At 41.5% G+C, this 46,968-nt stretch carries 48 protein-coding genes; 12 read left to right on the forward strand and 36 right to left on the reverse strand.

The window, feature by feature from the left end; all coding sequences use genetic code 11:
- The 9 genes from GX654_11115 to serS form a co-directional block, all read right to left on the reverse strand.
- A partial coding sequence (locus tag GX654_11115; protein ID NLD37407.1) for an FHA domain-containing protein occupies nucleotides 1–1,837 on the reverse strand: 1,837 nt, incomplete at its 3' end.
- A gap of 9 nt (nucleotides 1,838–1,846) precedes the next feature.
- Nucleotides 1,847–2,215 carry a response regulator gene (locus tag GX654_11120; GenBank protein NLD37408.1) on the reverse strand — a complete coding sequence of 123 codons (369 nt, stop codon included), beginning with the start codon at nucleotides 2,213–2,215 and terminating at the stop codon, nucleotides 1,847–1,849.
- Nucleotides 2,216–2,242: 27 nt separating this feature from the next.
- Complete coding sequence (locus GX654_11125) at nucleotides 2,243–3,403, reverse strand: hypothetical protein (GenBank protein NLD37409.1); 1,161 nt, start codon at nucleotides 3,401–3,403, stop codon at nucleotides 2,243–2,245.
- Between the two features lie 95 nt (nucleotides 3,404–3,498).
- A complete protein-coding gene (locus GX654_11130; protein NLD37410.1) occupies nucleotides 3,499–5,820 on the reverse strand; it encodes a tetratricopeptide repeat protein in 2,322 nt (773 codons plus the stop codon).
- 121 nt (nucleotides 5,821–5,941) lie between these two features.
- Entirely contained in the window at nucleotides 5,942–7,045 is a 1,104-nt protein-coding gene (locus GX654_11135) for a beta-lactamase family protein (protein NLD37411.1), read from the reverse strand.
- Nucleotides 7,042–8,277: a M20 family metallo-hydrolase gene (locus tag GX654_11140; GenBank protein NLD37412.1), complete on the reverse strand. Its 1,236-nt coding sequence runs from the start codon at nucleotides 8,275–8,277 to the stop codon at nucleotides 7,042–7,044. The genes GX654_11135 and GX654_11140 overlap by 4 nt, the downstream gene beginning before the upstream one ends.
- Nucleotides 8,240–8,914 (reverse strand): 1-acyl-sn-glycerol-3-phosphate acyltransferase, encoded by a 675-nt coding sequence (locus tag GX654_11145; GenBank protein ID NLD37413.1) that lies wholly within the window; start codon nucleotides 8,912–8,914, stop codon nucleotides 8,240–8,242. The genes GX654_11140 and GX654_11145 overlap by 38 nt, the downstream gene beginning before the upstream one ends.
- 18 nt (nucleotides 8,915–8,932) lie before the next feature.
- A complete protein-coding gene (gene glmS, locus GX654_11150) occupies nucleotides 8,933–10,759 on the reverse strand; it encodes a glutamine--fructose-6-phosphate transaminase (isomerizing) (protein ID NLD37414.1) in 1,827 nt (608 codons plus the stop codon).
- A gap of 13 nt (nucleotides 10,760–10,772) precedes the next feature.
- Entirely contained in the window at nucleotides 10,773–12,044 is a 1,272-nt protein-coding gene (serS, locus tag GX654_11155) for a serine--tRNA ligase (GenBank protein NLD37415.1), read from the reverse strand.
- A 148-nt stretch (nucleotides 12,045–12,192) separates the two neighbouring features.
- On the opposite strand from serS, the gene GX654_11160 reads away from it, so the two are divergent.
- The 3 genes from GX654_11160 to GX654_11170 are packed head-to-tail and all read left to right on the forward strand — an operon-like array spanning nucleotide 12,193 to nucleotide 15,071.
- Nucleotides 12,193–13,599 (forward strand): cytochrome c biogenesis protein ResB, encoded by a 1,407-nt coding sequence (locus GX654_11160; protein NLD37416.1) that lies wholly within the window; start codon nucleotides 12,193–12,195, stop codon nucleotides 13,597–13,599.
- A complete protein-coding gene (ccsB, locus tag GX654_11165; GenBank protein NLD37417.1) occupies nucleotides 13,599–14,435 on the forward strand; it encodes a c-type cytochrome biogenesis protein CcsB in 837 nt (278 codons plus the stop codon). Before GX654_11160 ends, ccsB begins: the two co-directional genes overlap by 1 nt.
- Before the next feature lie 3 nt (nucleotides 14,436–14,438).
- Nucleotides 14,439–15,071: a LysE family transporter gene (locus GX654_11170; GenBank protein ID NLD37418.1), complete on the forward strand. Its 633-nt coding sequence runs from the start codon at nucleotides 14,439–14,441 to the stop codon at nucleotides 15,069–15,071.
- A 38-nt stretch (nucleotides 15,072–15,109) separates the two neighbouring features.
- Here GX654_11170 and GX654_11175 read toward each other — a convergent pair whose 3' ends face one another.
- Both GX654_11175 and GX654_11180 read right to left on the reverse strand, forming a co-directional pair.
- Nucleotides 15,110–15,457: a type II toxin-antitoxin system PemK/MazF family toxin gene (locus GX654_11175; GenBank protein ID NLD37419.1), complete on the reverse strand. Its 348-nt coding sequence runs from the start codon at nucleotides 15,455–15,457 to the stop codon at nucleotides 15,110–15,112.
- Entirely contained in the window at nucleotides 15,436–15,705 is a 270-nt protein-coding gene (locus GX654_11180; GenBank protein NLD37420.1) for a hypothetical protein, read from the reverse strand. The genes GX654_11175 and GX654_11180 overlap by 22 nt, the downstream gene beginning before the upstream one ends.
- 202 nt (nucleotides 15,706–15,907) lie before the next feature.
- Here GX654_11180 and GX654_11185 point away from each other — a divergent pair, with 202 nt between their 5' ends.
- Both GX654_11185 and GX654_11190 read left to right on the forward strand, forming a co-directional pair.
- Nucleotides 15,908–16,159 (forward strand): type II toxin-antitoxin system prevent-host-death family antitoxin, encoded by a 252-nt coding sequence (locus GX654_11185; GenBank protein NLD37421.1) that lies wholly within the window; start codon nucleotides 15,908–15,910, stop codon nucleotides 16,157–16,159.
- Complete coding sequence (locus GX654_11190; protein ID NLD37422.1) at nucleotides 16,149–16,436, forward strand: type II toxin-antitoxin system RelE/ParE family toxin; 288 nt, start codon at nucleotides 16,149–16,151, stop codon at nucleotides 16,434–16,436. The genes GX654_11185 and GX654_11190 overlap by 11 nt, the downstream gene beginning before the upstream one ends.
- 276 nt (nucleotides 16,437–16,712) lie before the next feature.
- On the opposite strand, the gene aroA is transcribed toward GX654_11190, so the two are convergent.
- From aroA to GX654_11230, 8 genes are all read right to left on the reverse strand, one after another.
- A complete protein-coding gene (gene aroA / locus GX654_11195; GenBank protein ID NLD37423.1) occupies nucleotides 16,713–17,978 on the reverse strand; it encodes a 3-phosphoshikimate 1-carboxyvinyltransferase in 1,266 nt (421 codons plus the stop codon).
- 82 nt (nucleotides 17,979–18,060) lie between these two features.
- A complete protein-coding gene (locus tag GX654_11200) occupies nucleotides 18,061–18,873 on the reverse strand; it encodes a shikimate dehydrogenase (GenBank protein ID NLD37424.1) in 813 nt (270 codons plus the stop codon).
- Nucleotides 18,874–18,982: 109 nt separating this feature from the next.
- A complete protein-coding gene (gene aroD / locus GX654_11205; GenBank protein ID NLD37425.1) occupies nucleotides 18,983–19,669 on the reverse strand; it encodes a type I 3-dehydroquinate dehydratase in 687 nt (228 codons plus the stop codon).
- Nucleotides 19,670–19,672: 3 nt separating this feature from the next.
- The gene (locus GX654_11210) at nucleotides 19,673–20,728 is read right to left on the reverse strand and encodes a bifunctional chorismate mutase/prephenate dehydratase (protein NLD37426.1); all 1,056 of its coding nucleotides are present in this window, start codon (nucleotides 20,726–20,728) and stop codon (nucleotides 19,673–19,675) included.
- A gap of 11 nt (nucleotides 20,729–20,739) precedes the next feature.
- A complete protein-coding gene (gene aroF / locus GX654_11215; protein NLD37427.1) occupies nucleotides 20,740–21,567 on the reverse strand; it encodes a 3-deoxy-7-phosphoheptulonate synthase in 828 nt (275 codons plus the stop codon).
- Nucleotides 21,568–21,578: 11 nt separating this feature from the next.
- Entirely contained in the window at nucleotides 21,579–22,412 is an 834-nt protein-coding gene (gene pheA / locus GX654_11220; GenBank protein NLD37428.1) for a prephenate dehydratase, read from the reverse strand.
- Nucleotide 22,413: 1 nt separating this feature from the next.
- A complete protein-coding gene (gene aroC, locus GX654_11225; protein NLD37429.1) occupies nucleotides 22,414–23,496 on the reverse strand; it encodes a chorismate synthase in 1,083 nt (360 codons plus the stop codon).
- Between the two features lie 12 nt (nucleotides 23,497–23,508).
- Entirely contained in the window at nucleotides 23,509–24,114 is a 606-nt protein-coding gene (locus GX654_11230) for a shikimate kinase (GenBank protein NLD37430.1), read from the reverse strand.
- A gap of 474 nt (nucleotides 24,115–24,588) precedes the next feature.
- Here GX654_11230 and trpE point away from each other — a divergent pair, with 474 nt between their 5' ends.
- From trpE to GX654_11265, 7 genes are all read left to right on the forward strand, one after another.
- The gene (gene trpE, locus GX654_11235) at nucleotides 24,589–26,022 is read left to right on the forward strand and encodes an anthranilate synthase component I (protein ID NLD37431.1); all 1,434 of its coding nucleotides are present in this window, start codon (nucleotides 24,589–24,591) and stop codon (nucleotides 26,020–26,022) included.
- On the forward strand, nucleotides 26,019–26,591 hold the full coding sequence (locus GX654_11240) for an aminodeoxychorismate/anthranilate synthase component II (GenBank protein ID NLD37432.1): 573 nt from the start codon (nucleotides 26,019–26,021) through the stop codon (nucleotides 26,589–26,591). Before trpE ends, GX654_11240 begins: the two co-directional genes overlap by 4 nt.
- Before the next feature lie 2 nt (nucleotides 26,592–26,593).
- Nucleotides 26,594–27,625, forward strand: coding sequence for an anthranilate phosphoribosyltransferase (gene trpD / locus GX654_11245; GenBank protein ID NLD37433.1), 1,032 nt, complete (start codon nucleotides 26,594–26,596; stop codon nucleotides 27,623–27,625).
- Nucleotides 27,626–27,737: 112 nt separating this feature from the next.
- A complete protein-coding gene (gene trpC / locus GX654_11250) occupies nucleotides 27,738–28,544 on the forward strand; it encodes an indole-3-glycerol phosphate synthase TrpC (GenBank protein ID NLD37434.1) in 807 nt (268 codons plus the stop codon).
- Nucleotides 28,545–28,572: 28 nt separating this feature from the next.
- Nucleotides 28,573–29,199 (forward strand): phosphoribosylanthranilate isomerase, encoded by a 627-nt coding sequence (locus GX654_11255; protein ID NLD37435.1) that lies wholly within the window; start codon nucleotides 28,573–28,575, stop codon nucleotides 29,197–29,199.
- Nucleotides 29,196–30,422, forward strand: coding sequence for a tryptophan synthase subunit beta (gene trpB / locus GX654_11260; GenBank protein ID NLD37436.1), 1,227 nt, complete (start codon nucleotides 29,196–29,198; stop codon nucleotides 30,420–30,422). Before GX654_11255 ends, trpB begins: the two co-directional genes overlap by 4 nt.
- Entirely contained in the window at nucleotides 30,412–31,176 is a 765-nt protein-coding gene (locus GX654_11265) for a tryptophan synthase subunit alpha (GenBank protein NLD37437.1), read from the forward strand. The genes trpB and GX654_11265 overlap by 11 nt, the downstream gene beginning before the upstream one ends.
- A gap of 162 nt (nucleotides 31,177–31,338) precedes the next feature.
- Here the strand turns inward: GX654_11265 and GX654_11270 are convergent, their stop codons facing one another.
- From GX654_11270 to GX654_11350, 17 genes are all read right to left on the reverse strand, one after another.
- Nucleotides 31,339–34,248 (reverse strand): peptidase M16, encoded by a 2,910-nt coding sequence (locus GX654_11270; protein ID NLD37438.1) that lies wholly within the window; start codon nucleotides 34,246–34,248, stop codon nucleotides 31,339–31,341.
- Nucleotides 34,249–34,325: 77 nt separating this feature from the next.
- Nucleotides 34,326–34,724: a type II toxin-antitoxin system VapC family toxin gene (locus GX654_11275; GenBank protein ID NLD37439.1), complete on the reverse strand. Its 399-nt coding sequence runs from the start codon at nucleotides 34,722–34,724 to the stop codon at nucleotides 34,326–34,328.
- Nucleotides 34,721–34,960, reverse strand: a complete 240-nt coding sequence (locus tag GX654_11280; GenBank protein NLD37440.1) for a type II toxin-antitoxin system Phd/YefM family antitoxin — start codon at nucleotides 34,958–34,960, stop codon at nucleotides 34,721–34,723. The genes GX654_11275 and GX654_11280 overlap by 4 nt, the downstream gene beginning before the upstream one ends.
- Nucleotides 34,961–35,115: 155 nt before the next feature.
- The gene (locus GX654_11285; GenBank protein ID NLD37441.1) at nucleotides 35,116–35,553 is read right to left on the reverse strand and encodes a hypothetical protein; all 438 of its coding nucleotides are present in this window, start codon (nucleotides 35,551–35,553) and stop codon (nucleotides 35,116–35,118) included.
- Nucleotides 35,550–37,448, reverse strand: a complete 1,899-nt coding sequence (locus GX654_11290) for a polysaccharide biosynthesis protein (protein ID NLD37442.1) — start codon at nucleotides 37,446–37,448, stop codon at nucleotides 35,550–35,552. Before GX654_11290 ends, GX654_11285 begins: the two co-directional genes overlap by 4 nt.
- The gene (locus GX654_11295) at nucleotides 37,448–37,903 is read right to left on the reverse strand and encodes a hypothetical protein (protein ID NLD37443.1); all 456 of its coding nucleotides are present in this window, start codon (nucleotides 37,901–37,903) and stop codon (nucleotides 37,448–37,450) included. The genes GX654_11290 and GX654_11295 overlap by 1 nt, the downstream gene beginning before the upstream one ends.
- Nucleotides 37,900–38,184, reverse strand: a complete 285-nt coding sequence (locus tag GX654_11300; GenBank protein NLD37444.1) for a nucleotidyltransferase domain-containing protein — start codon at nucleotides 38,182–38,184, stop codon at nucleotides 37,900–37,902. The genes GX654_11295 and GX654_11300 overlap by 4 nt, the downstream gene beginning before the upstream one ends.
- 48 nt (nucleotides 38,185–38,232) lie before the next feature.
- Nucleotides 38,233–40,293, reverse strand: a complete 2,061-nt coding sequence (locus GX654_11305; GenBank protein ID NLD37445.1) for a YjbH domain-containing protein — start codon at nucleotides 40,291–40,293, stop codon at nucleotides 38,233–38,235.
- Between the two features lie 304 nt (nucleotides 40,294–40,597).
- Entirely contained in the window at nucleotides 40,598–41,050 is a 453-nt protein-coding gene (locus GX654_11310; GenBank protein ID NLD37446.1) for a PIN domain-containing protein, read from the reverse strand.
- Nucleotides 41,051–41,052: 2 nt separating this feature from the next.
- Complete coding sequence (locus GX654_11315) at nucleotides 41,053–41,289, reverse strand: type II toxin-antitoxin system prevent-host-death family antitoxin (GenBank protein NLD37447.1); 237 nt, start codon at nucleotides 41,287–41,289, stop codon at nucleotides 41,053–41,055.
- A 313-nt stretch (nucleotides 41,290–41,602) separates the two neighbouring features.
- Nucleotides 41,603–42,094, reverse strand: a complete 492-nt coding sequence (locus tag GX654_11320; protein NLD37448.1) for a DUF3368 domain-containing protein — start codon at nucleotides 42,092–42,094, stop codon at nucleotides 41,603–41,605.
- A 3-nt stretch (nucleotides 42,095–42,097) separates the two neighbouring features.
- Nucleotides 42,098–42,346: a UPF0175 family protein gene (locus GX654_11325; protein NLD37449.1), complete on the reverse strand. Its 249-nt coding sequence runs from the start codon at nucleotides 42,344–42,346 to the stop codon at nucleotides 42,098–42,100.
- A gap of 401 nt (nucleotides 42,347–42,747) precedes the next feature.
- Nucleotides 42,748–43,695 (reverse strand): UDP-N-acetylmuramyl pentapeptide phosphotransferase, encoded by a 948-nt coding sequence (locus tag GX654_11330; protein ID NLD37450.1) that lies wholly within the window; start codon nucleotides 43,693–43,695, stop codon nucleotides 42,748–42,750.
- Between the two features lie 44 nt (nucleotides 43,696–43,739).
- Entirely contained in the window at nucleotides 43,740–44,696 is a 957-nt protein-coding gene (locus GX654_11335; protein NLD37451.1) for an NAD-dependent epimerase/dehydratase family protein, read from the reverse strand.
- On the reverse strand, nucleotides 44,693–45,826 hold the full coding sequence (locus tag GX654_11340; GenBank protein ID NLD37452.1) for a glycosyltransferase family 4 protein: 1,134 nt from the start codon (nucleotides 45,824–45,826) through the stop codon (nucleotides 44,693–44,695). The genes GX654_11335 and GX654_11340 overlap by 4 nt, the downstream gene beginning before the upstream one ends.
- 20 nt (nucleotides 45,827–45,846) lie before the next feature.
- On the reverse strand, nucleotides 45,847–46,476 hold the full coding sequence (locus GX654_11345) for a class I SAM-dependent methyltransferase (GenBank protein ID NLD37453.1): 630 nt from the start codon (nucleotides 46,474–46,476) through the stop codon (nucleotides 45,847–45,849).
- Between the two features lie 48 nt (nucleotides 46,477–46,524).
- The coding region (locus tag GX654_11350) for a glycosyltransferase (protein ID NLD37454.1) at nucleotides 46,525–46,968 on the reverse strand (444 nt) is incomplete at its 5' end.

Consider the following 46,968-nt stretch of genomic DNA (forward strand, 5'->3'; position numbering starts at 1 on the left):
TACCATGCCCTGTATCAATTACATATGTCACAACCTTGTTATTTATCTTTTTTGCCTTTACTGTAAGGTCACCGCCATTAGGCATTGCATCCCTTGCATTTGTAAAGAGGTTCATAAATGCCTGGCTCAAGAGTGAGAGGTTACCCTTTACCTGCAGATCGTCTTCAAGTATCATCTTTATCCTGATATTCTTGTTAAAAACCTTTTCGATGATATCATGTGTCTTCATGATAACCTCTGCAAGATCAATCTCCTCCATCTCAAGGGCCCAACCCTGCTTCGCAAAATGCAAAAGGTTGTTGATAAGGCCAACCCCCCTGTCAATTGAGCTATATATATTTTTTGTCAGCTCCTTTACCTCGGGCTTTTCACCATAAATAACCTCAAGGTATTCCACATTACCAGATATGGCCTGGAGTATATTCCTGAAATTATGTGCAGTGCCCCCGGCAAAGGCCCCTATGGACTTCATTTTCTGGGCTACAAAAAGCTGCTCCTGAAGTGCCTTCTGTTCGAATTCCGCATTCTTCTTTTCAGTTATATCATCAAAAATGGCAACAAGTTCATTATCAGGAAGAGGGCATATATAGTACTCCCTCCAGCTTTTCCTGTTATCACCCTTTTCTATGGTTATGGGGCATCTTTCAGCCTTTCCTGTATTCCAGACCTTTTCAAGCCTCTGGATCAGCCCCGCCTCTTTCAGTTCGGGAAGAACATCCAGAACACTTTTACCTATGGCATCCCTCTTGTTAATATTATCTATTTTTGAGTCTGCCTTATTGATGTCAAGGATAAGATAATCCTTACCATCATCAATTACCTTGAAGATGATAACTCCGCTGTTCAGGTTGTTAAACATTGCCCTGAAGCGTTTTTCACTCTCGCTCAGCATCTTTTCAGCATCATTCAGATCGCTTGTCTGCTGCTCTATAATGGTTTCAAGGTTACGATACAGCATCGCATTTTCTATGGCGATAGCAGCAGTGCTGCACAGGGCTGTAACAAGGGCAAGGTCATCCTCCCTGAAACCGTATGGGATCTTTACAGAGTCTACATAAAGTACCCCCAGTACCTTTTCTCTGCTGATTAACGGAGAACACATAACAGATTTCACATGCATAAGTTCCATGCTCTCAGAGACATCCGCATCATCCTGCCCGAATGTATCAAGGATTGTAAGAGGTTTTCCGCTCTTTATAACACCGTCAACTATTGTCTTACTGTAGCTGTATGATACAGAACCGTCATCAACTGACTTTGCAATGCGGGATATCACATTTGTAAACTCGCCTGTTTCACTGTCCACCAGTATTATAAAACCCCTGTCTATCCGCTTTAGCAGCTCAAAAAGGTAATCCAGCACCTTCTGCATGATTTCATTTATGTTAAGTGACTGGTTAATTATATTTGATACCTTGAACAGGAAATCCATGTTTTTGGGAGGGGTCATGGGCCTGTCTTTATAGGCAGTAAACATGGCAGTGCTTGAGAAATGGGCTGAGAGATCCGCCATCTCACTGGGGCTGAAAACCGGCTCCGCAGATATTACGCCGATAGACATGGCAACATTTCCGGCAGCAAAGGGGACGCCCTCATTGAGTTCATAATCAATATCCGGGATAAGCTGCTTCCCCTTGAGGAATGTCCCGTTTTTACTGCCAAGATCCCTTATAATGAATTTGTCACCATTCCTGGTGATTCGGAGGTGTTTTCTTGATACGGTTTTATCCATTATCTGGATATCACTGTCAGGGAGTCTGCCAATATATATAATATCTCCCTTTACATCTAGGCTTTTACCTTTTTTGTCCCCATTTAGAAAAAATAATTTGAGCATGATTCATGCCTACTTTGCCAGGAGCCTGTCAACATGTTCTTTTAAAACAGCCATTTTTACCGGTTTTGAGAGTACTATATCTGCTTTTTTTTCTATGGCGGCAGATTCCGGCTCCTTCCCAAAACCTGTAATGGCTATGACCGGGATCTCCGGCCTCTTTTCCTTGAGGGTGGTGACCACCCCGACACCGCTTACAAAGGGCATAACAATATCCGTGATAACAATATCATACCCGCCTGCATCAACCTTTTTCAACCCGTCCAGGCCGTCGGTCGCAATAATCACTTCATACCCGAGGTATTTAAAGTTTTTTACAAAGGCAGACAAGACATCCAGGTCATCTTCAATTATTAAAATCGTTTTTCCTTCTGTGCCCATATCATTATTCCTTTTTTTTGCGTTTCTCTAATTATATTCCCTTTCCAGATAACCAAGATCCTGCGTTTGGGTGGCTTTTGTACCTATTGCTATAATATTGCTTTTTGCCTTTGTCTCCTTCTGGTAGTATATCCTCCCTGAATAGGCAAAATCAACCTCAAGCACATTTATTTTGCCCCCTTTGCTGAATACCTTTCGCCTGATATTAATGGCTGAGTCATCCTCATTGATTCGGTGGATAACCTCTTCCGCCTTGAGCTGTAACTCATCCGAAAGATCAACAAAACCATCTATTGCCTTTTCTGTAAAGGTAAGATTTTTATATAACACCCTGAATCTTTTATCTATTATTTCCTGCCTTCTGCCCTTTTTTTTCGATTTTTCACTCTTAAGCTTTATCTCTTCTATCTCTTTCTTAAGGCCATCGATCTCCCTTTCTCTTGTTTCACGCAGCTCCTTTTGGGTCTTAAGACCGGATTCGAGCCTTTCCATCTCCTCAAGCAGCCCATCAATATCTGAGGAAAGATTTGCCTTTTCCCTGTTTAATTCCCCGATACTATCCGAATATCCCTTCTCCTTTTCCTTAATATTTGAAATCTCATTTTCATATGAAAAGAGTCTTTCCGAGAGCTTTGCTATTGTATTTGCCTGCTCCTTTTCTCTTTCCTCATTGTACCTAAGACTTCTCAGGATGAAAGATCTCAGAATAAGCAGCGCCAAAAAAATATAAAACACAAGTATGCTGTTTGATAACCAGCTGTTCTGTCTGATCCTTACCTCGGGCAAAATTATAAGGCCGTCATTCAGTATACTATAATTTTCAGCCGCCACATCCATATAGTTAACTACCTCGTTTGCGGCATGATGCTGGTATTCATTTCTATCTCCGTTCAATTGAGACGGGTACAATACATTGTTGCTATTTGTTTTTATTATAACATCTGTATTGATCCCAAGCCTGTAATGGAAGGCATTTTCAATCAGGTACCCGCTGATATTTCTGTTTATTTCGTCCCTTACAGAATGTCTCCCCGCATATAATTCTTTCTCATTCTTAATGACTATGGCAGAGATCCTTTCTTCTGTCTTATTATGAAGATATATTTCAAGCCCGTTGAGGGTAAATATATAGAGTACAGGAGGAAAGAAGATACATAAAAAAAGAATTTTAAAGGGGAAATTTTTCATTATCTTTAAAGCCTTTTATAACAGGGAGTAGACAGTAGAATGGAAACAGTAGACAGAAAAAGGCAAATTTCATTCTGCCTACTGTATTTTGAAGGCTACTGATTTACTCCAGCCTCAATCTCTTTTAAAGCCTTTTTTGCCTCTTCAGCCCCCTTGAAACCGGGATCAAGCATTAGTGCCTTTTTCAGATATGATCCAGCCTCTGCCGGTTTATTGTTTTTAAGCAATGCCATACCAAGATGATAGTTTATTAGAGGATTATCAGGCACCCTCTCAACACTGTCCTGCAGTTCTGAAATGGCATTAAGATAACTCCCCTTCAGATAATATATCCAACCCAGTGTATCCATTACTGAGGGGTTATCAGGCATCTGCTCCTTTGCTATCCTTGCATACTCAAGCGCCTCATCAATATTTTCTCCTTTTTCAGCAAGTTTCCATGCAAGGTTATTTGCAGCTGCGCCAAAATCTTTCTTTATTGCCAGCGCCTTGCGATAAAACTCTTCTGCCCTCTTATTATCACCCTGCTGGTCATATATAGTGCCGATTGCCAGATACCCTGCCAGATAATCCGGCCTTTTAGCAATTATCTCTTCATATCTGGTTATAGCATCCTTGAAATTTTTATCCTTTAGGGCGAGCTTCGCCAGAATTTCATAGGGAGGCAGAAGGTTCGGGTCTGTATCAATTGCCTTTTCAAAATATCCCCTGGCATCATCTGTTTTTTCCTGCTCAAGGAATAAATTGCCACGTAAATACTCTATTATGGCAAGCAATTGTGTTTTATCTCCGGCCTTTGCACTGTATGTGTTGCAAAGTTCAATAGCCTCATTATATTTTTTCTCATTTGCCAGGATACTAACAAGTATACCGAGTGCATCTACCCTGTTAGGATCAATTTCAAGTGTCTTTTGAAGCATGCCTTTTGCATCTTCAGCCCTTTTTGTCCTATTATAGAGTACACCAAGCCTCATATAGGTACCTGCATCATCAGGTCTAAGCTCTTTTACCTTAATGTAGGCCGCCTCTGCACCATTTGCATCCCCATCAAGTATCCTGAGATTACCAAGAAGGGTAAGCGCCTGAATATTATCAGGCAGGATTTCAAGAACGCTATCGATCTGTTTTCTTGCAAGCTCCTTATCCCTTGATCTTAAATAAAAATCTGCAAGTATCAGGCGCGCCTCCACAAGGCGCGGGTTAAGCTCAACGGATTTCAGAAGACTCCCCTTTGCAAGCTCAAGTTCATCTTTGCTGATCAGGCAAAGGCCCTTTAAGTAGTGGGCAGAGCTGTTTTCCGGCTGATCGCGGAGTACAAGTTCAAGGCGCTCAAGTGCATTATTATAATCCTTTTTAGTAAGATAAAGCCTTGCTTTTAAAAAATTAGCGCCAATATGCCCTTTATCCTTTGCAAGTATGCTGTCGACAACCGCTTCAGCGGCATCAGGCTTTGAATAATCAAAATGTAGTGCAGCAATATTCATCAGCACATTTATATCATCCTTCTTAATTGCGCTTGCCTTTTGCATTGCATCAAGCGCCTTTTCATATGATTTCTGGTGTGCATAAAAGGCACCCAGGTTCATTAATGGAGCTATATCCTGAGCAGGCGCCAGTTCAACCGCCTTTAAATACTGCTTTTCAGCATCATCGGGTCTGTTTCTGCTTTCATAAAAACTGGCGAGCACATTAATACCCTGGTATTTTGACTCTATACCCTCAAGCATTGAAAGCAGCTCTTTTTCCGCCTTTTCCCATTCCCCTCTGGACCCATAGATCCGGGACAGCTCAATGTAAGATGTCTGATCCTTTGGATCAAGTTTTATAACCCTCTGGAACATCTTTTCAGCACTATCAAGGTCATTTTTCATCAAATATACCCTGCCCAGGGATACCTGCGTATTCAGGTGATCGGGTTTGAGTTCTGAGGCCTTAACAAGGGTTGACAAAGCGGAATCCAGGTCTTTTTCCTGTATGTATATCCCGGCCATCAGGCTTAATGCCTCTATATTATCAGCCATTTCCTCAAGAACAAGCTCTGCCTTTTCCTTTGCCTCTTTTGTCTGCCTTCCTAGGAGCAGCAGTTGACCCATCTTCAACTGTGCGGGGATATTTGCAGGATTAATCGATACCGCCCTGGAGAATGACTGGAATGCCTCCCGTACCTCATTAGACTTAAGATATACTTCGCCCAGTTCATAATGGGCTGTGTCGTTTTTGGGTTCAAGCTGGATTACATTTTTATACTCTATAACAGCCTTTTTGTATTCACCACCGGCAGCATACTCCTTTGCCCTTGCAAGATGCTTTTCCAACTTATCCTCACTGCTCCCGCATGCGGTAATCATCAGGGCAAGAATCAGGATTGAGACCACTCTTAAGCATTGAATTGGGATTATTGATTCTTTCATCTTCATTTTTAACGTCTCCTTGGATAATACTAAATATGATCCAGCTGACCTGTTATCTTATTTCAGATTGTTATAACCAGTTTTCAATATAACAAGCAAAACATCACAATGTCAAACTGATTGAATTTTAGCCTCGTTTATTAAAAACACCCTCCATGACAAGATCATGTATCATTGGTCTGAAAGGCCTTATCATTTTATTTTCCCTGGTCGGATGAACTCTGTTTGAGAGGAGTATAACCATTATATCCTGCTCAAGATCCATCCAGACCGATGTACCTGTAAATCCAAGATGCCCGATACTGTTACATGTAAAATATCTGCCTGAGCTTGACCCTTCTTTTGATGGAGTATCCCACCCCAGCGCCCAAGTGCTTTCTTTAACTATATCCTGTCTGCTGAAAAAATCCTGCACAGTCTCAGGCCTGAAAAAATCACACCTCTCAGCGTAACAGTGCTGCCTTAACATATTGAGCAATATGAAAAGATCCTCTGCGCACCCGAACAGGCCTGCATGGCCTGAATAACCGCCAATGGCATATGCGTTTTCATCATGCACCTCTCCTTGAATTACCCTTTTCCGCCACGGGCACAATTCAGTAGCTGCTATTTCATCAGGGCTGAAAGGCGCCTTTTTATTAATAAGATATGTGCGATCAAGCCTTAGTGGGTGATAAAAAAATTCCTTCAGGTATTCATCCATCTTAACACCAGATGCAAGCTCAATTATCCATTCAAGGAGCATGAACCCGAGATCGCTGTATTGTATGCCTTTACAACAGGGATAGGCCAGCGGCTCCATTATAACCCGTTCCCTCAATAGACTTTTTCTCTTGTAAGGCTCATATTTCATAAGGTCAATATAATAAGGTTTCCAATCCGGTAAGCCAGACGAATGGCACAGTAACAGACGAACTGTAATCCCCTTTTTTTCATCAGGGAGCAGACAAGGCAATAATTCCACAAGGGATTGATCCAGGGATATGACCCCTTTATCAACAAGTCTCATAACCGCAAGGGTGGTTGCAAAGGGTTTTGTTAATGAAGCCAGATCAAATATGCTGTTCACCCTGACAGGTGCATTTGAAGCGGCCGTTGATAAAATACCCGCTGCCTTTGTGAATATGATCTCACCGCCAAGAGCTATTAATAGGACAGCGCCTGGAAAGACACCGCTCCTAACTCCATCATCAAGCAGTGCAGTAATCCTGCATTCATCTTTTTTATTCAAATAGTGTCATCCAGGAATATTGATGCAAAGACCTTAATATCATCAATGATATCAGGTATCCTGCAATACTCATCAGGTTGATGCGCCACATCAAGGCAGGTGCTCCATACCGCAGCATTCAGCCCCGCCTTGCGGAAAAAAGAGGCAACCGTGCCCCCGCCTATACCCTTGGTTGATGCATCAACACCCTTTACCTTTTTTATAGCCCTCTTCAAGGCGGCTACAACAGGCGCATTTACTGGGGTTGATCCTGATGCATCCTCCCTGTTTACTGTTTCAATTGTTATTTCAAGATTTAATTCTCCTTCGACCCTATCGGCTGTCTTTCTTGCATACTTGAGTATTTCATCAATCTTATAAACAGGGAGCACCCTGCAATCCAGATAGAAGACATCCTTCCCGGGTATGGTGTTAACATTGGGTACATTTGCTTCAATCTTTGTGGGTTCAAATGTAGAAAAGGGAGGCGAAAAGAGCTCATCCCTGAAATCATAGGCACCTTTCAACTTCTCAAGTTCAATAATTAGCCTTGCCACACCGAACAATGTGTTGTTTCCCCTCTCCGGGGTGCTTGCATGGCACTGCTTTCCCTTAACAGTGAATTTCAGCCAGAGCATGGATTTCTCAGCGACCTCTATCATGGAACCATCCTCTGCGCCCCAGTCAGGCACAATAATAAGATCATCAGGTTTAAAAATATCCTTATTGTTTTTGACAATATACTCCAGGCCATACCTGCTGCCTGTCTCTTCATCTGCCACCATTATAAGGCCCATTTTGTTATGCTTAAGGCCTGATTCAAGCACAGCCTTTACAGCAAGGGTTGATGCAACTATGCCATGCTGGTTATCCTCAACACCCCTGCCAATAATCCTGTCGCCATCCACCCGAATCTTATAGGGGTCACTCTCCCATAAGGAAAGGTCACCGGGCGGCACTATATCCATGTGGCTCAATACCCATACAACAGGCAGTGATTCATCCTTCCCCCACCTTGCTACGATATTTGGTCTGTAACCATCCTTGGCCCTTCTGTCGGGCGCTCTTACTTCATATAGGATGTCAGGGTTTATCTCTTCAAATCGCTTTTTCAAATATGCTGACTTTTCATGTTCTCCTGTACCGCCATTATCAGGGCCAAGGGCCACCCTTTTTGTCAGTTCTGACTGGAACAGGACTATCTCATCCCTGTATTTATCTATTGTTGTAAAAATATTTTTTTCCTTCTTCATGGTTATCCCTCAGCTCTTTAAATAATATATTGTCTCTGAGCCCTGATAGCTGTGCGATCTGGCTCATTATAGTGGCAAATAATAGCTGTGAATCTTTAAAATCAGCCCCCCTCAGGGGATTGCCAATATTTATCCTGACATCTGCCCTGTATTTCTGTTTTATATATTCTATACCAGCAGGGACAAACAGGGTATCTACATTCTCATAGACATATCTGATCATTCCCGGATGACCTTTACCAATTTGATCTTTATAATATGTGCCTTCAGGAAACAGCACAACCCCCTCACCGTCAGAGAGTTTCTGAAGCAGTGAGGAGCAGGTATTTCTGTTCCTTGCAGGGCGCTTCCTGTCAAGGGGAATTCCTCCCACCATAGAAATAAACCTTTTTATTATAAAACTATCAAACAGCTCCTGTTTTGCTATATAGTATAAAGGCCTTTTTACTGATATGGCAATCAGGGGGATATCTTCCCACCGCTGGTGCCTTGGAAGAAGCACAAAGGCCCCATTTTCAGGGAGATTATCTGCGCCACTGACATTCATCCTGAAAAAGGGAAAAAGGAATGCCTTTGCTGCAAGCCTTACTATGCCAGCAACAAAAAGATTCCTTTTCAATATAACCGATGCGGTCATCAGATTTGAATAAATCCTTTATTCTACTGTCACACTCTTTGCAAGATTTCTGGGTCTATCAATATCCCTCTTAAGCATCAATGCGCAATAATATGCCAAAAGCTGACAGGGGACAACTGTAAGTATGGGGTACAGGAAATCAAGGGTCTGGGGAATCTCTATAAAATCATCCACCATTTCCTTTAATACTGTGTCTCCCTCTGTGCCTATGCCTATTATCGGGCCCCTTCGGCTCTTTATCTCCTGTATATTGCTGATCATCTTGTCATACATGGAGTCCTTTGGCGCTATCGCGACCGTGGGCATCTGGGGATTTATAAGGGCGATAGGCCCGTGCTTCATCTCTCCTGCGGCATATCCTTCAGCGTGAATATAGGATATCTCCTTCAGTTTCAGGGCACCCTCCATGGCAATGGGGAACTGGTACTTTCTACCTAAGAATAGCCAGTTACTCTTGTCATGATATTTTGCGGCAATGGTCTCTATCTGGTTTGCCTTTGAGAGAATGCTTTGCACCTGATCCGGCAGGGCCTCCATAGCCCTTATGGCCTCCACCCCTTCGGTAAGAGAGAGGCTCTGGTGCCTTCCAAGCAGGATGGCAAGAAGGGTAAGTATGGTTAGCTGAGATATAAATATCTTTGTGGATGCAACACCTATCTCAGGGCCTGCATGGTTATAAATGCCCGCATCTGTCTCGCGTGCAATTGAACTGTCTACCACATTTACAATGCCAAGCAGATGAGCTCCTTTTCTTCTGGCCTCCCTCATTGCCGCGAGGGTATCAGCTGTTTCACCTGACTGGCTCATGGATATTATAAATGTATTTGGCGGGAAGTTAAGCTTGCGGTAGCGGAACTCTGATGCCAGCTCCACCTGGACATCTATCTCTGTAAGTTTCTCAAAAACATATCTGCCTACACAACCTGAATAGTAGGATGTGCCGCACGCAATAATTACTATATGTTTACAATCCTTGAGTTTATCCCAGACAGGCATGATACCGCCAAGTTTCGGTACCCCCTCTCCCTTTTCAAGTCGGCCCCTCATGGCATTTTTTATGGTCTCAGGCTGCTCAAATATCTCCTTGAGCATATAATGAGGAAACCCGTCCAGCTCTACATCATCTGCTGCCCACTCCACTGTTTCTGCCTCTCTTTGAATGGCGGTAGCCTGTGCAGTAGATATGGAGACATCATCCTTTGTTATGGTGGCAAGCTCATTGTCATTCAGGTGAATAACATTTTTTGTATACCTGACCATAGCAGAGACATCAGATGCGGCAAAATTACCATCATCGCCAAGGCCAATAATGAGAGGGCTCCCTCTGCGAGCAACAACAATCTGGCCCGGAATATCTTTATGCAGAACCGCCAGCCCAAAGGTACCCTCAACCTGTGATATGGACTTTCGCACCGCTTCATTGAGGCTACCGCTGAAATTTTCAGATATCAGGTGTGCAAGGACCTCTGTGTCAGTGTCACTCCTGAAGATTACACCCTTCTTCTCAAGTCTTTTCTTGATAGACTGGTAGTTTTCAATGATCCCGTTATGAATTACAAATATCTTTTCTTCCATATCGCTGTGAGGATGGGCGTTTTTTTCAGTAGGCTCTCCATGAGTAGCCCACCTGGTATGGGCAATCCCGGTTGTGCCATTGATCTCAAGCCCGTTGATCTTCTTTTCAAGCTCTGCGATCTTTCCGACAGCTCGGTAATAATCCATCTTGTTTGCATCCTGTATTGCTACGCCTGAAGAATCATATCCTCTGTATTCAAGCCTTTTCAATCCTTCTACAAGAAGTGGTTTTGCCTTGCTGTTCCCTACATAGCAGACTATACCGCACATATTTCCATCTCCTTTACCTTATAACTTCCATGCCGCCCATATATGGCCTTAAGACATCAGGGATAACCACGCTTCCGTCCTTCTGCTGATAGTTTTCAAGGAGAGCGACAAATGTCCTTCCAACAGCCAGGCCTGAACCATTAAGTGTATGTACCAGCTCTGTGCCCTTGGCACCCTTGCGTTTAAACCTTATACTGGCGCGCCTTGCCTGAAAATCCTCAAAATTACTGCATGAGGATATCTCTTTATACAGGTTTTGACCGGGCAGCCAGACCTCGATATCATATGTCTTTGCAGAAGAAAATCCAACGTCACCCGTGCATAATGTTATGACCCTGTAGGGGAGCTTAAGACGTTTAAGCACCTCTTCGGCATTCACGGTGAGTTTCTCAAGCTCATTATAGGAATCTTCCGGCCTTGCAAACTTTACAAGCTCCACCTTGTTAAACTGGTGATTTCTTATAAGCCCCCTTGTATCTTTTCCATAAGAACCTGCCTCTGACCTGAAACATGGTGTATAGGCAGTATAATATACAGGCAGATCTTCCTCTTTAAGTATCTCTTCCCTGTGGATGTTGGTTACAGGCACCTCAGCGGTTGGTATCAGGTAATGATCCCACCCCTCTATCTTGAAGAGGTCCTCCTTGAACTTGGGGAGCTGCCCAGTGCCAGTCATACTTTCTGCGTTCACCATAAACGGGGGCAGTATCTCGGTATACCCATGCTCAGTCGTGTGTAGATCAAGCATAAAGTTAATCAGCGCCCTTTCAAGCCTGGAGCCAGCGCCCCTGTAAAGGGCAAACCTTGCCCCGGCAAGCTTTGCTGCTCTGTTAAAATCAAGTATGTTCAGTTTTTCGCCTATATCCCAGTGAGCCTGGGGCTCAAAATCAAATTTGGGGATATCTCCCCAGGAACGAACAACAGGATTATCCTTTTCATCACGACCAACAGGAACTGACTCATGTGGGACATTCGGGATTATCATTACAAGCTGGTTAAGTTTTTCTTCTATCTCCCCCAGTTCAGTTTCAAGCTCCTTTATTTTTCCAGATACACCTTTCATATCAGCTATAAGAGAGGATGCATCTTCACCCCTCTTTTTCATGGAGGCAACATCCTCACTGACCTTGTTACGTTTAAAACGGAGAAATTCTAGCTCAGCAAGATTGTCCCTTCTTTTTGCGTCAATTGCCTCAAAAACAGAGATGTCCAGGTCATTATTTCTATTTTTGAGCATCACCTTTATTATTTCAATATTATTGCGGATATATTTCAGATCAAGCATTTTTACCCTCTTAGTTTAGTTCGATAATTTTTAACATGAATCAATGCATATGGTCAAATGCCTTTTTTGTTAATTGCGGCTTTATATTTTACATGGTATACAGCAAAAATAAATTACATCGGACAAATAAAGGTTTAACATAAAAAATATGAATAAAACGCAAACAAACCCCATATGGAATTTTCTCTGTTCAGTAAAGCTTACCATTTTCATCCTTGTACTGCTTGCTGCAACATCAATAATAGGCACAATAATTCCCCAGGAAGGGGCTGACTCACTGTTTATAAAAGAGCTTGGCCCTGTTGTTGGAAAGATAGTAATCTCCCTTGAATTATACAACATGTATCAGTCTTTCTGGTTCAGGTTGATCATCTTTATCCTTTCAATCAACCTGATCGCCTGCACATTAAATAAATTCCCCGGCACATTAAAGATATATGGAAGGCTCCCCTCTCCTGACCGGGAAAAGATATTTTCACATGTCAGCCCTGACAGGATCATAAAAAGCAGCATTATGAAAAATGATGCGTTTTCTATAGTAAAAGGGCTTATTGTAAAGCAATTCTCCAGGACAGTAGAAAAGCAGACTGAAAAAGCCGCCTATTTTTACGGGGATAAAGGTCGTTATTCCCTTTTCGGTGTGTATATTGTCCATTTAAGTGTTCTTCTCATTTTAGCCGGGTCAATTACCGGGTCATTATTCGGATTCAAGGGATACATAAATATCCTTGAGGGGGAATCTATTGATTATGTCTCATTGGCCGGTCAAAATAGACACAACCAAATAGACTTAGGCTTTACAGTAAGCTGCGATAAATTCACGGTTGATTTTTATAATAATGGCCAGCCAAAGGAATACAAAAGCGATATCAGGTTTTCTATTGATGGAAATACAGTAAAGCAGGGACACCTTCTTGTTAATCACCCGCTAACCTTTATGGGTATTACCTTTTACCAGTCAAGTTACGGATCTGTACCTGGTGATGAGGCATTTATAACTGTCCATCAAAAAGGTTATGAAGAACTGATAAAATTGAAAATAGAAAAAGGTAAACCAAGCCCCCTGCCGAATAATGGCGGAGAGATTACTCTCAAGGAGATACGTGACAACTTTATGAGAATGGGACCGGCCATAAAGGTTCACATTAAATCACTTGCTGGCGAAGATGCTGATATCTGGCTTTTTAAAAATTATGAGGATATCAGGCAACGGTTTTCCATGGAGTTTGAACAATTCCCAATGTTTGATCCTTCAATTATTGAACCATATACCTTTTCCCTGGATGGGGTTGAATCTGCCTACTATACAGGTTTACAGGTCAATAAAGACCCTGGAGTACCTCTTATTTATGCCGGTTTTTTTGCTATTGTGCTGGGTCTTATTATGACATTTTTTACCTCCCACAGACGCGTATGGATAAGGATAGATGAAGAAAGTAATATAACGACCATCAGTATCGCTGGCTATGCAAATAAAAACCCGGTAGGAATGGGAAGAGAGCTTGACAGGATTACCAGACAGTTAACTATAAAATTAGAGGAGAAGAATAACTGATTATGAGCGGCACAATTTTAAACTACATCACCTTTTTTTATTTCTTCTCTTTTCTATTCTACCTTCTTCTGATGATTGTAGAAAAAAAGACATTCGGGAAGATCGCCACAATTATTACAGCCACAGGGTTTGCTGGCCATACTACAGCCATTATACTCAGATGGATAGAATCATACCAGATGGGCATAGGCAGGGCGCCGCTATCCAATATGTATGAGTCACTGGTATTTTTTTCATGGACAGTTATTCTTCTGTACCTCATTATCGAATGGCGGATAGGGAACAAAAGCATAGGTGTATTCGCTACGCCTATAGCCTTCCTGATTATGGCTTATTCATCCTTTTCAAACAGCGAGATACAACCCCTTCTTCCTGCATTAAAAAGCAACTGGCTCATATCCCATGTTATAACATGCTTTTTTGGTTATGCGGCCTTTGCACTTTCATTTGCATTAAGCATAATGTATCTTTTGAAAGGCAGGATAACAAAAACATCCGGAGATATTATCCAGAGACTGATCCCTGATCTCGAAGTGCTTGAAGAACTCAGTTACCAGATGGTTGTCATAGGTTTTATAATGCTCACGCTGGGGATTATAACAGGGGCTGTATGGGCCAACTCTGCATGGGGCACCTACTGGAGCTGGGACCCTAAAGAAACATGGTCGCTTATAACATGGTTTGTGTACGCTGCCATGCTGCATTCACGCCTGATTTCAGGCTGGCGCGGTAAAAGGCTCGCTGTATTTTCTATTATTGGTTTCTGTTGTGTAATCTTTACATACCTGGGTGTAAACCTGCTTCTTTCAGGGCTTCACAGCTATGGCTCATCATAGGAGATGACAGATAGCCTTACATATATCACCTCTGCTTTTCTTCTGGGCCTGAGCGGGTTGATCCCAGGCCCATTATTGACCCTTGTGATATCTGAAACCCTCAAACACGGCACAAAAGAGGGGTTCAAGGTTGCTGCGTCCCCGCTCATTACAGACCTGCCCATAATAGTTGTTACAATCCTTGTTATGTCAAGGATCGTAAATATTGATTACCTCCTGGGTATGATTGCCTTTGGCGGGAGCATCTTCCTCATATATCTTGCATTTGAAAGCATTTCATTCAAGGGTATTAACCATGAAGGGGCGACAGATCAGGTAAATGTCATCAAAAAGGGAATAATCGCTAACCTTCTTAATCCAAGTCCATATGTGTTCTGGTTTACAATAGGCGCACCAACTATATTAAAGGCTTACCATGAAGGTTTTATATATGCGATACTCTTTATCATTATATTTTACTCTCTCCTGATCGGTTCAAAGGTGGTTATTGCTGCAATCACAGGGAAATCAAGACACATCCTGAGCAGCCGATTCTATTTATACCTGATAAGATTTCTGGGAGTGGTTATGTTCATATTTGCAATATATTTCATTAAAAGCGGGATATCATATTTTTCCATTTCTTTTCCCATATGATTCATTTGTCCTACCCATCAACAACATCTGTTGGTTTTTCATATTAAATCCATTAACCTGGAAACAACCATTTGACAGCCTTTCAGTACATGTTCAAGGGTATTGTTATCGAGAGAGCCGATCTTCTCAAGGAGTCTTTCTTTATCCACAGTTGCTATCTGACTGACAACCGCTACGCTTGTTTTAGGCAGATTTGCAGCACCCTTCTCTAATAAAACATTGCCGGGTATCAATGAAAATTTTGTATTGGATGTGAGCAGTGAGACAACTGTTGTTCTAATATTACTGCTATTCAGGATATTATTCTGGATTATTATCGCAGGTCTTTTCCCTGATGGTACGGAATCGTTAGACGCACCAAACCTTACCCAGTATATATCACCCATGGCAATTCTTCCAGATCAGTATTACCTGCAATCATCTTTGCCATAACACCCTGCTCATTTAAGACATCCGGATCATTAAGTACTTCATTAATCTGCTGTATCAATGCCTCGGCCTTCATTTTTTTAGTTTTTTCTGCAATGGCTTCAGAGACAAAATGGCTTATTTTACATTTCCTTTTTAAGGAAAGGTCCTTGATCTCCTCATACATTTCTTCAGGAATAGTGACACTTAATTTTGTATATCCCATAATTACCTCCTTATAATCCGATTTTTCAATCTATTTGATCATACCAATAGTAGGATTGCCAATCATCTTTTATAAGATTAAGAGAAATTTTATGTTTGGAAATATTTAGGATTCTTTATTATGTATTGTAAAATACTAAGAATGACTATAAAATAAGGTCATATTTTAGCATTAAATAAGAAGCCATAATAGGAGATGAATAATGAAAACCATATTAGCAACTTTATCTGCAAGCATATCCGAACTTAAAAGAAATCCCAGTGCATTATTGCAGGAGGCAGAAGGGAATCCCATTATTATCCTGAACCATAACAGACCCGCAGCTTACCTGATACCTGCAGAAACCTATGAAGCGATGCTCGATTTTATTGATGATCATGAACTTGGTGTAATTATAAAACAGCGTCAAGATGAAAAATCAGAAGCTGTAGAGGTCTTGATTGATGACATATAAGTTAAAATTTCTTCCTTCTGCTCTTAAAGAATGGGAAAAACTTGACAGGTCAATAAAAGATCAGTTTAGAAAGAAACTTCATGAAAGACTTGAAAACCCGCACATCCCTTCAGCGCAACTTCATGGTTTTAAAAATCACTATAAAATTAAATTACTAAGCTCGGGATACAGACTTGTTTATGAAGTAATCGACAACGAACTGTATATCCTTGTTATTGTGGTCGGGAAAAGAGAAAAAGGTGCAGTATATAATATTATGAAAAAACGCAGACCATAAATAAAAGACAGCTAGGGTTTTTATCTTAACCGATCCCAACATGTTCTTCACTTTGTCTGGTAATTTTTCTAAAACACCTGGTTGCTTATCCATATAGGATACTATTACAGGCAACAGATCATCTTTGCCTTCCTTTACCAGCAGAGGTACAACCTTTTGTTTAAAGGCGCACAGTATGTAATTCTCATTCATCCGGCTAAGGGCTGCATTCAGTCTGTTAGCCCCTTCATCTTTATCCTTTGACCGGGCGATCAGAATAAGCCAATAAGATATTGTTTATAATATTTCCCATAATCCCCAGAATTCCGGGAAGGATTTTATAACACACCCTTCATTCTTAATTATAATACCCTGAATCTTTAGACCTGCCATTGCATAGCTCATGGCAAGGCGGTGGTCATTATGCGGGTCTATCTCAGCACCATGAAGTTTTTCTCCTCCATAAATAACAAGTCCATCCTCCTTTTCCTCAACCCTGCTGCCGATAGCCCTTAACTCATTTGCAGTATCAGCTATCCTGTCACTTTCCTTGTGTCTGAGGTGCGGGACATTATTTATCTCGGTTTTTCCTTCTGCAAAAAGGGCGATAACCGCAAGGGTGGGAACCATGTCAGGCATTGTTCCCATATCAATTTTTATTCCCCTTAACTTCCCCCCACTCACTGTTACAGAATTATCTTCGCACATTACACTGCAACCCATTTGCTCCAGGATCTTTAAAAGCCCGATATCTCCCTGCCTTGTTTTAAATGGATGTATATTCTCTGTTTTAACACTGCCCCCTGTTATGGCTGCAGCGCCCCAGAAATAGGATGCTGATGAGACATCCCCCTCTATCTCATATTCGCACGCCCTGTATGATTTCCGGGAAGGGATTCTAAAAGAGAGATAATCATCACACTCCACATCTACCCCGAAATCCTTCATTACATCCAGTGTAAGATCTATATATGGCCTGGATACAAGCTCCCCTTCCACCTCTATAATAATCTCCGATTCTGCATATGGCCCTGAAAGCAGGAGTGAAGATATGTACTGGCTGCTTATGTCACCTGGAATCTTTACCTTACCGCCCTTGATCCCGCTGGCATTTATTAATACAGGTGGAAAACCTTTTTTATCTGGATATGATGAATCAACTCCTAAACTTTTCAGGGCATCAACAAGATAGGCGACTGGTCTTTGTTTCATCCTGTCACTCCCGGTAAAGAGAAATTCTCCTCTGGCGAGGGCCACTACTGATAAAAGAAGCCTGTAGGATGTACCTGAATTACCAAGGTCAATCGTCTGCTTAATGTTCGACTGGTGAAATCGCCCGCCATTACCATGCACAATTGTAATATTACCGGTGACATCAATATTTATGCCTAACTTTTGAAGCGTGCTTGCGGTATAAAGTGTATCCTCACATGATAAAAAAGATCTAAGCGTACTCTTTCCATCTGCAAGACCGGCTGCAATAAGCGCCCTGTGGGTAAGGCTTTTTGAGCCGGGGATACTCACTGTGCTGTTCAGATTATCTTTTTGTTTTATTATTTTCATCTGGCTTATCTTTTTTATCTTCGTAGGGGCGGGATTTATTCCCGACCTCTTTGCGGTGGCATATAAAATGCCACCCTACATTTCATTCATTGTAAAGATATTCTTCAACCACCTTTTTCATGACGTCCACAGGGGCATCTTTGCCAGTCCACAGCCTGAACTGATCAGCCCCCTGATAAATAAACATGCCAATCCCTTCAACTACCCTGCACCCCCTGCCTGCGGCAAGATGGAGAAGCTTAGTTGTTTTAGGATTATATATGATGTCCATTACCGTCATGCCTGGTCTTAAAGCATTTTCAGGAACAGGGCAAATATCGATAACAGGGGACATGCCCACAGGAGTGGTATTTATGAGGATATCAGCCTTTACATCGGGAACTTGCTCCATCTCTATGAATCCTGCATCAAGAGACCTGCATAATTCCATGCCTCTTTTAACTGACAGGTTAGCAATCATCAGCTTTACATTATTTTTTTTCAGAATAAATCCTATTGCCCGTGCAGCGCCCCCTGCACCAATAATGATGCAGCTCTTTCCATTTACAGAAACCACCTCTTCAAGGGCCTTTAATACGCCCGATGCATCAGTATTAAATCCTATCAGCCTGTTATTATTATTTACCACAGTATTAACAGCACCTATCTCTTTTGCAAGGGGATCAAGCTCATCCAGAAATGGCATGACTGATGACTTATAGGGGATTGTTACACTCATACCCTTTATGCCAAGGCTGCGCATCCCCTTAACAGCGCCTTCAATATCATCTGATTCAAATGTAAGATAAACTGCATTTACACCTTTTTGAGAGAAGGCAGCATTATGCATTATTGGGCCAAGGGAATGCCTGACCGGATTTCCTATAACCCCGTATAGTTCAGTATATTGATCGATCTTAAAATTCAATTATTTCACCGCCCATTCGCTAAAGCTCATTCAAGACGCAAAGAGCGCAGAGAAAATCTTTGTGTTCTCTACGTCTCCGTGGTGACCTTTTTTCATTTTATATCTTAAAATACTCAAGTAGTCGTTTCATCTCCTGAACCGGGATCTGCCCAGCAGCAGACTCTTCACCTTCTTCAAGTGAAGCAAAGGTTAAATATCCCCCCATAAGAGGACTGAACACCCTGCTCATTCGTCCCAGCGGCCCCATGCAAAACGCAATTATATCCGCGCCCATTTCCCCTGCTTCAGAAACCAGTTCCAGCATTCTCAGGTTGTCTTCAATGCTCCTGGCCATGGTGACTATCTTTACTATATCACCGCCGACCCTGATACTTTCATCAAGAAGAAATAATAAATCGCCTTCCGGTGGAGTATATTCCATTATATGTGTGGAAATAATAATACGGCTGTTTTTCCTGTTTTTAATAATCTCATTACGCAGTTTAGCAGGCATACTCAGTTCAACATCAATACAGGCCGCATTGGCATCAGCCGCACTTTTCAGGTAACTTACTATGGTTAAAGGGTCGTGCGTGCCCTGCCCTCCTTCTTTTACCGATCGATAGGTTACAATAACCGGTCTTTCTGCTGCCTGGATTATATCATGTAGATCAAATGAATCCATAAGATCAAGGCGGAGTTCAAAAATATCTGTGTGTTCTTTAGCCTCAGATATTTTTTTTAAGGCCCCCCTGGTATCTTTTGCAACTATTGGTATACAGAGTAAATATTTTTTCCTTGCCATCAATTAATTGACCCTCTTCTCTTTATAACAGCCCATAAACCTTAAACTTGAAGTTACCTTCTTTATCTGTTCCATTGAAGCAACCACCTTTTCATCCCTGTTTGAACCTATAAAATCAAGGAAAAAGGTGTAATTGCCAGCCCCGCTCTGGATCGAGCCGATACGGGTCAGGTTGATATCATGTTTTGCAAATATCTCAAGCACATTAAACAGGGTGCCCGCACGATGGGCCGTTGAAAAAAGTATTGAGCATTTATCGCCCTCTGCAACATCCTCCTTTGCCGAGAGGATAAGAAACCTGGTCATGTTTCTCTCAAAGTCATCTATATCCTCTTTAATGACCTCCAGGTCATATATCTCAGCGGAAAGTTTACTTGCAATAACCGCTGATGATTTCGGTGTCTCCTCTGCAAGCATCTTTGCTGCACCCGCAGAATCATAATACTGGAGAGGCTCAAGATGATTTCTCTCAAGAAAATTACGACACTGCCCGAGTGCCTGGGAACTTGAATATACGCTCCTGATATCACGATGGTCAGTCCCTGGAAGAGTCATAAGGCAGAGGTAAACCGGCAGCTCCACTGCACCTACAACATAGAGACCTGCATTAACGAGGAGTTCATTCACCTCGCCAACCACCCCACCAAGGGTGTTTTCAACCGCAACTATACCGTAATCAAACAACCCTTTTTTTATCCCTTCAAAAACCGCTGAATAATTTGAACAGGGAACAGATACCCATTCACTGTTCCATGCCCTTAAGGCTACTTCGCCATAGGCCCCATGCTCGCCCTGAAACCCTATCAACCTGTAATCCCTCTGCTGAAGGGCCTTGCTCTCCTTAATTATCTCTGTATAAACCTTTTCAACAAATTCGGAATTTATAAGCCCTGTTGAATTGAGCCTGATCCTTTCGATGATCTCTCTTTCCCTGTCTTTATCTTCAATGCTGGTCTTTAATTTTTTTGCCATTAATGCCAGTTCCATGCGGTAATTAAGTATCCTTAAAATCCTTGAGTCAAGAAGGTCTATCTTTTTTCTTATATCTTTTAGTTCCATCATTTGCGCCCCTATTTTTGATTATCAATCATTATCATACATTCCTGCAGTTGCCTTATCTTCTTCATCATGCTCATAAACATAGGCGGTGAAAGGCTCTGATCACCATCACAAAGGGCCTCTGCCGGATTCCGGTGTACCTCAACCATTACGCCATCTGCACCGGCTGCAATTGATGCCAGACACATCCTCTCAACAAGGCTTAACCGCCCAGTACCATGTGAAGGGTCCACAATAACAGGCAGATGTGACACCTCCTTTATTGATGGCACAATTGCAAGGTCAAGGGTGTTTCTCGTATATGATTCAAATGTCCTTATACCCCTTTCACATAAAATCACATTCGGGTTTCCCTCTGCAAGCACATACTCAGCGCAACTGAGCCACTCGCTCAGGGTAGAAAACATGCCCCTTTTAAGAAGTACCGGTTTACCTGCCTTGCCAACCTCCTTTAAAAGTGAAAAGTTCTGCATGTTCCTTGTGCCGACCTGGAGTATATCCACATACTCGCACACCCATGACACATCGCGCGGATCAAGCACCTCTGTTACAACCGGAAGACCAGATGCCTTACCTGCCTTTTCAAGTATCTGAAGTCCTTTAATCCCTAAGCCCTGAAATGCGTATGGAGATGTCCTGGGCTTGAATGCCCCGCCCCTCAATATGTCAGCGCCTGCCTCCTTTACCTTAATTGCGGTTTCAACTGCCTGTTCTTCACTCTCAATACTGCATGGGCCTGCAATAACTGTGAACCCTTGTCCGATTGTTACATCCCTAACCTTGATAAGGGTTCTAGCCTGATCCTTCGCCTTAATTGTGGTAAGTTTTAGATTTTTCATTTTTTAACCATTTAACCTCTTGGAATTCTGGGATAGGAGCCCAGTATTTTCAGGAACACACAATCTCTTTCCATCTCCCTCAGGGCGGCATCCAAATTTACATCCTCCCTGTGACCTTCTATATCTACAAAAAAGAGATATTCCCATTTTAATGTCTTTGCAGGCCTTGACTCAATCCTTGTCATGTTAATCTCCCTGTCAGCAAGCACAGAAAGACATTTGTACAGTGTGCCTGGTCTGTCTTTAAGAAAGAACATGATGGATGTCTTATCCTCCCCGGTTGGTTTCGGGCTTTCTTTTCCAATGACAAAAAACCTTGTAACATTGCTTTTATCATCCTCTATCCCCTCATAAAGGATATTAAGACCATATCTTTCAGCCGCAAAACGGCCTCCAATTGCCCCTGCATTAGGCTCCACCTTTACTGTTTTTGCAGCAAGCGCTGTACTGGAGAGCTCATAAACCTCTATTCCCGGCATATTTGATCTTAACCATGATCTGCACTGGGCAATTGCCTGTGGATGAGAGTAAACCCTGCGAATGCCATTAATACTTTTCTCTCTGCTCAAAAGGTTTTGCCTGACACTTAAATAATATTCTGCGCATATATTGACATCATATTTATTAAAGAGATCCTGTGTGATGTTTACTGTCCCTTCGCAGGAGTTTTCTATTGGTACAACACCCTGCTCACACTCGTTGTTTACAACCATTATAAAGATATCCTCAATGGTCTCCGCACCTTTAAGAAGCGTATTACCGCTGAAAAGCATGGTTGCCGCCTCGTGAGAAAATGTTGCCTCTGGGCCAAGATAGCAGACACATGATGGTTCATTTTTTTCCATTTTAAGATTCTGCATCCTGTAATTTATTATAGTTTTCCATAATCATGCTGCGGAGAAAATGATCGGCAAGCGTTATCTTAACCATTGCCTCCATAACAGGGATAACCCTTGGAATGGCCGTTACATCAAATCTGCCTGAACTCTTTATCTTTTCAGGGTTTCTATTCTTATCAACTGTATCCTGCTCTATAGCTATTGAGGGAATGGGTTTAACTGCTGCCCTGAGTATTATATCATCACCATTTGATATGCCTGCAAGTATCCCCCCTGCATTGTTTGAGCTGAAACCAGATAGCGTAAGGGGATCATTATTCTGTGACCCTTTTAGCCTTGCGGCCTCAAACCCGGCGCCTATTTCAATACCCTTGACTGCCCCTATGGACATAATGGCCTTGGCAAGGTCAGCGGAGAGTTTATCAAAGACCGGTTCACCTAAGCCCGCCGGGCACCCTTTTACCAGCACCTCAATAACCCCGCCAAGTGAATCGCCATTCGCCTTTGCCTCTGAAAGGGCTTTCTCAATTTCTTTGTATTTTTTCATGTCAGGGCAGTACAAAGGGTTATCCGCAATCACTGAAAGGTCCTTTGTCTCTATGCCTATCCCGCCCAGCTCAACAGTATAGGCAATCACCTTTATGCCTGCCTGTGAGAGGATCTTTCCTGCGATTACACCTGCCGCAACCCTTGCAGCGGTCTCCCTAGCTGAATACCTTCCTGCACCCCTGTAATCATAATGGCCATACTTCATGTGATAGGTGTAATCACCATGACCTGGCCTGAACAGGTTTTTCATGTAGTCATATGATTTAGCCCTCGCATCCCTGTTCTTTATAAAAAGGGCAATGGGCGCACCGGTTGTGCGGTCTTCAAAGACACCGGAGAGGATTTCCACATCATCCTCTTCTTTTCTGGGTGTGTCAAACTCACCTGTCCCCGGCCTTCTCCTTGCCATCTCAAGATCAAAATCTAACTTCTTCAGCATTATACTGGGGGGGCACCCATCTACAACCACACCTATCCCCTGACCATGTGATTCCCCAAAGGTTGTGATCCTGAATATCTCTCCAAATGAATTACCTGCCATTTTTTCTCCTGTCTATTGCCTTCCGACTTCTGACCTCTGACCTCTGACTCCTGACTTCTGGCTTCTGTCTTCTGACCTCTGACCTCTGACTTCTGACCTCTGTCTTGTTTTCACCCTTTCAATTACCATATCCGCCACATCATTGATATCCATTTTACCAGTATCAACTTTCATATTACATGCTTTACTGTATAAAGGCCCTCTTTTTTCCATAACCTCAGCGGTTTCATCAACAGGCTTATTACCGGTCAATGAGGGGCGGCTTTCTGTTGATCTATTATCTCCTTTAAGTCGTCTTTTTACAGTATTGATATCAGCATCCAGCCAGACGATAAAGCCATTGGCCTTCAGATTTTCCATATTGATATCACTGGTAACAGCACCCCCTCCTGTAGCGATCACAAGATTATCCTGTGCTGAGACCTCTTTTATGACCGCTTTCTCCATATCCCGGAAATATGGCCACCCCTTTTCCTTTACCATTTCATTGATACTGCACCCGGATTTTTCAGTAATCAGGTCATCTGTATCCACAAATCTCCTGCCAAGTTTATGAGCTATCAGCCTCCCGACAGATGTCTTCCCAGTACAACGATATCCGATAAGAACGATATTCATTTTTACACTGCCTCAATAAAAAAGGCCGTGAGTATTTCCACCCACGGCCTTTAATTCATAAAAAAGAAACATTAAACCATGGGCAGACCTCTTGTGCCAAAAAAGTAAAAGAAAAACTGCCATGTATCTCTTTGTTTCATAGTGTATTAACCCGCTTAAAATAAATTATTGAAATTATATGAAAACTTACTTTTTATTGTCAAGGTTAAAAATAGCTTGACAAATATTTACATGGCTAATATTTTACAACCCCATGTGCAGAGAACTTTTAAATATCACAAACATTAACTGGTGGTGGCGTACCTCTAACGTTAAGGAGTGCCTGCCAGTGTAAGCTTTTTTTATAATAACCGGGGGCATTTTCTTAAGGCCCGCGGTACAAATATTACAGGCCGTGGGTTTTAAACTCACGGCCTTTTTTTATTTCAGGAGCAGCAATTGAAAAAGAAACCTTCATTCAGTGATTTTCAGCAGATGGCGCGCCATGGCAACCTGATACCAGTATATCAGGAGTTTCTGGCAGATATAGAGACCCCTGTGTCAACATATCTTAAACTCCGTGACAGCTCATTTTCATATTTGCTCGAAAGCGCTGACGGTGGGAGCAGGTGGGGCAGGTACAGTTTTATCGGTTTTAAACCCTTTATCAGTATCCTCACCAGTGAAAACAGTGTGGAGATACATAAGGGAGATAAAAAGGAGATTATCACGGATGTAAAAAATCCATTTGATATCCTTAAGGGTATTTCCAGAAGGTATACTCCGGTCATGAGCCCTGATCTCCCTCCATTTCAGGGCGGGCTTGTAGGGTATGTTAATTATGACCTTATACGAAAATGGGAACGGCTGCCGGATATAGAGCCTCTGGATAGCTCTCTCCCTGAATCAATCTTTACTGCCAGTCAGAACCTGATCGTATTTGATCACCTTACCCACGTGATGAAGGTGATCTCCTTTGCTTATATAGAAAATGGCTGCAATATGGAGGAGTGCTATAAAAGGGCCTGCAACGAGGTAGATGAGACCATTTTCAAATTAAAAAAACCTGTCCGTGATATTGATAAGGGCGTAACAATAACTGAGCTCAAGTCTAATTTCAAGAAAGAGGTTTTTGAGGAGGCCGTAAAAAAGGCCAAGGAATATATTGTAGCTGGGGATGTAATCCAGGTTGTTATTTCACAGCAGTTTACAGGTGAAATACAGGGTGAAGATTTTCAGATTTACCGCCAGTTGAGGAGCGTTAACCCTTCTCCATACATGTTTTATCTTAATTTCGGAGACATAAAATTCATTGGGGCATCTCCTGAAATACTTGTGAGATTGACCGATGGTAAGATTGAACTCAGGCCCATAGCCGGTACCAGACCTCGCGGCGCTACTGATGAAGAAGACCTTAGACTTGAAAAAGAGCTTATGGCAGACCCAAAGGAAAGGGCAGAGCATATCATGCTTGTTGATCTAGGTAGAAATGATGCGGGTAAGGTTGCTGCGCCTGGTTCCGTAAGCGTGCCAAGACTGATGGAGATAGAACGTTATTCACATGTCATGCATATTGTCTCACGGGTTGAAGGCACCCTGAGAAAGGACAGGGATTGTTTTGACCTATTCATATCATCATTTCCGGCGGGCACTGTAAGCGGGGCGCCAAAGATAAGGGCAATGGAGATAATAAGCGAGCTTGAGCCGGGCCAGAGGGGCCCCTATGCCGGCGCAGTGGGCTACTTCGGATTCAATGGCAATATGGACTTCTGTATTACAATAAGGACAATCACCATTTCAGGCAACAGGCTCTCCATACAGGCAGGGGCAGGCATTGTAGCAGACTCAGACCCTGAAGAGGAATACAGGGAAACCATAAGAAAGGCCAGCGCAACATTTAATGCAATAGAAAGGGTAAAGGAACAATGATACTCCTCATAGATAATTACGACAGCTTTACATATAACCTTGTCCAGTTGATAGAGCCCATGGGACAGGAGGTTAAGGTGTACCGGAATGATGAGATAGATATCCCTAAAATAAACTTACTCTCCCCAGAGAGTCTGATGATCTCGCCAGGGCCATGCACCCCTGCAAAGGCAGGTATCTCGATAAAGGCCATAAAGGAGTTTGGAAAAAAGATTCCTACACTCGGGGTATGCCTGGGGCACCAGGCAATAGGCGAGGCATATGGCGGGGTTGTGATAAGGGCAGGGAGGATCATGCATGGAAAGACATCCATGATTCATCATGATGGAAAAGGGATATTTAGTGGATTACCAAACCCCTTTGAGGCGGTGAGATACCACTCTCTGATTGTTGAAAGAAAAACATTACCTGCATGTTTCGAAATAAGCGCATGGACAGATGAAGGTGAGATAATGGGTCTAAGACATAAAGAGCATCAGGTTAATGGTGTACAGTTTCACCCTGAATCCATACTAACAGATGCAGGAGACCTGCTTTTAAGTAATTTTTTGAACTTTAGGGGTAACTGATAATGATACGTGATTATATAACTAAGCTTGTAGATACCATCAGTCTTACCGAATCCGAGATGGAAACAGCAATGGATGAAATCATGTCCGGAGAGGCGACCCCTGCACAGATCGGGGCCTTTATTACCGCCTTAAGAATAAAGGGTGAGACGGTTGATGAAATAACAGGCGCAGCAAAGGTTATGCGGAAAAAGGCAACAAAGGTTAATGTATCTCCTTCAATGGCAAAAGATGGAATTATACTAGATGTTGTCGGGACAGGAGGAGATGGAGCAAGAACCTTCAATGTCTCTACAGCCGCTGCATTTGTAACTGCGGGGGCAGGCATCACAGTCGCAAAGCATGGCAACAGGGCAGTATCAAGCAGATGCGGAGCTGCCGATGTGCTGGAAAAACTGGGAGTAAACCTGAACATAAGCCCTATGGATGTGGAACGATGTATAAATGGAACAGGCATTGGGTTTCTTTTTGCTCCTCAATTTCACGGCGCCATGAAATATGCAGCAGGCCCCAGAAAAGAGATCGGCATAAGGAGTGTATTTAACCTCCTGGGTCCCCTTACCAACCCTGCAAGTGCAACAGTCCTTGTGCTCGGCGTATACAACATTAATCTGACAGAAAAGATAGCAATGGTACTTAACCGGCTCGGGGTAAAAGAGGCATTCGTTGTGTGCGGCGAAGGGAACCTTGATGAGATCAGCATATGCGGTTTTACAAAAATATCGCTTGTTAAGGATGGCAAAATAAATACCTTTGAAATAACCCCTGAAGAGGCCGGCTTTAAAAGGGCTGATATAAATGATATTGAGGGGGGTGATGCCACCTATAACGCAAGCATCATCAAAGATATACTTGATGGCATAAAGGGGCCGAAAAGGGACATGGTACTTTTTAATGCCTCTGCTGCATTTGTTGCAGCAGGTTATGCAAAGGACTTTAAAGAAGGGGTAAGGCTTGGTGAAGAGACCATAGACGCAGGAAAGGCAAAGGCAAAATTAGAGGAGTTGATCAGGTTTACGAACAGCCTATCCTGATCGATTTACCTTGCGCCTTGAGCCCTGAGCCTTGCGCCAGTTAATTATGGTTAAATAATTTATTAATAACTGAAAAGACGTAATAATCGCATTTTAATATAAGGCACCACCCATGCACCAGAAACTAAAAGAGATAATAGAGCAGAAACACAAAGAGGTAGCCATACTTAAAAAAGAGGGTATATCTCAGCCTGATATTAATATTCCTCCTTTAAGGGATTTTAAAAAGGCGATTTCTACTCCGAATAGGATCAATCTTATCTCTGAAATCAAGTTTGCGTCTCCTTCTGCAGGAACAATTCGTGAATCGGGTGACCCTGCTGAAATCGGCATTGCGTATGAAAATGCAGGTGCATCTGCAATATCCTTTCTGACTGATAAACTCTTTTTTAATGGCGATATTAAAAACCTGCCCGTTGTAAAGAATGCTGTTAAGCTCCCGATACTCAGGAAGGATTTTATCATCGATGAGATACAGGTCAGAGAGGCAGTGCTTTATGGGGCAGATGCAATTCTGTTGATTGCCCGGATACTCACAAAAAGCCAGCTCAGGGAATTACTCATACTTTGCAGAGAACATGGATTGGCTGCACTAACAGAGGTGCATGACAGGGATGATCTTGATGTTGCCATTAAATGTGGCGCTGATATTATAGGAATAAACAACCGTGACCTTGATACCTTTCATGTTGATATCAATATGACAATGGAACTTATAAAACTTGTACCAGAAGAGTGCATACTAATTAGTGAGAGCGGGATAGAGAGCGGTGATGACATCATAAGGCTTAAAGGTAAAGGGGTAAATGCAGTACTAGTAGGTTCAGCCCTCATGTCTAGCGGGGAGCCGGGAGAAAAGGTAAAAGAACTTGTGGAGGCAGGAAAAGGGAATATTCAGGAAAGAGAAATTAGGAAATAGAAAAGAGGAAAGACTACTGGGGCAGATGATGGTGAAGGTAAAGATATGCGGTATTACAACTTACGATGATGCAGCCATGGCAGCAAGCCTCGGCGCTGATGCACTCGGTTTTATTTTTGCACCAGCGAGCCCCAGAAAGATAGAACCGGTTACAGCGGCAGACATAATAAAGAGACTGCCGCCATTTATAAAAAGTGTAGGCGTATTTGTGAATGAAGATATTGAAAAGATCAGAAATATAATAGCCTGTTGCGGACTTGATGCTGTACAACTGCATGGAGACGAGACACCTGAAACATGCGAAACCCTTATGCCCAGGACAATAAAGGCCATCAGGGTAAAGGATGATACTGATATATCGCAATTAGAGGCATACAGGGGAAAGGTAAGGGCACTGCTGCTTGATACCTATTCTGAAAAGGCGGCAGGAGGGACAGGAAAAATCTTTAACTGGGACAGGGCAGTGGAGATTATTGCACTGGGTATCCCTGTAATTCTTGCGGGCGGGCTTACACCTTTAAACATAGAAGAGGCCATTAAAAAGGTCAGGCCATATGGGGTTGATTTAAACAGCGGTATTGAAAAAAGCCCGGGCAAAAAAGACCATGCGCTTATGAAGGAGCTGTTTCTAAATATGGAAGGAGTTTTTAAATGATAACAACAAAATATTATGGGAAGTTTGGCGGTGCATATATCCCTGAGATACTGGTCTCAACCTTTGAACAACTTGTAAAGGCATTTGATGAGGCCAAAAATGATCCAAACTTCTGGGATGAATATACTAATATAATGTCAAACTATTCATGCAGGCCAACACCTCTTACCTATGCGGAAAACCTTACAAAACACTTTGACGGCGCAAGGATATATATCAAGAGGGAAGACCTGAACCATACAGGCGCACATAAGGCAAATAATGTTATGGGGCAGGGGCTTTTAGTTAAGAGGATGGGTAAGACCCGTGTAATAGCTGAGACTGGTGCGGGTCAGCATGGTGTGGCAACTGCAACAATGGCAGCGAAGTTTGGTTTTGCATGCACTATCTACATGGGTGAAAAGGATGTGGAAAGACAGAGGCCAAATGTATTCTGGATGGAGAGATTAGGCGCAACAGTCGTCCCTGTAATAGACGGGACAAGGATACTTAAGGATGCCATTAATGAGGCATTCAGGGACTGGTCATCAAATATGGATAATACCCATTATGTGCTTGGCACTGTGTGCGGGGCACACCCTTTTCCTGAAATGGTTATGTATTTCCAGTCCATTATCGGAATAGAGGCGCGAAAACAGGTAATGGAAATAACAGGAAAACTTCCAAAGCGTGTATATGCCTGCGTTGGCGGAGGTTCAAACGCACTCGGTATATTCAGCGGTTTTTTAAATGACCCGGTGGAGCTTGTAGGTGTTGAGGCAGGTGGCAAAGGTATTGATTCAGGCATGCATGCATCAAGGCTCGCAAGTAAAGACGGTTCTCCGGGTATCGCACAAGGATATAAGACCTATTTTTTACAGAACAGGGATGGGCAGATGATGGAGACACACAGTGTTTCAGCAGGGCTTGATTATGTTGGGGTCTCACCAATTCTGGCCGACTTGAAGGAAAAAGGGAGGGTAAGGTTTGAAGCCGCGACCGACAAAGAGGTACTGGATGCATTCACCCTGACACTAAGGAAGGAGGGGCTTATCCCTGCCCTTGAATCTTCCCATGCCTTTGCCCAGGCATATAAAGAGGCATCATCATTAAACAGGGATGATATTATTATCATTAATCAGTCAGGTAGAGGTGACAAGGACATATTCACTGTAGCTGATGCATTTAATGACCCTGAATGGCTGAAATTTATCAAGAAAAAGGCGGGAAATTATGTCGCTTGAAAAATATATAAAAGAACAACTGGTTAAAAAAGATATCCTGCTCATGACACATATTGTGCTGGGCTACCCTTCTCTTAATGCAAGTTTCAGGATTATAGAGGCTATGGTAAAGGCCGGTGTTGATATCATGGAGCTTCAGATTCCTTTTTCCGAACCTACTGCTGACGGCCCTGTGATCGTTAAGGCAAACCAGCATGCCATTGATAATGGCACAACTGTTGAGGCATGCATGGAACTTGCAGGCAAAGCTGCCAGAACGTTTGATATTCCATTTCTCATAATGACATATTACAATGTGCCGTACCGATTTGGCATAGATAATTTTTCAAAAAAGATGGCAGAAAATAACCTTATGGGCGCCATTATCCCTGACCTGCCACCTGAAGAGGGTGCTGAGTTCCTTGCCGAGATGAATAAAAAAGATATTGCCCCTATACTTATCTTTTCTCCCACAACAACAGATGAAAGGATGGAATATCTCTCATCATACGCAAAGGGTTTCATCTACTGCGCTGCAAGGAAAGGGGTCACAGGAAAGGATACTAACTTTTCCGAAGAATTGTCAGCGTATCTTAAAAGATGCAGAAATGCCACATCACTGCCACTGGCTGTGGGCTTTGGTATAAAGCAAAAGGCTGATGTGGATTTTTTAAAGGGAAAGGCTGATATTGCAGTAATAGGGACACAGTCCATCAGGGTGATGGAGGAATCAGGTATTGATGCTGTTGGAGGATTCATAAGGGGGTTGAGATGAGGAATAGAATTCAGGAGTCAGTAGACAGAAATCAGTGTAATTTTAACCGCTAAGACGCAAAGGCCGCAAAGTTTTAATTTATCAGGATACAATCTTACTTAACAATTTTTCTTTGCGTTCTTTGAGTCTTAGCGGTTTATTCATTTTAATGTATATCCATACTTAAAGCACCTTCACAACCTCAAGCCAGCCCGGTCTCTCCTTCATTGCTTCTGTAATAGCGGCATCAGAGCCCGCAATCTTTACTGCTCCTTTATCTTTAACAGTACTGAGATATTCTGAAAAGGCGATAAAATCATCCTTTCCTGTGCTCAATATTTCATCCCTGATCTTTTGCCTATCCTCATCTGTTTCACCTGACAGATGACGAAGCATTGAGATATAACCCTTTGCATCTGGAAGCAGGTAGCTGTCCATATTGCCAATGGTGCCAATAATTGATTTTTCAAGTTCAGCCTGACTTATATCAAGCATTCCCATAAAATCAGCAGTATCATCATATGCCCTGATAGTTTTCATTATGTTGGGGTCGCGATATGATAAAAAGGTCAGCATGCCTGAAAGCCGGTCAAAGGTGCAATAGACCCCATATGCGCCCCCCTTTACCCTCACCTCATCCCACAGCCTGGATGTCCTTAAGAACCTTGTGATCACATGAATTGAGCCATTGGGTTTGTAACCATATGAACAGATATTCGTACCCTTTGCAACATAGTTCACCTGGGAAGGGATAATAATTGCCTCGCCATCAGGGAAATTATTGCACTGCCAGCTTTGTACAGGGATATCCTTCGCTGGGAAATATTTTATAAAATTAATTGTATCAGAATTCATCTCTTGCCAGATATCACGGTTTGTCGTGATATTTATGATCATATGATTTCTATTGACAAGGATCCTGCGGATCTCTTCAAGATCAGAAACCACACCCTGCCAGTCTGATTCCATCCTTTCAATGAGTTTCCTTAAAAAAAAGAGGTAAGAGATCCCACTCATCTGTTCTGCTGCCCAGTCTGCCTCATTGAAATTGGCCTTTAGCCTGAGGCTTGCTATCTGATGCCCTGAAGAAATCACCTTTTGCTCCTCCCTGGCCTTTGCCTCAAGCGCGATCTGTTTGAACCTATCAAGATTATCCAGTTTAACATCTAATAAAATATCACGGAATATCTCAAAAAGATCGTCTGTTTTAGATTGCATTGCCTTGCCGCGAAGAAACATGTAAGCCCCGCTCTCTCTTAACCCTTTTCTGCTGGAGGTATGAAATATCGGCCTTATGCCACCAGTCTTTCTGCTTATATGCTGTGAGAGGGAGATATAATCTTCCTTACTGGTACCCATCTCCAGAAGCGCCCTTCCAAAGAGATGTGAATATGGTAGAAATCTCTGTGGGAGTAGATGGAGGTCTAATCCAATATCAACATAAACTATGCCGTTGGTAAAAAAATCATGATACATAATCCTTGTCCCGATCTCTTCTGACTCTTCACATGGAAAAATCCTGTTCTCCCTTTCCATATCTGAGAGTTTAAGAACAGGGATAGAGGCAATATTTTCAGGGGTATCAGCCCTTTCCTGAAGCCCTTTAAGAGTACGGACATCATGTAAAATTTTCTGACTTTCAGAGTCACTTAATCTTTCCAGGTATTCAGCCAGAACTTTTTCCTGGGCATTTTTCTCTTTTTCAATAAGGCCCTTTTCAGGCCTGAGGATTACAGTTGTTCTGTGAGGATTATCGAGAAGATACCTTTCTATCACCTCTTCAAAATAGCGTGGATTATCTCTTATGGCAGATTTTACATCGCTTAATGGCCTTTCAAAGGCTACAAGCGCCAGGGGGTCAAGATTATACAACCACGAATTAAGTGCCCTCAGCATTAATACAAGCCCTCTTGGATAGCTCCCGGTATTATTCTCTCTGAGGGCAAACTCAATAGTATTAAGCGCAGCATCAATATCGTTCCTGTTAATCCCATTTACGGCAAGAGATCTCAGGGTCTGGGTTATCAGGTTCTGTGCCCGGTCAATATTTTCAGGGGCTATCCCCTTCAGCCCTGTGGAAAAATAGGGTTGAATCAGATCGGACTCAAGACCCACACCTGCAAGGTCTTCGCCAAGCCCTGACTCTATAAGCGCCTTTCTTAATGGAGAACCGGGCATACCTAGCAGGATATATTCAAGCAGGTACATTGCAAAGACATTGGCCGGGTCATCACCCTGTGGCAGAAGCCAGTTGACAGTGAACCTGGCCTTGTGATCCTGATTATCATCACCCGGATCATATGACCTGATTAACCTTACCGGGGAGCTGAAGGGTTTCTGTTTTAGGATCCTTGAATCAATCTCATTTTTATCAAAGAGCTTAAGGTATTCATCAATTATCGTCAGCCTCTTTTCAGGGTCATCATCACCATAAAAATAAATTCTTGCGTTGGAGGGATGATAATATTTTTCATGAAACTCTTTGAATTTTTCAAAGGTGAGGTCAGGTATCTTTTTCGGGTCACCTCCTGAATCAAAGGCATATGCATTATCAGAAAAGAGGGACTGCATGGTGTAATCATGCAGGATACTATCAGGTGATGAATATGCACCCTTCATCTCGCTGTATACAACACCCTTGATATCAAGCGGCCCTTCAAGGGTTGACAGCTCATAATGCCACCCCTCCTGCATAAGTTTATAGGGCGTAAGGTCAGGGAAAAACACGGCATCAAGATATACATCAACAAGGTTGTAAAAATCCTGTAGATTCTGGCTTGCCACCGGGTAGCATGTCTTGTCAGGAAAGGTCATTGCGTTTAAAAAGGTCTGGAGTGAACTCTTCATCAACTCAACAAATGGCTCTTTTACAGGATATTTTCTGGAACCGCAGAGGACAGAATGCTCCAGTATATGTGGCAGCCCTGTTGAGTCATTTGGCGGGGTGCGGAATGTTATGCCAAATACCTTGTTTTCATCATCATTAACAAGCGAAAGGATCTCCGCACCTGTCTTTTTATGCCTGTAATAACAGGCAAGGGTGCTGATCTCTGGGATATCCTGTTTTTTTATTAATTCATAGTTGTTATTCATCATATATTTTTCAATAGCCTCGGAAAACTAGATTTTTTCAGTTCTTATTTTATAGGGCTAAAGCCTTTAAGGTCGCTCTACCAGTGCATTTGAAGGCCATAATCCTTATATTCATTAAATGAATTGTCTTTTGAGATAAGAATCCTTTTTTGCTGTATTGCCTGCCATATTAACAGGCGATCAAAGGCGTCACGATGACCCAGTCTGGGGAGTTTATAAAAGGTTGCGACCTCATCAGGGCTAATCTGTGCAATCTCAAAACCTGTTTTATTTGCAAAGCCAGGCAGGTCATCAGGTTTAATGCCTGAAAGATCCAGTTTGCCTATTGAATACTTGAGGGATATCTCCCAGAATGTAATCACACTGACAGCAATACTATTTTCCTGGGAAATGATTGTCTGGATAGTTGCTTTACTCAACTTATCAGGATTAAAGAGCGCCCACAAAAAGGCATGAGTATCAAGGATATATTTCATAAGGAAAGAAACTCATCATCACTTATTTTAAAATCTTTGTGAATATTGCAATTACCGATACCTTTTAAGATACCCAATTTTCTTTCAGGCTTATTTTTGTATTTAGCATATGGTATTAGTACTGCTATCTTTTCCTTTTTCTTGCCATAGCTGACAATTATCTCCCTGCCCTGCCGCAACTCTCCGATTATTTCTGAAAACCGGGATTTCATTTCACCAATAGAAAATGTCTCCATTGATATCCTCCATTTAGACCTGTTAAAACCTGAGTTAAGAATAGGTTTTTCTGGTCAACTTGTCAAGAATGATAAGGAGTAGCTTCCTGCTTGCCAAACAAAAAAGCCGGTTTTAAACCGGCTTTTTTAGAAAGTAAAGATTGTAAAAAAGTATCTTATGGATTTTGAGATTCTTGTGTCTCTTCACCAGCCTTCATGAAATCACCAAGATACATATTGACCATAACCTGTTTTGAATAGACAAGCTTGATTCTTTCAAGCAGGTCATCATCAGGTATGTCCTTTAACGCAGGATATCGGTCTTTTAGCTTTTTAAGGCCAAGGTTTGAATCAACCTTTGGGATCGGGAGCTTCATGTTTATTGCCTCCCCAAGGGTTTTATCCACCAACTCCCAGTTTTCATCCATATCACTCATCTTCTTCCAGTTATTATCTACAAGCCTCCATGCGTCGCCTGTCCACTTGTCTACCTTCATAGTAAGGGCTGCTGTCTTTTTTATTTCATACCTGGGGGCAAAATAATTGAAGAAAAAATAAGAGATAACAACACCAATAATGATCCCCAAAAACAGTGTTTTTTTTCCGTTTTTCATGAAGCTCTCTCCTGTTCTATATATTCCGGCAGAATCTCTTTAAGGGCTTGCCTTATGCCCTCACCATCCTGCTTTTCCATCAGGCTCTCCATTTTTTCAAGCCTTCCATTGAGTATGGTAAGGTCGCAGGAAGTGCCCTTTAAAACCATTATCTTCTTATGGGATGTATTTACTATCCCCTCGCCCTCTGTGATCAATTCCTCATAGAGCTTTTCACCGGGCCTTAAACCTACAAATTTGATATCTATATCCCTGTATGGTTCAAAACCGGAAAGACGTATCAGGTCTTCTGCCATTTCGGCTATTTTAATGGGCACACCCATATCAAGTATAAATATCTCGCCTCCATTACCCATTGAACCTGCCTGAAGTATAAGCTGGCACGCCTCAGGTATGGTCATAAAAAACCTGGTTATTTCACGATGTGTTACTGTTACAGGACCACCCTTTTCTATCTGCCTCTTAAATAGGGGGATTACACTCCCGACACTGCCTACCACATTCCCGAACCTTACAGTAATAAACTTTGTATCAGTGAGGTTGCATCCATTCTGCGCCTGGATCATCAGCTCAGCCACCCTTTTTGAGGAGCCCATAACATTTGCCGGCCTTACCGCCTTATCAGTGGATACAAAAACAAATCTCTCAACCCCTGCATTATTGGCAGCAGCAATCACATTCCTTGTTCCAAGTATGTTGTTACCGACTGCCTCCCAGGGATTATGCTCGAGCATGGGTACATGCTTATACGCAGCCGCGTGAAACACTACCTCAGGCATGGTATCTGTAAATGCCTTTTCAAGCTTACAGGTATCTGTAATATCAGCTAGCCTTGGGATAATGGTTACATTCGGGAAACGCTCTTTCAGCTCCAGATCAATCTCATAAAGCGGGCTTTCAGCACGTTCATAGAGCACAAGGCTTTCAGGCGAGAACCTGCATACCTGCCTGCACAGTTCAGAACCTATTGAACCGCCAGCACCTGTAATAAGCACCCTTTTACCCTTGAGGTAGGCACCTATCCTCTCCTCATCCAGCTTCACAGGCTCTCTGCCGATAAGGTCATTATATGAAACATCCCTTATGGCCTTAATCGTCACCTTACCATTGATAAGCTCACCCATGCCTGGGACAGTCTTATATGGCACACCGCTTTTTTCGCACAGTTTAACAATCTCCCGCATCTCCCTGGCAGCAATGGATGGCATGGCAATCAGTAGCTCCTGTGCCTCCATCTGCTCGACATAATAACCTATCTCATTCCTATTACCCAGCACAGGTATACCATGTATATGCCTGCTTGCCTTATTGGGGTCATCATCAATATAACCCATGATCCTGTATCCAAGATTCGGATTATCATGTATTTCACGGCTGATCTTTTCTGCGCAATCACCGGCGCCGATTATAATAAGCCTTTTACCCTTCCTGCCAGGTTTTACAAGGGCCTTTAAAAAATTGATACTCCTTACCCCTGCTGATTCATCACCTGCGCCTAACCAGTAATAGAGCCTTATAGCAACACGGCTACCAGCTACACAGAGGAGTGTAAGAACCCAGTCAATAATGAATATTGATCGCGAGAACCCTCCCAGCCTGTGTGTAAAAAAGGTAAGGAGTATAACAATCAGTGATGCAATACTGGCAGCCTTAAGGATAGAAAGCAGGTCTGCAAGGCTTGTATATCTCCACATACCCTCATAAAGATTAAAGAGGTAGAAGATTATAATTTTAGTAATTATAACAAAGGGAATAAAACGATGAAGTATTGATAATGAGCTTTCAGGTATAGCAAAGTTATACCTGAGCAAATGGGCAAAATACCAGGAAAAGCCAATGAGGATAATATCAATAAGAAAGATAATGAAAAAATTTTTATATAAAAATCTGGGCATTAGTCTTTTATCTCTTTATAGTATTTCGATGAATATATAAAAATATTATCCACACATTCCAGCAATGGTGGCGTAAGGGTCAACACACTTTTATATATGTCATATATTGTATCTGATTTATATTCATGTGAGATTTCATTTCTGAGAAGTCTTATCTTTACAAAATCATCAGCGGATTTAATAATCCCTTTCTTTTCCGCCCTGTTTATGCGATCTCTAATAGTCCCTTCATCTTCAAGATCCAGGGCATCAAAATACCTTAAAATCTTTTGAATTATCAGATCACTCAACCTCGCAAATCGGCTGGTAAGGGCCTCAAAGCTTTCAAGTTCATCATTTGTTAAATCATCTCTCAGGCCAATTAAAGAACATTTTTTATAGGAGTATTGAAAAATATCATTGGCTTTTTCAAGTTCTTTCAACTCATTTTTCATGATTTCAAATAAATTACTCATTGTAGCCTGACACCTTTCTCAAGAGCTAATTTCACAAATGGATCACCCCTGTGTCTTGCTATCAAAAGGTCAACCTTCTGCTCCTCTATCCTTTCAAACAGTGCAGCCTTGATAGCAAGCTTATCAAAAAATTCTAATTGATCTGATAACACTAAAATATCTATATCTCCTCCCTTTTTCAGCATATCTGTCCTTGATCCAAATAAATAAACCTCAGCATGAGGATCTAACTTTCTTACTGATTCTAAAATTGCTCTCTTTTCTTTTTCTGTTAACCGCATATTATAATTATTACCAAAGCCCTTATTCCAGGTAAATGAATTTGCCTGTCAGTTTTTTATCTCATCTGATTCATTTTTAAATTTTCCAGGCATAAGCTCACCGGCTATGCTGTAAAGATCCTTCCAGTGGGAGATTGTCTGCCCCACGTCCCTTGTCCAGGGTGATATACCATAATTAAGTGTCTTTGTTGAGTCCTTTGTATAAAACATCCTTAATGGTACCCTCATGTAAACACCCTTATGGTTATAGTCATCATTAAACACGGGCTGATTGATATTGTCCGTATCAGTAAAGGTCATAAACATGCCAAGTATAACACCCGTCTTGTATCTCCGGTTTATGTCAAATTTCCAGCCCACATCACCGGCTAAGAACCTTCCGTACTGTGTCTTAAATGTTATGTCAAGACCAGGGTAATAATAATAAGCATTACCCAGCAGTGTGTATCTGTCCACATCCATCAATTCAAACAGTTTTTTAGGTACACGTTTTTTAACCCAGTCTGCTTCAACGCCCAGTGCCGCCCTGCCATCGCCAATAAAATAGAGAGACTCACCGCCCACTCCGGCATACATTAAATCAAAATATCCCAGACTTACACGGCTGAACCACCTGTCAGAGAGGCGCAGGATCTGATTAATCATTAATCTGTCAAAAGTGTAATTGTCCTTTTTATACTTGGATATATCACTCCTCACAACATCATGGGGCAACTCTTCTGCTGTAGGAGATGAAATATTGGAATAGAAAGGCACAGTAAACCGTGCATAGGCAGATGCGCCTTTCCAGAGATCAAATGTAACATAGGGCGCTACACCTGCTGAAAACTTCCAGAAACCTGAAGGGTCATTCCAGTAAATATCAAGATCAGGGCTTATTTCCCATTCAAAATTAAAATCCTTTTTGTCTGAAACCTTCAAATAATTCTTCGCATCAGTCTCTGCAATACCATTTGTAATCTCTACCTTAAGTAGCTTATTCACAAAGGTCTCTTCAGGAATATCACCCAGGATGTATTTATCCATATGGTCAGGTTTTACTGAAATTTTCAGGATAGGGAAATCACCTTTTTTTACAACCGCAGTTAAAAGCCGGGTATCATGAGGTGAATTGAAAAGCATGTGTCTTAATACCCTTCCAACCGCTTTTTGATTGGAGAGATATCTATTATTCTGAAATTCACAGATGATATCCTTTCCATCTGTATAAATCGCTACATCACCAAAACCTGCCTTTTTTACAGCATCATATATGGACTGGATTATCGCCCTGTTATCCCGCTCATTAAAGGGCCTTCTATCTACCGGTAAAAGAGGAGCTGGATCAGGGGCCTGTGGGAGCACCTGATCGCCCAAAAGAGAACCTACACTGAGGGAGAGGCCCAGAGTATCCCCACGCTGAAAGGATATCCCCATATCAATGCCCTTTATTATCCTTGCCCTTAAACCAACATTGACAGGCGTCTTGGCGCCCTGAGGCACACCACGAGCGCTTGGGACATCCTCTTCATATTTGATGGGGTTATATTCTGCCATGAACATGAACCTGTCACTCAGCTCAAACTCAAAACCCCCAAAAAGGCTGTACCTGTCTGTGAAAAATTTCACCTGACCTCCGCTGAACCTTTTACTCCCAATCCCAAATGTAAGATCAAGGGGATACACCTGACGGCTCATAACAATGTATTCGCTAGTAAAAAGGCCAGTGCCATGAAAGTCATTAAAACCGATAGCAACAGCAGGCAATTCCCTTGATTCAGCAAATAATTGATACTTTATATCAAATGCCTTGTCTTTATTTGAACCATAGTTCTCTGTAAGAGCAGGTATATTTGTTATTGCTGTCAATCTACCTGAAAACTCTAAACCCGGGAGTAAACCTATCCCTGCATTGATCCACCTGTAGGGTGAAGCAACAGCTCCACTGAATCTCACTACTCCATCATCCAGTATCCTTGCATTGGGGATCTCCATAAGGCCTGTACCGCCCCAGTTTGATGTATTTACAAACTGCCGGTCAGATGAAAATGAGATTTCAGCAGTAAAAAGCAGTATTAATGTCAATACAGAAAGAACAAAATTTGAAAGCCGGAAATTTAATTTATTCATAATGCTGATCAATGATTATTATTTTTTACAGATTGTAAAACCAGAGCAAATGTAACTCAAAATGATAACAACTCTGAACCTTTTATAACTTGCTACATTCTTTTATTACAGAGGGGATGTCAACCTTAATGTTGTTTATTTTCAATGATCTTGGCTCATATTTATTCGTAGTTACCTGCCTCTTTACTCTTTGAAACTATTAATATCTTAAATACTTAATTGTTTTAGATATTCAGGGAAAAGAATAATCTTTTTACTGTCCTACCCCAACTTCTGACTTCAGATTTCCGGATTTCCAATTGTCTTATGAATTATTTGAAAAATATTTTTCAAGAAGTGGTGAATGTTGAGAATCAAAGGGGTTTACAACTGTAATGCCTCTCCAGATAAAACCTGTCTGTAAATCTTCACTCAAAAGCAGGCGACATTGGTTCTCCGCAGCAACAGCCATAATCAATGCATCCCATATTTGAAGCTTATGATCTACAGCCAGATCCATTGCTGCCTGAAATGATGCCCAGGAGGATTGGGCAACTTCATAACTGTCAGCCCAGCTTATAATTGCCTCTCTCGAAAGCATAGGCGCTCGTCCTGCCTTCCCTGTAAGGACCCTGAAGAGCTCCCCCAAAGTCTGGGCAGGGATAAGGATCTCTTCAGCCGGCAACCTCTCTAAAAGATATATTGTTTTACTACAGCGCACTTCATCTCCGATCCCTTCTGCATATGCCAGGATATTTGTATCAAGGGCTATTCTCATCATTATTCACTATAAAGGTCTTCTCGTGTCCAATTACGGACCCCTGTAACCGACTGGGACTTTAAACGAGATAGGAGAAGTTTTTTCATTGCGCTTTTTCGCATAGTGTCTGATGATATAGATGTTATCTTTGCCACAGGGGTACCTCTGGAAAGAATGGTTACATCTTCACCCATCCGAACTTCCTTTAATAATTTAGAAAAATCACGATTTGCATTAGCTGATGTTATAGTCTTCATATAAATCCTCCGCTAAAGGTAGTTAATAACACTACTTTAAAGGAAGGAGGTCTAACTGTCAATTGCTTTCCCTGATTTTTGAAATGCTACCCTACATAAGGAGCCAAATAACAAAAAAGCCGGGGTGAAACTCTGCCTCCGACTTTTCAGATTGCTGACCTCTGATCTCTGACCACTATTTTTATATATCTTTAATTTAACTTTACCCTGTTTTCTTTTGGATGGCAAAAAGCGGCGTTCTATTTCTTTCAGGACCTTTGCCAGAATATCTTCTATAACAGCTTGAAAAAATACCTTTGAAATATACCTACAATTATAATTCTCCAGCCATTTTTAATGCTGCTTCAACAATAGATGCGCCCATCCAATAACCATTATCTCGCATATTTTGTAAGGCTGATCCAACGTTTTCTATGAGCCCTTTATTTTTTGCCTCAACAAGGATTCTTGCAGATCCAATAACCTCCAACCCATATACAGTTCTTGCAATCTTTCTTGCTTTGCGTTCATCGATTAATGTAAAATCCGCCTTCAATTCTCTTGCAAGTGCAATTACAGATGCCTCTCCCTCGTCCAGAGATTTTAACAACAAAGGATCAATCGAGGTAGAAATCGGTAAAACCTTTATCCATTGTACCCTGTTGTAATTGGACAAACCTGCATTTTCTGATCCACCAGCCAGGATCTCTCTATGAACTGCCTCGGGTACAGCGATAACATCAAAAAGGTCTCGAAGAATATCTATACGATTAATTAGTGATAAGGCTACAAGCGGGCCTGTATTACAAACCATTTTACCAAGCATGTATCACTCTGAAAATTCGGCGTTAATCTCTTCCTGATCCCATTGCACGCTGGATGCGCCATAACGATTGCATTCCAGCAAAAATCTAACACGGGATACCTTTGCCATTCTTGCCGCCTGACCGGATGTAAGCCTTCCCATTTCAAATAACTTGACAGCCAGGGCGAATCTGGCCTCTTGCTCAAACGTTTCATTGCTCTGGTTCAGTACAGCAGGTATGAAATCGGGATATTCTATCTCTATCATTCGCATGCTATACCTCCTTTATCATTTAAAATTATTAATGTTCGTATAAATTATATCAAAACCATTTTATTTTGATAGTTATTTCAAAAACGCCTACAGTGGAAATAACATTGCCAAGAATCTTTGTTAATAGAGCTATATCCCCTCTTACCTCAAGCCTCAAGTCTCAGGTCTCTCTGATCTCCGTTCTCTGACTTCTGTCTTCTTTCTTCTATCTTTTGTCTCTTGTCTCTTGTCTCAGGTCTCAGTTCTCCGCCCTCATCCCTCTCATTCCGGTTTCAAATTTCAGGTCTCATCCCTCTATCTTCTGTCTTCTGACATCTGGTATCTGTCTTCTGACTCCTGGCTACCGACTTCTGGAATTTCGAATCCCCTTAACCACCCTCTCCAAATCCTCTTCATCCATTTCAACACCTCATACGAATGAAATAGTTAGCAAATACAAAACCTGCAAAGAAGAACAATAGCAATCCAAAGACCGGGATAATACCAAATGGCTTTATTAACAGGATACACAGCCCTACTATCAACTGCAATGCACTATATCCAACAGATATTTTCCAATGGGCAATACCCATTTCGTTTACAAGGATTTGATAAAAGTGTCTTCTATGGGCTTTAAGAAGGTTTTCACCAGCCTTGAGACGGACAAACATAGTAACAAATTCATCTGCATAAAATGGAAATAGAAACCCGGCAAGGCATATAAAATCCAGAAAACTCCTGGAAAGCATAACTACAAAAGATGCAAATACAAATCCCAAAAGAATGCTACCAACATCACCCATAAATACTTTAGCGTTTGGGAAATTAAAAGGAAGAAATCCAATACATGCTAAAGCGATGGAGACTGCAAGAAATGTTAATTTACTATCACCGTGAGAAATATAATTATAGAAAGCAAGCAAACCAAAAGCAACAATAGCTGTAATTCCTGCAATACCATTAATGCCATCCATAAAGTTGTACCAGTTGGTTGTGGCTACAATGAACAAAATGAAAAAGATAAAAATTAGAATAGAGAAAACTGGAGAGAGCTTTAAAGCCTCAGAAGGAAGAACATCAGATAGGACAGGAGCAAATATAATGAAGGATAGAGTTAATAAAAATTGAATAGGCAGTCGAAGCTTTGGGGACACTTCCCTTTTATCGCCAATAAGGCTTATCAAAGAAAGAATAACAGCAGGTATCCAAAATGCTGGAGAGATTTTAGCAAATATGGTTGAAATAACGAAGGCAATAAGTATCCCAATCCCACCACCTTTTGGGATAATACCTACATGAGAACTCCTGTTATTTGAATGATCAAGCAGGCCTACATAATTAGCATAATGTGATATAGACCATGCACCCAAGCATCCTAAAAAAAAACTCACTAAATAAATGGGCACCATAATATTCAGTTACGCTTTGCAAAAACCGAATGCAAATCATGTCTAGGCTGAAAACCTGTTTGAAGCATGCGAGTGTTATCAAATACCAGGCTTCCTGCCACTTTATCATAACAGGAATGAAACCATAATTTTTGTTTCCTAAAAATTGATCCGGCCAGACGAGTTAGAAACCAAACCATTGATAAAGGTACTGGAACTACCGGTTTATAACCATAAATATTATTATTTTTGAAAGTTTTGATGATTTCATAGAATGAGTATGGTTTAGGGTCACATACATTTATAACTTCTATACTCCGTTCACTACCTCTTCTCTTAAGTATATGTTCTATAAAATCGATAAGATTTGGCCTTGCAAGAGCAGACATACTTTGTTGTCCGTTTCCAAAAACAACATATGCGATTTTTTTAGGCCCAAAAATTCTTCTTTCAAGATTTAACCGAAAATCCCTATCATATACCGGGGCGAGTCTTAGAATTGTTAATTTATGGATTATACCCTTTTCATATAAAGCAATAAGACGTTTCTCTGCATCCAGCTTGCTAAATGCATAATCGCTTGAAGGATTAGATAGGGAATCTTCAGAAACAGGTTGCAATAAATCACTCTCTCCGTAAACAGAAATTGTAGAAAGAAAAATAAAATGTAATTTGTTTTTTTCAGCGGCAATGGATGCAAGATTTTCAGTTGCTTCGCTGTTTATTTTAATATAGGCATCCCTATCATAAGCTCCTACCTTCTGATGAGCCAACCCTGCACAATGTATAACAGTTGAGGGTATGATACCAATTTGACTTTTTAGTAGTGCAATGTCCGTTAAATCGCATTCAATAAATTTATATTTATTTGGGAAATCTACATTTTTCTTAATGTCGAGTGCAACAACTTCATATAAGGATGGTAACAAGGTGAACAGTTCTCTTCCTATGACACCATTGGCCCCTGTTACTAAAATCTTCATTGACCTAGTAATTCCTTATATACTTCCATTGTCTTTTCAATAACTATTTTTAAAGAAAAATTGTTTTCTACTAGCTTGCGTCCATTTTCTCCCATTTTCTTGCGAAGTCCATTATTCGCAATTAAAGTACCAATTGCATCTGCTAGTTTTTCTGGGTTACGTATAGGGACCAATAAACCATTTTCACCATCAATTACAATTTCTTTACACCCTGGTGTGTTTGTAGTTACTATAGCACGACCACAAGAAGCGGCTTCTATCAATACTTTTGGAATACCCTCACCATAAAATGAAGGCAGACAAACAATGTTTGATTTTGAAATAACATTAGGCATATCACTTTTATGCCCCCACCATTCAACAACACCCTCTGAATCCCAATCTGATAATTGATCTACAGAAATAGATGAGGGATTATGCATATCACTATCCCCAATAAGCGCGAAACGCGCTATTACACCCCTACTTTTCAAATATCTAGCAGCCTCAACAAATTCTTTAATCCCCTTTGCCCATAACATTCGAGAAGCAAGAATAACTAAAGGGGCACCATCGGGCTCCTTAGTCGGTGAATAAATATTAATATCAACCCCCGATCCTTTAATCAGTCTTACCCTTTCTTTATTAATAAAACCTTTGCCAATCAATAACTCAGAATCATCCTGGTTTTGCAATATTAAGCGAGATTTTTTTCTGTTAATAAGCCACCTCAAAGATAATCCCATTACAGCGCGCAAGAGACGTGCCTTTAGATCTGTTGAAGTAAAAATGTAACCAAGACCTGCAAAAGCATTTACCACATTAGATACTCCAGCAAATCTAGCTGCAAAAGAACCATAAATGACTGGCTTCATTGCGACATGGTGAAGTATGTCAGGCATTTCTTCACGATAAATTTTTATGAGACGCTTTATTACTGAAAGCTCTGAAACCAAATTCATCCCCCGGCGGGACAAATCAAATGGAATCAGCCTGATACCAGCTTGACGTATTAATTCACCATGTTTGTTAACATGTGTAATCACTGATACATCATAACCGGCATCTTTCGCTGCAATAGCAAGAGGCAAACGATGAGAATAAAAATACCAATCCTCAGTAACGAAAAATATCAATTTGAATCTTCGCACTTATCACCCATAAATAAGCTTTATTTCCTACCAATAAGTATGAAACCACTAGGGGCAGTCGATACTCTTTTAGGAAATACACTCCATACCCATACAAGCAGATGGTTAAATATTCTTAAGGGAAATAGAATAGGATAAGGCCTGAATGCTGTTGTTAGAAGGTCCGATATCACATGAGAGCGGTTACCCTGCACCATTATCTCAACATGATTAAAGCGTTGAAAAACTACTTTAAGTGCCTCAGGTGTAAAACGATAATAATCGAACGGATCGGCATGTTGCTGGAACATAAATGGTATGGTAATGATTACACATCCTCCTAACTTTAAAACACGTTCTACCTCATCGACAAATAAGAATGGATATTTAAGATGTTCTATTAGTTCCGAAGCTAATACACAATCGAGAGATGCGTCCTTAAAAGGAAGAGCCATAGCGTCAGCTATGATATCGGTCTTACCTTTTATAGGTGTTATGTCTAACCTTATATATTTTTTTGCATTAGAAAACAAAACAGCATAGGGATCATGTCCAGCGCCAGCAATAAGAACATTATCATATTTTGGAATAGATAGTGACTTAATCGATCTCTCAACAAGGAGACGCCTTGCAGTTGGAAAAACTTTTCTAACAATATTAGTTGGATTCATATGCCCTTATCTAATAGTACAAAAATAGCATGCGCAAAGATGGAATAATTATATATTTTTCATGAAGCTATCTACATAATCAATATAATTAGAATAGTTAAAACCTTTAAAGTCTTTGCAATACTTTTTCATGTTAATAATTTTATCCTTCCCAACATTACAGGCTTTAAATAAAGATTTTTTTAAATTTTCTTGAGATGAAGTGTCTAAAATATATCCCGTCTGGCCAGGTATAAAATACTTTTCAATATTCAGCATCGAGTTTGTTAGCACAGGTGTCCCACACGAAATTGACTCAACATATTTTGTCGGAAAACCTGCCATGTTTAACTTATTGCTATTTCGTATAAAGATATGATAATCGGCTTTACTAATAGATGTTATTGTCTCAACATGGGATAGTCTCCCCTTAAAAGAAACAACCTCATCAATCCCACATGGCAACGTATTCTGAGCAAACAAATGCTTATATTCGTTTTTTGTAATCCCTAA

This window comes from Desulfatiglans sp., assembly GCA_012513605.1.
In the GTDB taxonomy this organism is placed as follows: domain Bacteria; phylum Desulfobacterota; class DSM-4660; order Desulfatiglandales; family HGW-15; genus JAAZBV01.

Excerpts from the sequence above, each read along its gene's own strand:
- GX654_11120 (NLD37408.1), bottom strand. The coding sequence starts at position 2,215 with ATGGGCACAGAAGGAAAAACGATTTTAATAATTGAAGATGACCTGGAT.
- GX654_11125 (NLD37409.1), bottom strand. The coding sequence starts at position 3,403 with ATGAAAAATTTCCCCTTTAAAATTCTTTTTTTATGTATCTTCTTTCCT.
- GX654_11130 (NLD37410.1), bottom strand. The coding sequence starts at position 5,820 with ATGAAGATGAAAGAATCAATAATCCCAATTCAATGCTTAAGAGTGGTC.
- GX654_11140 (NLD37412.1), bottom strand. The coding sequence starts at position 8,277 with ATGAAGAAGGAAAAAAATATTTTTACAACAATAGATAAATACAGGGAT.
- GX654_11145 (NLD37413.1), bottom strand. The coding sequence starts at position 8,914 with ATGACCGCATCGGTTATATTGAAAAGGAATCTTTTTGTTGCTGGCATA.
- glmS (NLD37414.1), bottom strand. The coding sequence starts at position 10,759 with ATGTGCGGTATAGTCTGCTATGTAGGGAACAGCAAGGCAAAACCACTT.
- serS (NLD37415.1), bottom strand. The coding sequence starts at position 12,044 with ATGCTTGATCTGAAATATATCCGCAATAATATTGAAATAATAAAGGTG.
- GX654_11160 (NLD37416.1), top strand. The coding sequence starts at position 12,193 with ATGAATAAAACGCAAACAAACCCCATATGGAATTTTCTCTGTTCAGTA.
- GX654_11170 (NLD37418.1), top strand. The coding sequence starts at position 14,439 with ATGACAGATAGCCTTACATATATCACCTCTGCTTTTCTTCTGGGCCTG.
- GX654_11175 (NLD37419.1), bottom strand. The coding sequence starts at position 15,457 with ATGGGTGATATATACTGGGTAAGGTTTGGTGCGTCTAACGATTCCGTA.
- GX654_11180 (NLD37420.1), bottom strand. The coding sequence starts at position 15,705 with ATGGGATATACAAAATTAAGTGTCACTATTCCTGAAGAAATGTATGAG.
- GX654_11185 (NLD37421.1), top strand. The coding sequence starts at position 15,908 with ATGAAAACCATATTAGCAACTTTATCTGCAAGCATATCCGAACTTAAA.
- GX654_11190 (NLD37422.1), top strand. The coding sequence starts at position 16,149 with ATGACATATAAGTTAAAATTTCTTCCTTCTGCTCTTAAAGAATGGGAA.
- aroA (NLD37423.1), bottom strand. The coding sequence starts at position 17,978 with ATGAAAATAATAAAACAAAAAGATAATCTGAACAGCACAGTGAGTATC.
- aroD (NLD37425.1), bottom strand. The coding sequence starts at position 19,669 with ATGGCAAGGAAAAAATATTTACTCTGTATACCAATAGTTGCAAAAGAT.
- GX654_11210 (NLD37426.1), bottom strand. The coding sequence starts at position 20,728 with ATGGAACTAAAAGATATAAGAAAAAAGATAGACCTTCTTGACTCAAGG.
- aroF (NLD37427.1), bottom strand. The coding sequence starts at position 21,567 with ATGAAAAATCTAAAACTTACCACAATTAAGGCGAAGGATCAGGCTAGA.
- pheA (NLD37428.1), bottom strand. The coding sequence starts at position 22,412 with ATGGAAAAAAATGAACCATCATGTGTCTGCTATCTTGGCCCAGAGGCA.
- aroC (NLD37429.1), bottom strand. The coding sequence starts at position 23,496 with ATGGCAGGTAATTCATTTGGAGAGATATTCAGGATCACAACCTTTGGG.
- GX654_11230 (NLD37430.1), bottom strand. The coding sequence starts at position 24,114 with ATGAATATCGTTCTTATCGGATATCGTTGTACTGGGAAGACATCTGTC.
- trpE (NLD37431.1), top strand. The coding sequence starts at position 24,589 with ATGGCGCGCCATGGCAACCTGATACCAGTATATCAGGAGTTTCTGGCA.
- GX654_11240 (NLD37432.1), top strand. The coding sequence starts at position 26,019 with ATGATACTCCTCATAGATAATTACGACAGCTTTACATATAACCTTGTC.
- trpD (NLD37433.1), top strand. The coding sequence starts at position 26,594 with ATGATACGTGATTATATAACTAAGCTTGTAGATACCATCAGTCTTACC.
- trpC (NLD37434.1), top strand. The coding sequence starts at position 27,738 with ATGCACCAGAAACTAAAAGAGATAATAGAGCAGAAACACAAAGAGGTA.
- GX654_11255 (NLD37435.1), top strand. The coding sequence starts at position 28,573 with ATGGTGAAGGTAAAGATATGCGGTATTACAACTTACGATGATGCAGCC.
- trpB (NLD37436.1), top strand. The coding sequence starts at position 29,196 with ATGATAACAACAAAATATTATGGGAAGTTTGGCGGTGCATATATCCCT.
- GX654_11265 (NLD37437.1), top strand. The coding sequence starts at position 30,412 with ATGTCGCTTGAAAAATATATAAAAGAACAACTGGTTAAAAAAGATATC.
- GX654_11270 (NLD37438.1), bottom strand. The coding sequence starts at position 34,248 with ATGAATAACAACTATGAATTAATAAAAAAACAGGATATCCCAGAGATC.
- GX654_11275 (NLD37439.1), bottom strand. The coding sequence starts at position 34,724 with ATGAAATATATCCTTGATACTCATGCCTTTTTGTGGGCGCTCTTTAAT.
- GX654_11280 (NLD37440.1), bottom strand. The coding sequence starts at position 34,960 with ATGGAGACATTTTCTATTGGTGAAATGAAATCCCGGTTTTCAGAAATA.
- GX654_11285 (NLD37441.1), bottom strand. The coding sequence starts at position 35,553 with ATGAAAAACGGAAAAAAAACACTGTTTTTGGGGATCATTATTGGTGTT.
- GX654_11290 (NLD37442.1), bottom strand. The coding sequence starts at position 37,448 with ATGCCCAGATTTTTATATAAAAATTTTTTCATTATCTTTCTTATTGAT.
- GX654_11295 (NLD37443.1), bottom strand. The coding sequence starts at position 37,903 with ATGAGTAATTTATTTGAAATCATGAAAAATGAGTTGAAAGAACTTGAA.
- GX654_11300 (NLD37444.1), bottom strand. The coding sequence starts at position 38,184 with ATGCGGTTAACAGAAAAAGAAAAGAGAGCAATTTTAGAATCAGTAAGA.
- GX654_11305 (NLD37445.1), bottom strand. The coding sequence starts at position 40,293 with ATGAATAAATTAAATTTCCGGCTTTCAAATTTTGTTCTTTCTGTATTG.
- GX654_11310 (NLD37446.1), bottom strand. The coding sequence starts at position 41,050 with ATGAGAATAGCCCTTGATACAAATATCCTGGCATATGCAGAAGGGATC.
- GX654_11315 (NLD37447.1), bottom strand. The coding sequence starts at position 41,289 with ATGAAGACTATAACATCAGCTAATGCAAATCGTGATTTTTCTAAATTA.
- GX654_11320 (NLD37448.1), bottom strand. The coding sequence starts at position 42,094 with ATGCTTGGTAAAATGGTTTGTAATACAGGCCCGCTTGTAGCCTTATCA.
- GX654_11325 (NLD37449.1), bottom strand. The coding sequence starts at position 42,346 with ATGCGAATGATAGAGATAGAATATCCCGATTTCATACCTGCTGTACTG.
- GX654_11335 (NLD37451.1), bottom strand. The coding sequence starts at position 44,696 with ATGAAGATTTTAGTAACAGGGGCCAATGGTGTCATAGGAAGAGAACTG.
- GX654_11345 (NLD37453.1), bottom strand. The coding sequence starts at position 46,476 with ATGAATCCAACTAATATTGTTAGAAAAGTTTTTCCAACTGCAAGGCGT.